This window comes from Azorhizobium sp. AG788 (genome assembly GCF_943371865.1).
GTDB lineage: Bacteria > Pseudomonadota > Alphaproteobacteria > Rhizobiales > Xanthobacteraceae > Azorhizobium.
Genome location: NZ_CALRWL010000008.1, coordinates 57,150 through 113,717, shown reverse-complemented (window position 1 = coordinate 113,717; position 56,568 = coordinate 57,150). Strand labels below are relative to the sequence as shown.

The window sequence follows — 56,568 nt, the reverse complement described above, 5'->3', positions numbered from 1 at the left end:
CGAGATCCGCCGCCCGGGCCTTCACCAGCGCGACGATGTCCGGCGACCGGGTGGCCACCGCCTGCTCGATCCGCCCCACATAGCTGGGCATGTCGGTCATGCTGACGAGTTCCAGCGCCGCGCCGCTGAGCCCGGCCTTGGCGCCGCCGCCGCCCACCATCATCATGTCGCCCGGCGCCCGGTGGGCGCGCAGGAAGGTCGCGGCACCGGGAATGCCCGGCTCGACCTTGGTGTCGTAGAAGCCGCGCGCCCAGCCCATGACATCCGCCGGACGCGCCGGATCCACACCGCGCAAGACGAACAGGGTCGCCAGGCAGGCAAGACCTGTCGCGGCCACGGCGCGGCCGGCGGGCCAGCCGGCCAGACCGCGTCCGACCCCGACCACGGACAGGAGGCGCACCGCGCTCCAGATGGCGACGACGGCATAGAGCAGCGCAAAGTGGCGCTGCTTATATTCGGTGACGTCGTTATTGCCGGCCTCCGGCGCCCAGAAGATCAGCAGCAGATAGGCGATGCACATCAGTGCAGGCACGGTGTCCACCGGCTGCAGGCGGCCGGCGCGTGTTTCGGCGATGAGCGCCACAAGCAGCGCCAGCGTCCATGCGCCCAGCGTCGCCGGCAGCAGAAGCAGGCCGCCCAAAAGGGTGCCCCCCACCGCGCCGAGATCGCGGAGAAAGGCGGCAAACGGCTCCGGCCCGTTGGTGAAGGCGAAGGTGACGTAGGCCGCGCCCTTGGTCCATTGCAGCAGGCCGGTGCCCAGCCCCCCCGCCACCAGCGCGATGGTCAGGCCAACCGCCAGCCCCAGGCCGCCCCAGAACACCCGTGTCCGCCAGGGCGGCGGCAGGGCGGCGAGCACCACCGCCCCCAGCAGCGCCGGGGCCATCAGCATGAACATATGCACCCGCATCATGATCAACATGAGCGTCAGCACGGCGGCGAGCAGCAGCGGCCCGACGCGGCGCCCGGCGAACCACTGCCCCGCGCAGGCATAGGCCACCGCCGCGGCCCCGATGGCAAAGGCCGAGCCGGGGCCGGTGAAAATCATCCAGTGGAAGCCCAGGAAGCCGTTGCGCAGGCCGTATTGGGCCGCGTCCGGCAGGCACATGAGCAGCCAGAGCGCCACCAGGGCGCAGCCGGTGCCGCCCAGTTCCGCCGCCAGCACGAACAGCCCGCACAGGCCCACGAGCACGCCCAGGGGCAGCAGGATCGCCGTCGCCAGACCGAGGCCGGACAGGCCGCTCACCTCGCTCAGCGCCGCCGGCAGCATGAACGGGCCGTAGTGATAGAACACCCGCGCGACGCCGGGCAGCATGATATCGCCCACATGGACCGCCAATGGGCTGCCGAAGGAGGCGATGACCGTGCCGTGGGCGAAGTAATCCAGCCAGGTGGGCAGGTGTTCCGTGGCCATCACCGTGGGCAGGGCGCCGGCAAAATGACGGCAGAAGAACCCCACGCAAACGGCCAGCGGCACGGCAATGGCGGCATCGGGCCATGCCAGAGCGGGTGCCCTCGCCCACAGGCGCCGCAGGGCCATGGCGGCCAGCAGCACCACCGCGCCCCAGGCCAAGAAGGCCGTTTGCGCCGACCACAGGAACCCCATGGTCGGCACCAGCATGACCATGCTGGTAAGCGTCGTGCCGACCACAAAGGCCGCCGGCAGCCATCCTTTGAGCCGGTGGACGCCAAACAGCAGCAGCAGCAGTTCGCCTGAGGTCGTCAGAATCCCGGCGCCCACCAGCGGCACCAGCAGGCCCAGCGGATGGATCGGGCTTGCCGCCATGAGCAGCAGGGCATCGATCAGCGCACCGACGATGAAAGCGAACACGAGCCGGATGCGCACGCCGGTTGGCAGGCGTCTCATATGCCCGGCGATCCGATCCATGGGGCCTGAGGCCGACAGCGCTGCGTGAGCGGCCGTTGCGTCCTGCGCGCGCGATGTCAGGTGCGTCAAAACACCGAGCCCTCCACGGCACATGCGCCCCAGCGCCGCGCACAGCGTGGTCGGCTCAGCAGGACGCCGTGCCTTCACCTTACGGTTGCGCGGCAAAGTAAAAGCCGGGCAGACGGCGTGCAATGGCACGCGCGAAAGCGGCGCGGCCTTGTCCACATGTCCTTTAGGCTTTGCATCCGCCCGACGCCACGGCTACATCGCGCAGCAGATCCGCGCCGCTGCCGATGGTGGTTCCAGGGTCCCCGCCCGGCGCCTGCCCGCGCCCGTCCAACGCGAGGAAGATGCGCATGAGGCTCTGTCTCCAGTGCCAGAGCACGCAGGTTGACGCCGACTGGCACTGCGGCCATTGCGGCTTCTCCCCCGTCCGCATCGACGGCTTCCCGTGTTTCGCGCCGGACCTGGCCACCGAGAACGACGGCATGGCGGCCGCATCCCATGACAATCTGGACACGCTTCAGGACGGCAGCTTCTGGTTCCGCGCCCGCAACCGCCTGATCCAGGATCTGGCGAGGCGCTATTTCCCCCGCGCCGGCCGGGTGCTGGAGCTGGGCTGTGGCACCGGCTATGTGACCCGGGCGCTGGGCGAGGCGCTTCCGCAGGCCGCCATCAGCGGCAGCGAAATCTACGTCAACGGCCTCGCCCACGCCGCCCGGCGCCTGGGCGGCAAGGTCGAGCTGCTGCAGATGGATGCGCGCGCCATTCCGTTCGCGCGCGAATTCGACCTGATCTGCGCTTTCGACGTGCTGGAGCATATCGAGGAAGACACGCAGGTTCTGGAGCGGATGGTAGCGGCGCTGGCGCCCGGTGGCGGCGTGATGCTGTCGGTGCCGCAGCATCCATTCCTGTGGAGCCGGGTGGATGTCTACTCCCATCACAAGCGGCGCTATCGGCGCGGCGAACTGGCGGAGAAATGCGTCGCGGCCGGTCTGACCCTCGTGCGCGATACCTCCTTCGTGTCGTCGCTGCTGCCGTTGATGTTCCTGCAGCGCATGATGGAGCGGACGGATGCCCCGTTCGATCCCAGCGCCGAACACAGCCTGCCGCGCGCGGTGGACCGGGGGTTCGAGATGGCGCTGGATCTGGAGCGGCGCCTCATCGCCGCCGGTGCATCCCTGCCCTTCGGCGGCTCGCGCTTCATCGTCGCGCGCTTGTAGCCGGCGGCCTACCGGGGATTCGCCCTCGCCGTGCCGGAGGTCTAGGAAGCGGGGACGCATTCGGGCGCCGCGCTGCGAGGATCGACCATGGACCCCCACACCCCCTCTCCGGTTCTGCCCTCTCCGGTTCTGCGGGAGACGTTTCCCCTGCCCGCCGCCGCGCCGGGCACGGAGCGCGCGGTGCGCGTGCTGCGCTTCGGCACGCCGGGGGCCCGCCCCAAGGCCTATCTCCAGGCGGGTCTGCATGCGGATGAGTTTCCCGGCATGCTGGTGCTGCGCGCGCTGGCCGCCCGCCTGGAAGAGGCCGCCGCGCGGGGCGAGATCCTCGGCGAGATCGTCGTGCTGCCGCTGGCCAATCCCATCGGCTTTGCCCAGCAGGTCAGCGGCTTTCTGCTCGGGCGCTATGATCTGAGCAGCCTCGGCAATTTCAATCGCGACTATGCCGATCTCGCCGCCGAGATCGGCGACGACATCGGCCCGCAGCTGGGGCCGGACCCGCAGGCGAACATCGCCGCCATCCGCGCGGCCATGACGGCGGCGCTCGCCCGCATGGCGCAGGACATGGTCCCGGCGCGGGAGGTGGATGCCCTGCGGCACCTGCTGCTGACCCTGGCCCACGACGCCGACTTCGCCCTCGATCTCCACGCCGACAATCAGGCGGTGCCGCACATGTATCTCGGCACGCCCCTATGGCCGGGGGCGCAGGACCTGGCAGCCGACATCGCCGCGCAGGCGGTGCTGCTGGCGGAAGTCTCCGGCGGCCATCCGTTCGACGAGGCTTGTGGCGGCCCGTGGTGGACGCTGGCGAAGCGCTATCCCGACCATCCGATTCCGCCCGCCTGCCTGTCCGCCACCCTGGAACTGGGGTGCAATGACGATGTGGACGAGGCTTATGCCGATGCCACCGCCGCCGCCTTGCTGGGCTTTCTCCAGCGCCGTGGCGTCGTTGCCGGCGCGGCCTCCCCGGCCCCGGCCGCGCTCTGTGACGCCACCGGTCTGGAGGCCATGCAGCAGTTGAAGGCGCCCATGGGCGGGCTGGTATCCTATATCGCCAAGCTCGGCGCGACGGTGCGCGCCGGCGAGGTGGTGGCGCGGATCATCGATCCGCTGGGACCGCAGGTGGACATCACGGCGGGCACCGACGGCATTCTGTTTGCCCGCCACAGCCAGACCTATGCCTGGCCGGGAAAGGTCGTCGGCAAGGTGGCCGGCGCCGTCGCCCGGCCGGAGCGGCACGGAAAGCTCCTACCCGCCTGAGCGGTGGCGGGCGGGCGGCCGCTCAAGGATGCGGCGCCCGAACAGGCTTCCGGCCAGATCCACCAGCAGATCGGCGGTCCGGCCGGCGTGATCCAGGATCGGGTTCAGCTCCACCAGATCCAGCGAGCCCACCAGGCCGCTGTCATGGAGCAGTTCCATGACCAGATGCGCCTCGCGATAGGTGAGGCCGCCCGGCACCGGGGTGCCCACGCCCGGCGCCAGGCCGGGGTCCATGACATCGGCGTCGAGGCTCACATGCAGGTGGCCGCCCGCCGCCGCCACCCGCTCCAGCAGGCGGCGCAGCGGCGCGGTGACGCCCCATTCGTCGATCAGGCGCATGTCCACCACATCGACGCCGCGGGCCGCGAGCAGGTTGCGCTCCTCCCGGTCCAGGGAGCGGGCGCCGAGGATGGTGACATTCTCCGGGTTCAGCGGCGCATGCCAGCTGGCATCCACATCGGCCGCGAACGCCGGCTCCGCGCACAGCAGCGCCAGGACCATGCCGTGCGGATTGCCGGAGGGCGAGATGTCGGGGGTATTGAAATCCGCATGGGCATCGAGCCAGAGCACGAACAGCGGGCGCCCGACGGTCTGGCAATAGCGGGCCACGCCCGCCACCGAGCCCATGGACAGGCTGTGATCGCCCCCCAGGAACACCGGCAACGCGCCGGCCGCGAGGCTGGCACAAGCCTGCGCACTGGTGCGGCGGGCCAGCGCCAGGACGGCCTCCTGGCGCGCCCGTGGCGAGGTGGCATAGTCGGACGCGCTGCGGGAGGGCGGGACCAGATAGGCGCTCAGGCCGTCCAGCAGGATATCGCCATGGTCGGTGACCCGATGCCCGAGTTCCTCCAGGCGCGCGGCGAGACCGGCGATGCGCAAGGCCGCAGGCCCCAGACCGGCACCGGGGCGACTGGCGCCATCATCCACCGGCACACCGTGGAGGGCGATGATCGGGCGGTCAGCGGTTGGCCCGATGTCCGGCCCCGCATGTGGCCCCGTTTCCGGGCCCGCTTCAAGTTCCGGCATCGGTCCCCTCTTGCCGCGTGTGGCTCCGGTGGCAGGGCGAGCGGCGCCGACGATGGCACAGGCCGAAGGCGGCGGACAGGGCGCGCGCGGGGCAAGCGTGCGGACGCGGTGCCGATCCCTCACCGCAAGAAGGGCTGCGGGCCGTGACCTGGATCCACCACATCCGTTTTTCGCACTGTTCTGCGGCACACGGGAATCCAATGCCGAACTATTTAAGCTTTGCAGTGCAGCAAATGGGTGCGCGGTGAATAAAACGTGTCGTAGGATGACCTGTGGCCGCATAGGAAGGCGCGGTCTCCCGACCGCCGGAACCGCCACGAGGAGGCGGGATGAAAATCCGCATCGGATACGAGCTTATCTACGACTTCCCGCAGCCGACCCCGATGGTGATGGTGCTGGGTGCCCATTTCACCCGCGCCTCCGACATCATCATTCCCGACTATCTGACCACCAGCCCGTCCGTTCCCATCACGCCGTACCGCGACGGCTTCGGCAATTGGTGCAGCCGCATCGTGGCGCCCGCCGGTCGCTTCCGCATTTCCGCCGATGGCCTGATCCGCGACACGGGGTTGCCGGATGTGGTGGTGCCCTGGGCCAGCCAGTCCGCCGTGGAAGACCTGCCCTCGGAGACCTTGGTCTATCTCCTGGGCAGCCGCTATTGCGAGACCGACCGGCTCACCACCGCAGCCTGGGAGCTGTTTGCCAACACGCCGCTGGGATGGCCCCGGGTGCAGGCGATCTGCGACTATGTCCATCACCATATCCAGTTCGGCTATGAGCACGCCCGCCCCACCATGACCGCATGGGAAGTGTTCAACGAGCGCAAGGGCGTGTGCCGCGACTATGCCCATCTGGCCATCGCCTTCTGCCGCTGCATGAACATTCCGGCTCGCTATTGCACCGGCTATCTCGGTGACATCGGCATGCCGCCGCCCTACGGCCCGATGGATTTTGCCGGCTGGTTCGAGGCCTTCCTCGACGGGCGCTGGTATACGTTCGATGCGCGCAACAATATCCCGCGCATCGGCCGGGTGCTGATCGCCCAGGGCCGCGATGCCTCGGACGTGCCGATCACCCACACCTTCGGCCCCAATTCGCTGGTCAGCTTCAAGGTGTGGACCGACGAAATCGTCTGAGCATCACCCTTTGCCGCAAGCCTGAGGGCACGACGACAAGACGGGCGCCACTCGGCGCCCGTGTTCCCCGCTGACGCACCGCCAGGCAAAGTCAGGCGCAGGCCGCTTCCCGGCTGTGGCTCCGCCACATCGCCACCTGGGCGAGATCGGCCTCCGGCTTCTCGCTCACCACCTGCGCCCGCCCCAGTTGCACGGTGCCGGCATCGCCGTCCATGGAGAGCCAGTCCCCCTCCTTGAGCGCATGCCCGGCCAGTTCCGCGCTGTGATGCAGTGCGTCCACGGTCAGCGCCGCGCAGCCGACGATGCAGGGCTTGCCCATTTGCCGCGCCACCAGCGCCGCATGGGCGGTGCGCCCGCCCACCGCCGTGATGATGCCCGCGGCCACCGAGAACCCCACCACGTCGGAGGTGCTGGTATCCGGACGCAGCAGAATGACCGGCTCACCGCTCGCGGCCAGCCGCTCGGCGCTGGCGGCATCGAACGCGGCCCGACCGACCGCGACGCCGGTGGAGGCGCCGGTTCCGGTCGCCGCGATGGCGCCCGCATCCGCCAGACGCTGGGTGACCAGCGCATCGAGATCAACGCCCTCCAGGCGCCGAAGCGCCTCCGCCGGCTCGATCAGCCGCTCCTGCACCAAGGCGACGGCAAAGCGCAGCGCCGCCCGGGGGGTGCGCTTGGCGGCGCGGGTCTGCAAGATCCAGAGCTTGGCATCTTCGACCGTAAATTCCACATCCTGAACGTCGCCGAAGGCGGTTTCCAGGCGCACCAGAACCTCGCGCAATTGCGCCGCCGCCACCGGCGCGGCGCGCACCAGCGCCGACTCGGTCTCGGGCGTGCGGCTGCCGGAGACCACTTCCTCCCCTTGGGCTGCCAGCAGCACGTCGATCACCGGCTCCGATGCCCCGGTGGAAGGGTCGCGGGAGAAGGCCACGCCCGCACCGGAAGTGAAGCCGCGATTGCCGAACACCATGGCCTGAACCGTGACCGCCGTTCCTTCGAGCGCCTCCAGATGCTCGATCTGGCGATAGGCGCGGGCGCGCGGGCTGGTCCAGGAGCGATAGACGGCCTGAGCCGCGGCCCGCACCTGATCCATGGGCGCATCGGGGAGCAGATGATCCTCGCCGGCGATCACCGTGGCATAGGCGTCCGCCAGACGCTCCAGCGCCTCGCCATCCAGGTCCGTTTCGTCGCTCACGCCTTCCGCCGTCAGAATGTCGTGACGGGCACGGCTGAGATCTTCCGCCGCCAGGCCAAGAACCACACTGCCGTAGCTTTCCAGGAACCGCCGCCGGCAGTCCCAGGCAAAGCGCGGATGGCCGGTCATGCGGATCAGTCCGGTGACCGCCTCGCGGCTGCACCCCACATTCAGCACCGTATCCAGCATGCCCGGCATGGAGCGCGCCGCCCCCGAGCGCACCGACACCAGCAAGGGCTGGCGCCGATCGCCGAACCGATGGCCGGTGGCCGCCTCCAGAAAGGCGATGCCCTCGGCGAGCCCGTCCTCCAGCTTGCGCCGCGCGCCCGGCTCGCCGCGCACGATGGCCGCGCACAGCGCCACCGGCAGCACGAAAGCCGGCGGCACCGGCAGGCCCAAGTTGGCCATGCGTGCGAGATTGGCGGCCTTGGCGCCGATCACGTCCGCAGAGGGCGTCTGCGTCGATCCCTGTCCGATGCGTACGATCCGCATGGTGGCAGCCTCCATTGAAACAGTGGTTCGGTGTGTCCGGCTTCGGGCGCTGGGACTGGCGCCCAGGCGTTGGATCGGCGCGGATGTCAGACGGCGAGATTGGCCAGGACGTGGTTGCGCAACTGGTAGCCGAAGCCCGCAAAACGATCGGTCGCCCGTTCCAGCGCCCGGGCCAGGTCCAGGGCGCATAGGGACGTGCTGAGGTCGAAGCTGCCCTGGAGCACCTTGCCGGTGACCGCGCGCTCCGCCGTGTCGGCGGCATGCTCCAGTTCGCTCAGCCGGCCGGCACAGGCCAGCGCATCTTCCGAATCCACCTGATGACCTTCGGGAACCGCCGCGGCGGCGGCTGCCCCGGACGCCGCAGCTTCCGCCCCTTGCACCGCAAAGGCGCACAGGTCCGCCAGCGGCCCGAGGAGATCGGCGGCCAGGACGGTTGGCAGGAGGGAGGCGACGAAGGCGCCCTGCTCCAGTTCATCCACGGCCTCCTCCACCTGATCGGCGAGGCGTTCGATGCCCGGCGCGGCACCGAAGCGGACCACCTTCTGGCGGGCATCGACGGCGATCCGGTCGGCCTTTTCCTCCCGCAGGCGGGCGCGGGTGGCAAGGCGCGCGCGGTCGAACGGACGCCCCGCCTGCTGCTCGAAGATGGCGTTGGCAATCTCGGCGGCGATCTCGCGGGCGAGGCCCGCCTGCCTCACGACGATGGCCAGCAGGGTCGCCTCCACCCGCTCCAGGTGCCGGGCGAGCTCCGCCTCGATGCGATCGCGCGCCAGCCGCACCGAACTGCCCGCCAGAAGCGCCTCGGTGGAGATGCGCAGCACCGCTTTGAGAAAATCCACCGCCGCCTCGCGGCCCAGGGTCTCGTCCAGCCGCTCGCCGAAGCCGATGCGACCGGGAGCGGCGTGCTGCACCGCCGCCGCCACCAGACCGCTGCCACCCAAGGCGAGAAAGGCGCGGTGGCCGAACCGGTTACGGGCCGCCCAATCGAGAATGCGGACCGCCTCGGTCTTGGGCACCCAGGTGCGCAGCACCTTGCGCGCCTTGTTCCAGTCGATGAGGAACACCAGCGCCGAGCCCAGCGCCTCCAGCAGATCGTCGCGCACCGCCAGGTCGCGGGTCTCGCACCGCCCGGTCACCAGATAGAACACGCCGTCGTCGCCGAGCCCCTCGGCGGTCTTGCGGTCAAGGCCGCTCCACTGGATGTCGAAATCCCGGGTCAGGCCGGTAAAGAACTTGGCCCGCGCCAGATGCACGTCCGTATAAGTGACCGTCACGGCGCCCGGCTCCACCGCAATGACCACCACATGGGCATCGGTCTCGCCAATGTCGTTCTGGATGGTGATGCGCGTGCCGGTGCGGGCCGCATTGGTGCCAAGGCCGGGATGGTCGAACTTGAGTTTCCGCGTGGCATCGAGGCCGCGCATGAAGGCTTCCACCGGGCGATGATCCTCCGGCCGCAGCCCGAACACATGGGCGCCGGCCACATTTTCTTCCGCATGCTCGGTGGCGAGTTGGTTCAAGGCCTTGTGCAGGTCCATCACCAGACGGTGCAGGCTGTCGGCGCCCTGGTCGGAAATGCTGGTGAGACGGGCGATTTCGTCGGCCGCGAGCGCGTCATCGCCGCCCAGGGTGTGGGCGGCGCGCAGGGCCTCAAGCCGCGCCTGCGCTGTGGCTCCGGTTTCGGCGTCCCCGGCCACGACGCCGCGCAGCATGGCGGCGGCATCGTCCCAGATCGCCTGACCCAGGTCCTTGAGCCCCGGCGCCGCGATCTTGTCCTGCGACGGCGCGGCCGCCGCGATCAGGCCATCCAGCGGCTCCAATCCGGCGGAGCGGCATTCGTCCGCCAGGGTGATGGCGGGGCCATCGGGGCGGCGGGCATGGCGGGCGGCGGCCTGGAGCACGCTCAAACGCACCTTGATCCGGTCATTGGCGCGCAAAGCCTCGGCGATCAGGGCCGGCAGGAGGATGTCGCTTTCGCCCAGATGCTCGATGATTTCGGTTTTCATGGCGCAACCCCTCGGTTCGCCGCGACCAAAGCATGATGCGGCGCGCCCTGAATTGCGGCAGGTCATTCATGCCAATGTCACATGGCTGCAGAGCGCGGAACGGCGCGGCCGACGAAGGGACCGCTTGCATCCTGGCCTATTCGGTGAAATCGTACATTTGATTGAGAGTCGCTGAGGCGGCGCTGAATTCGGCCGGTTGTCCGGCGGACCTGAGCTTGCGGACGGCGCGCACGCATCTTCCCGATCTGGACTGGGCTGGAGGGAGAACCTCTGGATCAGCGCGGGAATGCCGGAGCCGTCCACGGGACCGCCAGCCCTGTCGCCCATGATCTGCGCCGACGCCTCTGGAGGCGCCGCGGCGCTGCCCGCCCGAAGGGCGGTTCCGAGCCGCCATCGTCGTCGCAGCCTTGTTGCGGAACCGCGTGTCGTCCGCCAGCTGGCTTGTGCCAGCTGCGGATAAGTTCGGCCTCGCGTCCGCGTGGCAGATGAGTGTTCGCCGCCCTGTGGCCAGCCGCTCTCTGCGCGCGCCAATCTGCTCGCCTTTGACCCGCCTCGTTGCCGCGTTTCAGCGGTCCGTCGGCGGACCTACCGGAGTTACACCCATGAAAGACAATTCGCCGCTGGCGCGCGCCAAGGCTGAGAACAGCTTCCGCGACGTGCAGGGCAAGACCGCCAGCAAAGCCGTTCCCAAGCCGCAATATGAGGTCGAGGGCGAGCAGCTGCGCGAGAAGATCGCCCGCCTGAAGTCGCTGCGCGAGGCCAAGGAAACCGCCCAGAGCAAACCCTCCAAGCGCTGATTTCCCCATCCCTTTCAAGCTTTGCGCGGAAGGGGAGGTTATTTGGCTGGAACGTGCTATGTAGGGCTGTGACCTCGGCAGATGCGCAGGTCCTCGCTGAATCAGCGGGCGCGCCGCGCTCGAAGGGTCTCAGCAACCCACGGATTGGATATCACTTGCAAGTACTCGTTCGTGACAACAACGTCGACCAGGCTCTAAAAGTTCTGAAGAAGAAGATGCAGCGTGAAGGTGTCTTCCGCGAGATGAAGCAGCGGAAGGCCTATGAAAAGCCGTCCGAGAAGCGCACCCGCGAGAAGGCCGAAGCTGTCCGGCGCGCCCGCAAGGCAGCGCGGAAGACCGCTCAACGCGAAGGTTTGCTGCCGGCTCCCAAGAAGGTTGTTCGTGGCGCCCGTCCCGCTGGTGCTGCTCCGAGCGCCGGTCCGCGCTGAACTGAACGCCCCGCGGCGCTGCTGCTCTGCGAATCATAGCTTGGGCCTTGGGGTCCATTTCTGGTTCGCGGGCAGCGCCCGCCCGGCGGCAGGTGCGTTCTGCGTGCACCGAATCGGGTGTGCACCGCAATTTGAACGCACCCCGTTGCCCCTGAGCTGCTGACCCGACCGAACGCGTGCGGCGCCTTCACCAAGCGTGCTGCAACTGGGCGCTTGAGGTCGGCTGGCGTCGTCGCGCGTCCAGCGGCGCAGCGGACATGAGCCTTCATTGCCCGCCCTGCGCATGCGCGCCCGGTCGGGATTTTCGGCCCCGTCTCGCATGTCGCGGACGGCGGAGCTCAAAGAGGAGGCAGGCATGGCCAAAGGCGAACAAAAAAGCAATCGCGAGACCAAGAAGCCGAAGAAGGCCAAGGTGGCAGACACCACCACCGCCACGCCCTTCGCTTCGGTCCAGAAGAAAGTGCTCGACGCCGCCGCTGCCAAGAAGGGCAAGTAGGCCGCGCATTCCCGGCGGCCGCCGCCACGGCGGCGCCGGTTCCAGCAACCAAATGGGTGACGGTCGCGGGCCTGTTGGTGCGCTGGACCAAAGCTGCTATGGCCACCGCTCAGCCGCGCGGCTGACGCGCGGGAGGCAGGGCGAGGAGAAGCCATGTTCCCCGATCGACTGACAGAGGGCTATCGCGCCTTCATCGACGGCCGGTTCGCCAGTGAGCGGTCCCGCTATGAGACCCTGGCCCAGGCCGGACAAAAACCCGAAATCATGGTTATCGGCTGCGTCGATTCCCGCGTCTCGCCGGAAGTGATCTTCGATGCCGCCCCCGGCGAATTGCTGGTGGTGCGCAACGTGGCCAATCTGGTGCCCGCCTATGAGGCCGCCGGAGATTCGCAGCACGGCACCAGCGCCGCGCTGGAATTCGGCGTGCAGGCCCTGCGAGTGAAGCACATCGTGGTCCTCGGCCACGCTCTGTGCGGCGGCATCCGCGCCTTTGCCGACGAGCAGGAGCCATTGTCTCCGGGCGATTTCATCGGCCGCTGGATGTCGCAAATCGCCCCCGCCGCCGAGGGCCTCGGCCCGCGCGAGAAGGCGGATGGCGAATCCTACCTGCGCCGGCTGGAATTTGCCTCGGTGGAACTCAGCCTGCGCAATCTGATGACCTTCCCCTGTGTGCGAATCCTGGTGGAACGGGGCAAGCTGGCCCTGCACGGGGCCTATTTCGGCGTCTCCACCGGGCGCCTTCTGGTGCGCGATCCCGAAACCGGCCGATTCGAGCCGGTGGTGGAAGGGGCGTCCGGCCGGCTGGCCATGTTCCGCTGCGACGGCGACGAGGCCTGAGGTTTTTTTGCACCGCATCACACGGCGGTGAGATGACAGGTTGCAGGGAGGGGGTATCCTGCAATCTGCCCTTGGGACTGCCCCCATGAGGTTCCCAAACGCCTCGCCCTTGTCACCATCGGGGCGGGGCGTTTTCGTTTGCGCCTCGGGAATTGGGCGAATGGGCGCTATGCGACGGCGGGCTTGAGCACCGCATCCGCTGACGCGCCCGCCGTTGCGACCGCCAGCACGTCGAAGCTCTTGAGCACCCCTTCCACATGCCGGGACATTTCCCGCGTGGCCTCCTCCGCCCGTCCCCGGCGCACCGCCTCGACGATGGCGAGATGCTCCAGATAGGCTTCGCGATGCCGCCCCGGCTGATGGCGGGTGGCCAGCAGCCGCACCCGATCGATATGGGCCTTGACCGACTGCACCAGCCGCCAGGCCGCCGGCGCCCCGGCCATCTCCGCCAGACAGGCGTGGAACTGCTCGTCGGCGACGAAGAAGGCGTAGTCGTCGCCGCGCGCCACCGCATCGCTCTGCACCGCCAGCAGCGCCTCGATGCGCTGCCAGTCCGGCTGCGCCTGCTGGGCCAGAAGCCGCACGATCTCGCCTTCCAATGCGCGGCGGATCACCACCCCTTCGGCGATCTGGGCGCGGTCGATGGAGGCGACCACCGATCCCACCTGCGGCCAGGTGGTGACCAGACCTTCCAGCACCAATTGGCGCAGCGCCGCGCGCACCGGCGTGCGCGAGATGCGGCAGGCGGTGGCGATGTCATTCTCGTGCAGCGGCGCGCCGGACGGAACCTGCGACTGGACGATCAGCCGCCGCAGCACGTCATAGATCTGCGGGCCGATGGCCTGGGCGCGGTCCACCGCCACCTCGGACAGCACCTGCCCGAGATCAAAACCGGGGAGTTTGCGCTTTACCCGCGGCATCGCCCCTCCCGCTGCGGCGCCGATCAGGCGAGGCCGGTGTGAAGGGGATGGCGCAGTGCGGTCATCACGCCGCGCAATTCCGCCAGCCCCTTCAGGCGGCCGATGGCCGGATAGCCCGGCTGCGCCCCGCGCCCGATGTCGTCCAGAATGTCCTGGCCATGGTCCGGGCGCATGGGGATCTCCGCGTCCGCGCGGCCCTCCGCGTGGCGGCGCGCCTCTTCGGCCTGGAGCGCGGCGATGGTGGCCACCATGTCGGTTTCCCCGGCCAGATGCTCGTCTTCAAAGAAGGAGCGCCGCAGCCCGTCCACCGGCGCCTGTCGGCGCACATTGCGCAGATGCACGAAATGGATGCGCGGGCCGAGTCGCGCCGCCATGCCCGGCAGATCGTTGTCCGGGCGCACGCCGAGCGAGCCGGAACACAGGGTGACGCCGTTGGCGGGGCTGTCCACCGCATCCAGCATGAAGCGATAGTCGGCCTCGGTGGAGACGATGCGCGGCAGGCCCAGCAGCGGGAACGGCGGATCATCGGGATGGCAGCACAGGCGGATGCCCAGCTGCTCGGCGGTGGGCACCACTTCGGACAGGAAGTCCACCAGATGCCGGCGCAGGCGCTCCGCATCGATATGGTCGTAGAGCGCCAATTGCTCGCGCAGGCCGTCCAGGGTCCAGCCGTCGGCGGCGCCGGGCAGGCCGGCGGTGAGGTTGGCGGCGAGCGCGGTGCGGTCGGCGTCGGTCATGGCGGCGTTGCGAGCGGCCGCCTCCGCCTTGATGGCGTCGCCATAATCGGTGGCGGCGGCGGGGCGGGCCAGCACATGCAGATCGAAGGCGGCGAAATCCACCAGGTCAAACCGCATGGCCTGCCCGCCATGGCTGACCACATAGCGCAGATCGGTGCGGGTCCAGTCCAGCACCGGCATGAAATTGTAGCAGATGGTCTGAAGGCCCGCGTCCGCCAAAGCTTTGAGGCTGCGCTTGTAGGAGGCGATATGCTCGCGCCAGGCGCCGGTCTGGCGCTTGATGTCCTCGGAGACCGGCAGGCTTTCCACCACATCCCAGGTCAGGCCGGTGGGCGTGCCGCCCGTGCCACTCACACTGTCCTGGCGCTTGCGGATTTCATCCGCCGTCCAATCCTGCCCGGTGGGGATGTGATGCAAGGCGGTGACGATGCCTTGGGCACCGGCCTGCCGGATCGCGCTGAGAGGGACCACGTCCGCCGGCCCGAACCATCGCCACGTCTGCCGCATCTCGCTCGCCCTTGCTGCCGGAACACTCCCTACCGTCGTATTCCAGTATCCTAGTTTTTGTCAAAACGCCCCAGCTCTGCCCCAGGGGGACAAATTAGAATGGCTTGCGTTTGACCTGCGGAAAACTTGTATCCTAGAACGCCAGAAGAGGGCAGCGCGCAGGGATCAGGATCCCGGCTAACAAGACCGCCTCAAAAGGTCCGGAACCGGATCGCAATAGGGAGAAGACCAATGACACTCCGCTTCCGCGGCATGGCGTTCGCCGCTGCGATCGGCCTCGCGAGCCTCGCCACCAGTGCGTTCGCCCAGCCCCTGCCCGCCCCGCCTGCCCCCGGCGCCAGCGCCCGCATCGATGCCATCCGCAAGGCGGGTGTGCTGCGGGTCGGCGTGCTCTCCAATCCGCCGTGGCTGGTGGAAGACACCACCCGCTCCGGTGAGCCGTGGGCCGGCCCCGCCTGGGTGCTGGCGCAGGAATACGGCAAGCTGCTGGGTGTGAAGGTCCAGCCGGTTCTGGTCTCGCACGAGACCAAGGTGCCAGTGATCGCCTCCAATCAGGTGGACATGACCATTTCCCCGCTGTCGGCCACGCCGGAGCGCAAGAAGGTGGTGGATTTCGTCTCCTATTCGAAGACCAGCATCTGCATGTTCGGCCGCGCCGATAATCCCAAGCTGGCCAAGATCACCACCGTGGACGAGCTGAACAGCCCGGACATCACCATCGCCTATTTCACCGGCGGCGGTGAGGAGAACTGGGTCAAGCAGCGCTTCCCGAAGGCGGTTCTGCGCGGCGTCTCCACCGCCGGCGCCGCAGCCCCGGTGGAAGAGATCATGGCCAAGCGCGCCGATGTCTCTCCGATCAACCGGGTGCCGTGGGTGGCGCTCAACCGCAAGGTGAAGGGCCTCACCGTCCGCCCCGCCGCCGACAATTGCCAGAACAGCACCGAACTGGCCAATGACATCGGCTTGGCCGTGGACAAGAACCAGCCGGAATATCTGGCGTGGCTCACCGCGGTCGCGGATGCCATGCACAAGGACCTGCTGGCGGACGAAGAGCGCATCACCGCCAAAATGTGAGCCCTCAGGCTGCGTTAAAGCGGCCTGAGCGTTCGGCTTGGGTCAAAAGCGGGCCGTGCCATCGGTGCGGCCCGTCGTTTCCCCCGCCCCTTTCCTTTGCCCGCCGGTGCTGCGCGCGACGGTCGCGCACACCGCCCCCGGGCCTCCTTGAAACACCGCCGAGCGGCGCGCCGCCGGCGTGGCGCGGCAACCGCCCGGAGCTTGGATGGAATTCGATTTCGCACCGGTGCTGGAGAGCTGGCGCTTCCTGCTTTCCGGCCTCTGGGTCACCCTGCTCCTGTCCGTCATCTGCGCGGCGTGCAGCCTGGTACTGGGCGCTGCGGTCGGCCTAGGGCGCATCTACGGCCCGCGCCCGGTGCGCGCCGTCCTCACCTTCTATATCGACAGCATGCGGGCCATCCCGGTGCTGGTGGTGCTGGTGTGGATCTATTTCGCGGTGCCGATCCTCTCCGGCGTCACCTTCGACCCGTTCTGGGCGGCGGTGCTGGCCCTGACCATTCATCTGGCCGCCTATGCGGCGGAAATCCTGCGCGCCGGCATCGAATCCATCCGCCCCGGCCAGGTGCGGGCCGCCCTCGCGCTCGGCATGAGCCGGCCGCAGATCATCCGCCGCATCCTGCTGCCGCAGGCGGTGGTGCGCATGCTGCCGGCGTTCGGCTCGCTGCTGTCGCTGACCATCAAGGACACCGCCATCGCCACCGTCATCGCGGTGCCGGAGCTGATGCGCCGCGCTGAGGCGGTGGCCGCCTCCTCGTTCCGCGGCGCCGAGGTCTTCACCGTGGTGATGCTGATCTATTTCCTCATCCTGTTCCCGGTCACCCGGCTGGTGGACATGGCCTACAAGCGCTACGCGCACCTGGGGCGCTCATGACGCTCGATTGGTCCATCGTCTGGGATAACCGCTGGCTGCTGCTCCAGGGTGCCCTGCTCACCATCGTCCTCACCGTGGCCACCATGGCGGTGGCGATCCCCGGCGGCATCCTGCTGGCGGTGATGCGCATGTCCTCCTCGCGGCTGCTGTCCTCGCTCAGCGCCTGCTATGTGGAGCTGTTCCGCAATATCCCGCTGATCCTGATCGTCTATTGGGCCTTCTACGTGCTGCCGCTGATGCCTTTGGGCATCACGCTGGATGCCTTCACCACCGGGCTCGTGGCCCTGTGCCTGAATGTCAGCGCCTATAATTCCGAGACCTTCCGCGCCGGCCTCAACTCCATCCGCAAGGGCCAGGTGGAGGCGGCGGTGGCGCTGGGCATGACCCGCAGCCAGGCGCTGCGCCGGGTGATCCTGCCGCAGGCCTGGCGCCGCGTGCTGCCGGTGCTGGCCAGCACCTGGGTCTCCTTGTTCAAGGATACGTCGCTGGTGTCGGTGATCGCGGTGGGGGAACTGGCCCACACCGCCATGCAGATCCGCTCGCAGAGTTTTCGCGTGCTGGAGATGCTCACCGCCATGGCGGTCATCTACTGGATGCTGGGCTACCCCCAAGCCAAGCTGGTGGACTGGATCCACCGCAAATTCGGAGTGAAGGAATGAGTGCGCCCGTCCCCCCTCGCACCGGCGCCGCGTCCGCCCCCGTGGTGGTCTATGAGAATGTGCGAAAGAGTTTTGGCACATTCACGGCATTGAACGGGGTGTCGTTTCAGGTGAACAAAGGGGAAGTGGTGTGTCTTATCGGACCTTCCGGGTCCGGAAAATCCACATTGTTACGCTGTACGAATGCACTGGAAAAGCACGACGGCGGGCGCATCCTGTTCGAAGGAGTGCCGCTGCCGGCGGATGAGAAATCCCTCCACGGCGTGCGCCGGCGCATGGGCATGGTGTTCCAAAGCTTCGAACTTTTCCCGCACATGACCGCGCTGGAAAATGTCTGCGAAGGCCCGGTGACGGTGCTGGGCATGTCCAAGGCCGACGCCATCACCCGCGCCACCGCTTTGCTGAAGAAGGTCGGTCTCGCCGATAAGGCCTTGAATTATCCCGCCAATCTCTCCGGCGGCCAGCAGCAGCGGGTCGCCATCGCCCGCGCCCTGGCGATGCAGCCGGACATGATGCTGTTCGACGAACCCACCTCCGCCCTCGATCCCGAGACCGTCGGCGAGGTGCTGAACGTGATGAAGCAACTGGCGGAAGAGGGCATGACCATGGTGGTGGTCACCCATGAGATGGCCTTCGCCCGCCGGGTGGCGAACTGGGTGGTGGTGTTCGAGGCCGGAGCCGTGATCGAACAAGGCCCCCCGACCCAGATCTTCGATGCCCCACTGGTCAGCCGCACCAAGGACTTCCTCAGCCATCTGGGTTGGGAAGGCTGAGTTCTCAAGGCTTTAGCGGTCAGAATGCCGCCGCCTGCCCGTCCTTGCGGCTGTCCGATCCGGCCGCATAACAGCCGTTGTCGCCCCGCACGATCAGCTGCGCGGCGCCGAAGGCAAACACCGCTTCCGGCGGGTCCACGACGATCTGATGGCCGCGCGCCGCCAGTCCTTCCAGCACCGCAGGACCGACGCTGGCCTCGATCGCCACCTTGCGCCCCGCCACCACCCGCCAGCGCGGCGCATCGGCGGCAGCCTGGGGATTCTGCTTGGCCCGCAACATGCGCAGCGCCATCTGCGTATGTCCCTGCGCCTGCATCGGGCCGCCCATCACGCCGAACGACAGCAGCGGCTGCCCGGCCTTGTCCATGGCAAAGGCCGGGATGATGGTCTGGAACGGTCGCTTGCGCGGCGCCACCAGATTGGCGTGGCCCTGCTTCAACACGAATCCGGCGCCGCGGTTCTGCAGGCTGATGCCGGTGCCCGGCACCACCACGCCCGAGCCGAAGCCCATGTAATTGGACTGGATGAACGACACCATCATCCCCGAGGCATCGGCGGCGGCCAGATAGACCGTTCCCGCAGGCATGGGGGCGCCGTAGACCGGCAGGCCCGCCGTCGCCCGATCGATCAGCTTGGCCCGCTCGGCCAGATAGGCCGGGTCCAGCAGCGAGGCCGGGTCGATGTGCATGGCAGCAGGGTCGGCCACATACTGGAACAGGTCGGCCAGGGCCAGCTTGGTGGCTTCGATGGCCAGATGGATGGTGTCCACCGAATCCGGGTCCGACGTGTCCGCCCCCAGCGCTTCCAGAATGCCGAGAGTGATCAGGGTGGCGATGCCCTGCCCGTTCGGCGGCAGTTCGTGCACCACGCCATCGCCGTACGGCTGCGACAGGGTGTCGACGAAATCCGCCTGATGGGCACCGAGGTCGTCCAGGGTCATGGCCCCGCCATGGGCGGCGGAATGCGCCACCATGGCCTCGGCCAGATCGCCGCGATAGAAGGCCTCGCCCTCGGTCTCGGCGATGAGTTCCAGGCTGCGGGCCATGGCCTCGCAGCGGAAGATCTCGCCCGCCACCAGCGCGCGGCCCTGCGGCAGGAAGGTCTCGGCAAAACCCGGCTGGCCGGCGAGCAATTTCTCCGCATTGGCCCACAGGCGCGCCACCGCCGGCGACACCGGATAGCCGTCGCGGGCATAACGCACGGCAGGTTCGGCGATGACCGACAGCGGCAGCTTGCCGAACTTGCGCCATAGGGCGATCCAGCCCGATACGGCGCCGGGGACGGTCACCGCCTCCCAGCCACGCTCCGGCATCACCGCGCGACCGGCAAAGCGCTCGGGCGTCCATGCGGCGGGAGAGCGGCCCGAGGCATTCAGGCCATGCAGTTTCTCCCCATCCCAAAGAATGGCGAAGGCATCGCTGCCAAGTCCGTTGCCGGAGGGCTCCACCACCACCAGCGCCATGGCCGTGGCAATGGCCGCATCCACCGCATTGCCGCCCCGCGCCAGCATGGAAAGCCCCGCCTGGGCGGCCAGCGGCTGCGAGGTGGTGACGATGTTGCGGCCCAGCACCGGATGGCGGAAGACCTCGTAGGACTTGCGGTAATCGAGCGACGACAGATCCACGGCAGGGCCTCTCAACGATGACGCGCCTGTCTAGAACGCGTGGGTCAGCAACGGAAGCGGTGAGTTGGCAGACCGGCCGGAACGTCTCTTGACCGCAACTGCCTTCAAGGCCAACGCTCGGAAACTCCCGGCCAGCTCATGCCGCCGGCGCGCGGCATTGAAGACGGGGGAACGATAGAATGGCAATGGCGCGAGAACAATCCGAACCGACGTTGCGATGCAATTTCATGCTTTTGTTTGAATTGTCCACGCAATGAGCATCCCGATCTGTACCGGAAACTTGTCATCACATTCCTTCTGGCGGGGGTTGGACACTGAAGTTTGCAATGTTTTTTCGCGCCAGCCGCCCTCTAATAATATCCTCAGCCCCGCGGGATCTGGATGTCGCGCCCCTCGAGCCAAGGCGGACCATTCTCCCGGAATGGGGCGAAGGCCAAAAAAGCTTAGCTATCGATTTAATATGATATTGCCCGCATAATATTTCTCCCATGGGCCACGGCCCTTCCAGACGGAGCAGGCACCTTGACCGACGTTGAGCCCCCTTTGGCCGGCCCGATCCTGGATCATGTTGTGGTCAATGTGATGGATCGCCTCGATCCCGCGCTACAGGCGTATGAAAAGCTTGGCTTCCAGCTGACGCCGCGGGGCTACCACTCCCTTGGTTCGGCCAACAATCTGGCCATCTTCGGCACCGACTATCTTGAGCTTCTTGGCTTCCAACCCGGAAATGAGGGCAACCGGGCGGACCTGTGGCGTCACCCGCCAGGCCTCACGGGCCTTGTGTTCAAGGGCACGTCCCCCGATGCGCGATACGCAGATCTCCTGGCGAGGGGTGTCCCGGTCGAGGCACCAGCGGAATTCACCCGGCCGGTAGAACTGCCGGAAGGCACCAAGGACGCGCATTTCCGCGTCACGCGCATCTCGCCGAGCGAAGTGCAGAATGGCCGCACCTTCTTTTGCTATCACTACACCCCCGACGTGGTCTGGCGCCCGGATTGGCAGTCGCATCCCAATGGCGTGGTCGGCATCTCCGAATTCGTCATCGCCGGCACGGAGCCGGCGCGAACCGCCGCCATTTACGAGCGCATGTTCGGACCCGGCCTGCTCAAGGCGGTTGAGGGCGGCGTCTCCTTTTCCGCAGGCGTACCGAAGGTCTCGGTTCTAACCCCGGAAACGATCGCGGCACGGTTCGGCATCGTGCCGGAACTGGGGCCGGATGGCACCGATCACATGGTCGCCCTGGTGTTCAAAGCGCCGTCGCTTGACGTCACGAAGGCCGCTCTGACGGCCGGCGGGGTGGCTTTTGCGGACTATGCGGATGGGATCGTCGTTGCGCCGGCCCTTGCGGCGGGGGTCATCACCGCATTCGTGGCCGCCTGACCACGATCAAGACCGCCGATCATGAATTTCCGCCGAGCCCACTTGCGTCCAGCCATCGACACCGACCTCATTCCGGTGGCGAAGGTCCGGTGTGTGGGCAAGACGGGCGAGATTGCCGACGTGGATGTATTTAACGAGGCCGGCGTACTTCTCGCCATAGGTCGAACAGCTTACGCGACCCAATTGAATAATAAAATCAGTCATCAGGGATAACGCGAAGGATCTACCAGATGAGGCCAATGACCAGCAGAAGGTAGAGCTGACATGATTTCCAGGCGCCCTTTCCTCACCACGACCGCGGGCTGCGCGCCGGCGTCGGAAATGCCCCTGCCGGCATTTGCGCAGGCCATCCCAAGGCGAGGCGGCACCCTCGTTGCCGCCCGGGACGGCTTCGCGCCGCAGGTCATTTTCGTCCCGCCCGGCGGCAGTTCGAGCCCCTCCTTCACATCCACGGACATACTCGAGCGCTTGCTGCGTCTCGCGACGGGAACAGCCTATGTCAGCGCCTGACGTGTCACCGCTTGCCCCTCCCCCGGCCCCGGCGAACCGCTGGGTCAATCTTGGTGACTTGATCGACCATGGCGGCGATCTTTCCCGCACCGCCCTCATTGACCTATCCACGCCCGAGCCGCGCACCTATAGCCACAGCGACGTGGACCGGCTGGCCAATGGCGTGGCGCGCTTCCTCACGCAGCGGGGCCTGTCCCGGGGCGACCGCGTGGCGATCCTCTCGCTGAATCGCGCGGAGTATCTCATCGCCTTCTTCGGGATCATGCGGGCGGGCTTTGTGGCGGTTCCCGTGAACGTCAAGCTGCCGGCAGAGACCGTCGACTATGTGCTGCACGATGCCGACGTGCATTTCGCCTTCGTGGACACGGGGGGGCGCAGCTTTTTGGGCGACAACGTGCCTTTCCTCGACTTCGACGACGCGGGTGAGAGCGGTTTCGGTGCCATCATTCAGCCCGGCAGCTTCGAGACCGTGGCCATGGGCCCGCGCGAAATCGGACAGATGCTCTACACCTCAGGCTCCACCGGAAAGCCCAAAGGGGTGCCACTCTCCCATTCCGGCCAACTCTGGGCGCTGTTCATGCGCACCGCCAACGGCAAGATGCAGGCGCAGGAACGCTACATCATCGCCCAGCCGCTCTTTCACATGAACGGATTGTTTTCCGCCAAGACCGCCTTCGCCATCAATGCGTCGATCGTGATGATGCCCGGCTTCGACACACGCCCCTATGTGAAGGCGATTTCGGACTATCAGGTCACCGCACTGGCCTCCGTGCCCACCATGTTCGCGCGCATCGTCAAGGACGCGGACTATGTGCGGACCCTGGACACCACCTCGCTTCGCCGCATCACAATGGGATCCGCCCCCTCGACCCTGGCGCTGTTCGACCGGGTCCGCGACCTCTTCCCCAAGGCCACCATCGCTTTGGGCTTCGGCACCACCGAGGCTGGTCCTGCCATATTCGGCCCACACCCCGACGGCCTGCCCACGCCACCGGTGTCGCTGGGTTATCCCGTGGTGGGCAGCGAGGTCCGGCTGGTGGAGGGATCCTCCCCGGATGAGGGGGTGCTGATGATGCGCAACCCGTCCCTGATGTTCGGCTATCACGGACTGCCGGAGCAGAGCGCAAAGGCTTTGCGCGACGGCTGGTACTACACCGGAGACGTGCTCCGCCGCGACGCGGACGGCTTCTATTATTTCGTCGGACGCGCGGACGATATGTTCGTTTGCTCCGGGGAGAACATCTATCCGGTGGACGTGGAGAAGATGCTGGAGCGCCAAGCGTCGGTTCAGCAAGCGGCCGTGGTGCCTCTCGCCGATGAGGAAAGGGGACAAATGCCCGTGGCATTCATCGTCCCGCGCCCGGGCACGACGCTCACATATGACGAGATCAAGACCTTCTCGCTCGCCAATGGTCCGGCCTACCAGCATCCGCGCCGCGTGGTGTTCGTTGAGGACCTCCCCTGGGCCGGAACCAACAAGATCGACCGCAAGGCGCTGATCGCGCGGGCGCGGGAGTTGGAAGCCGCCGGAGGATGGGCCCAGTGACGCCCTGAGACCTCCGCGGCGCGATCGCGCTCGTCACCGGCGCCAGCCGGGGCATCGGCCGTGCCACTGCCCTTACCCTCGCAGGCCGTGGGGCAACGTCACTGGGGGGCGCGACGTCGAGCCCTTCCTGAACTTGGGCAGCAACGCCTGCGTCAGCCGGCCGGCGCCCCTCGAGGATGTGGACGAAGCCGAGTTCCACCGCGTGCTCCAGATCAACCTGCAGGCGCCGTTCTGTCTCACCAAAGCGTTGGCCCGGTGCCGGCGGACGGGGGCGGGATCATCAACATATCGCCCATGGGGGCGCGCGCGGCCTACCCATTCCTGTCGTCCTCAGCCCCGGCCAAAGCGGGTCTGGAAACGGGGGGATCTCGCGCGGGTCTCACCTTCCTGGCCTCGCCCAAGAGCGGCCGGGTGATGGGCCAGATCATCGATCGCCAGCGGCGGCCAGCGCCTTCGACCTGGCCGCCGCCTATGCCCGCTCACTTCAGCATGTAGCTCGTGGGGACAGCGGTGGTGAATTTCATCTCCTCCATGGCCAGGGAAGATGACAGATTGGAAAATTCCAGCCGCGAGATCAGGCGCTGATACACCGCGTCATAGGTCTCGATATCAGGTACCACCAAGCGCAAAAGATAGTCGGTCTCGCCGGTGAGACGCCACGCCTCGACGATCTCGGGAATATCGGTGATGACGCGGCGAAAGGCTTCGAGCCATTCCATCGCATGGCGCGGCGCCTTCACCGCCACGAAGACCGTCAGGGGGACATTGACCTTTCGGCGGTCCAGCAGCGCAACCCGCTTCAAGATGATGCCGTCATCCTCAAGCTTCTTAATCCGGCGCCAACATGGGGTGGGACTAAGGCCCACCTTGTCCGCCACAGCGGCGGCCGACATGAGGGCGTCCTCCTGAAGGAGGTCCAGAATGCGACAATCAATGGCGTCGGGCAACGGGCGTCTCCTGAAATGGGATTCCGCAACTGCGAGCAATGCTAGCACGCAAGTTTCGCACAGATCCCGGATCAGGAAACTCCATAGTTAGGAGGGGGTCGAACGCCCCTCTAGGTCATGGCATCGAGCGCCTTGGCGAAGAAGTCCGGACCGCCGAAATTCCCGGACTTCAGCGCCAGCAGCATAGCGGGCGCGTGGCCAGCTGTGCGCAGCAAGGGGACGCCCGCCGCAATCTCCGGCCCCACGGCAAACGCCCGAATGCCCAGCCGGTCCACGCAGGCGCCGGAGGTCTCGCCACCGGCAATGATCAGGCGCCGCACACCAGCGGCCACAAGGTCGGCAGCGAGGCGTGCGCTGGCCTGTTCGATGGCCACACCCGACGCAATCCGGCCAAAGCGCGCCTGAACGCCGGAGACTTCATCGGGCGTTCCACTGGTGGCGATGAGCACCGGCCCGTTCGCCAGATAGGATTTGGCCCAGTCCAACGCATCCGCCAGGGTGGCATCCGGCGCCGTGATGAGCGCATCGGGAGAGAGCCGCAGCACCGGCATGAAGCTTTCGGCCCGGTCGATCTGCTCAAGGGTCGCCGCCGAACAACTGCCGGCGATCGCCGCGATCCCCCCGCTCACAGAAAGACCGACTGCGGGTGCGCTACCGGCAACGGCACCATGCCCCGCCGCCCGTAGGGCGCGGGCGAGGCCCAGGCCCAGGCCCGAGGCGCCCACCGACAGCGAGCCATCCAAGGCCGCCGTTCCAATCGCTTGAAGGTCGCTATCGAAGACCGCATCAATGACGGCAGCCCCTACGCCTTGCGCGGCCAGATCCCGAAGGCGCCCGCGAATGGCCTCCGGTCCAGCGGCCACGGACTTCAGATCCACCAAGCCAATCTTTGTTTCGGACTGACGGCCGAGCACCCGCACCAGATTGGCGTCGTGCATGGGGTTGAGCGGGTGGTCCTTCAACGGACTTTCATTGAGCAGAACCGAGCCGACGAAGAGCGTGCCGAAATACACCGTGCGCCCCGTCTCTGGAAACGCGGGCGTAACCAGAACGACCCCGGCGTGTGCATCCGCCCGCAGTGCGTCCATCACTGGGCCAATATTGCCGGCATCGGTTGAATCGAAGGTGGAGCAGATCTTGAACAGGAGATGCCCCGCGCCCTGCGCCGTGAGCCATGCGCCGGCGGCGCGCGACTGGGCGACGGCGTCCGCCGCCGGAATCGAGCGGCTCTTGAGCGCCACCACCACCGCATCCACGTCGCTCAGCACCAAACCTGCCGGGGGGATACCGATGGTCTGCACGGTGCGCAGGCCGGCCTTCGTCAGCGTATTTGCGAGATCCGAGGCGCCGGTATAGTCGTCGGCGATACAGCCAAGAACGATGCTCATGCGGACACTCGGGCTCGGGTCGAATAGGGAGCGAACCAACCAAGACCATCGACCGTGCAACGGCCGCGCGGGCGATAGTCACACCCCACATAGCCCTTGTAGCCAAGGCGCTCCAACTTGGCGAAAAGGAATGGGAAATTCAATTCGCCATCGTCCGGCTCACTGCGGTCGGGGACACCTGCCACCTGAACGTGACCGATATGACGGATCTTGCGCGTTAGGGCCATGGCCACGTCGCCCCGGGCCAGCTGCTGCTGGTAAATGTCGAACTGGAGCCTGAGGTTCGGAAATGCGGGATCGGCAGCCAGACTTGCCTCGTGGCAGGAGTCCGTGAGGAAATAGCCAGGAATCTCGCGCGGATCCAGGGGCTCGATCAGCAGTTCGATTCCATGCGGTTGCAGATGCTCACAAGCGTGAGAGAGCGCGCGGCGAAAGCTCTGCACCGCCTGTGGATCATCCAGGCGCCCCAGCCCCGCCATCATCTGAACCTTAGCCGCACCAATGGTGCGGGCATAGGAGAGGCCATCCGCGACGCTGACCTTGAAATCGTCGAACCGGTTCGGCAGCGCTGCAAGGCCGCGGTCACCTGCGGCCCAGTCACCCGGCGGCAGAGCAAACGTGACCGCTTTCAGCCCGTTACGCTGGAGACGCGCGGCCACAGCATCGGCGCTGAAGGCGTAGGGAAATTGAAATTCGACCGCCGTAAAGCCTGCGTCCGCAGCGGCCGCGAAGCGGTCAAGAAATGCCCATTCATTGAACAGGCTGTTCAGGTTGGCTGCAAATCGCGGCATCAGCCAACATCCCGGGCGGGATCGGGAAGCGTGACGCCGGACATGCTGGAGTAGAGGCGGGCGAGCGAGGAATCGTCGTCGCGCCCCATCCCGGCCCCCGCAGCGCCGAGATAGAGTTGCAGTGCTGCCGCGGCCAGGGGCACGGGATAGCGGGCGGTGCGCGCCATATCCTGTACGATGCCCAGATCCTTGACGAAGATTTCAACGGCGCTGGCGGGTCGATAGTCCCCGGCGAGCACATGCGGCATCCGGTTTTCAAACATCCAGGAATTCCCGGCCGAGGCCGTGATCACCTCATACACCTGCGCCAAGTCGAGTCCTTGCCGCGCAGCAAATGTCATGGCCTCGCAGGCCACCGCGATGTGGACGCCGGCGAGCAACTGGTTGATCATCTTGAACGCGGCACCGGTACCCGCACCGTCTCCCAGCTCATAGACTTTTGCTGCCATGGCTTTGAGCGCTGGTGCGGCTGCCGAAAACGCCGCAGCGCTTCCCGAGGCGAGGATGGTCAGTTCTCCGGTGGCTGCCCGTGCGGCACCGCCGGAAATCGGTGCGTCGAGATAAAGGCGCCCGGTCGCCTCAACCCGACCGCCCAGTTTGCGCGCCTGGTCTGGGGACATGGTGGCGCAGGACAGGAAGACCGCAGTGGGCGACATCACGTCGACAATCCCGTCAGGCCCGAACAGCACCGCCTCGGTCTGATCGCCATTCACGACGACGCTCACCACCACATCCGCGCCCGCGGCCGCCGCGGCGGCACTGGTCGCAACCGCTCCCCCCTTGGCCACCAAAGCCGCGCCGGCCGCTTCGGATATATCGAAGCCCGTCACGTGGAAGCCGGCGGCCAGCAGGGACGTGGCCATGCCAAGGCCCATGGCACCAAGGCCGATTACTGCAGCGGCGAGTTGTGCGGTCGATGAGCCGCTCCGGGACTGAGCGTCTTTTGCCGGCGCTGCTTGCTCTGCGAGGACCATCAGCCGAACCACCCCTTACGCGCCGCTCGAATGGCAGCGCTGCCAATGGGAGGGATAAAGAACTTTTTCATATTTACAACCAAAAAATGGCAGCGCTGCCATTTCATGTTGCCGGCCGACATCCGCTATGGGACAGTGCATTCTCGATCGACGAATAAGAAGGTTCCGCGCCTCGGGGTTTCGGTCGCGCGGAGCGGGTGGAGGGTATTCTGGACCAGCGCGTTGCTCATATCTCCAACGCGACCCTTGCGGACGTGGCAGCGGCCGCGGGAGTCGGAGAAAGCACTGTTTCGCGGGTTCTGCGAAATCACGGGTCGTTTTCCGCCAAAACCCGCGAGCGCGTGCTCTCTGCCGCGGCGAGCCTCGGCTATGTACCCAACAAGATTGCCGGGACCCTGGCATCGGCCGGGTCTCGGCTGGTGGGCATTGTGATCCCCTCCCTCGCGAACATCGTGTTTCCCGACATGCTCCGGGGCGCCAACCGCATGCTTGAGGCGGAGGGCTACCAGTCGGTCATCGCTGTGAGCGAGTACGACATGGGGCGTGAGGAAGAGATGATCGCCTCCATGCTGGCCTGGCGCCCGGCCGCCCTGATGATCGCCGGCCTGGAGCATTCGCCAGCGGCGCGGGGCATGCTTACGGCCAGCAGCACGCGCATTCTGGAATTGATGGACCTTGATGGGCCATCCATCGATATTGCAATCGGCTATTCCAACATCGAGGTGGGCCGCGCCACCGCCCGCCACTTGCTGTCCCGCGGGTATCGGCGCATCGCCTATGTGGGCCACGACCTCAACGCGGATACGCGCGCCGGCAAGCGGGTCGCCGGCTTTGAAGCGGTGCTGCGCGAATCCGGACTGGCATTGGCGGATCGCGAGATGATCCCCACCGCGTCGTCGTTGGAGGTGGGCCAGATCGGCCTAGAACGGGTGCTGACCCGCAACCCGCAAGTGGATGCGGTTTATTTTTCCAATGATGACATGGCCTTCGGCGGCTATTTCTACTGTCTTGGCCGCGGCATCACGGTCCCGAGCGACTTGGCGATCTTCGGCTACAACGGGCTCGCCATCGGCCGTGTGCTGCCGCAACCCTTGTCCACTATCCGCACGCCGCGCGTGGAAATCGGTGCAATCGCAGCCCAGTTGGTGGCACAGAAGGCCCCCTCGCAACGGGTGGACCTTGGCTTCGAGTTGGTCCCCGGCGCCACCGCCTGACCTCAAAGCCTGCGTCGTAACACGGAAGAAGGCGCCCGCATGTCCCCGACCTCATCCTCCGAATCTGTCTCCCGAGAAGAGATCTGCCGCTTCGCCCGCTCCTTGTTCGAGCGCGGGCTGACGCCGGGGTCTTCAGGCAATATTTCGCTACGGCTTGATGACGGCGGCTGGCTGGTGACTCCCACCAACGCCTCCCTTGGCCACCTCGACCCCGCCCGGCTCTCCCGCCTGGACGCCAACGGCCGGCTTCTCTCCGGTGACGCGCCCACCAAAGAGATCCCTTTGCATTCCGCGCTCTATGAGACTCGCGGCACCGCGCGGGCGGTGGTGCATCTGCACTCGACCCATGCGGTTGCGCTCACCATGTTGCCCGAGATCGACCCCCGCGCCGCCCTGCCACCGATGACGCCCTATTACCTGATGCGCGCAGGGCAGACGGCGCTCCTGCCCTACTATCGGCCCGGAGATCCAGCCGTGGCAGATGCCATCCGGGGGCTGGCGGGGCGCTATTCCTCGGTGCTGCTGTCCAACCATGGGCCGGTGGTCGCTGGAGAGACGCTGGAAGCGGCGGTTTTCGCCACGGAAGAACTGGAAGAAACCGCCAAGATTTACCTGCTGCTGCGCGGCCTGAACCCGCGCTACCTCTCCCCCGCCCAGGTGGCTGATCTGGTGGTCACCTTCAAGCTGGAGCTTCCCGCACCGGACGCCCTGCCCACCGGCTCCCCCTGCCATGCGGGGCATGCCCACGACTGACGGCGTTGCGGCCGGTGTGTGGAATCTCTCTCCCGGTATGAGAGGCATCACCGTTCAGAACCGGCGCGCGCAGCTTCAAAGGCTCAGCGCAGACGCGACAGCAAGGCCAGGAGTTGGCTGCGCTCTGTCGCATCCAACGGCGCCAGTGTTTCCTCGGTGATCTCGAGGGCCACGGGTGCTGCGCGCACCGTCAATTCGGTACCTTGACCGGTCAGCGCAACCATGAGGCGCCGGCCGTCCTCCGGATCGGGCCGCGTCTCCACCAGACCGCGCTTCACAAGGCGATCCACCACACCCTTGATGGTGGCAGCGTCCATGGCGGTCAGCCGCCCCAGCAGGTTCTGGGAGCAAGGCCCCTTCTCCGCCAGCTTGGCCAGCGCTGCCCATTGGGTGGAGGTGAGGTCCTCGGCCATGCGCGCACCAAAGATGATGGTGTGCCTCTGCATCACCTGGCGCAGGAGGAAGCCCACCTGCGCATCAAGCACATAAGCGGGTGCGGCCTGCGTCTTGGTGCGGCGGCGTGATGCGCCGGCAGCTGGCGTGGTCGTCACCCTTGATTCCCCCTTAGCTTATCATCGGTAACCGGCGGCGATCACACCGCCAGATAGGCGTCGCGAATCTCGGGGTTGGCTTCAAGCTCGTCCATTGTGCCCGAGAAGCGGATTCGCCCCTTTTCGATGATATAGGCCCGATCGGAGATCAGCTTCGCGAAGTGCAGATTCTGCTCGGAGATGACGATGCTGAGGCCCTCGCGCTTCATGGTCAGGATGGCATCGGCCATCTGCTCCACGATCTTCGGGGCTAGCCCCTCGGAGGGCTCATCCAGAAGCACCAAGGACGGATTGCCCATCAAGGTTCGACCGATGGTCAGCATCTGCTGCTCCCCGCCGCTCATCTGGCCGCCGAGCCGGGTGCGCATTTCGCCTAGGTTCGGGAACAGCTCATAGAGCCGCTCCGGCGTCCAGGTGGCCACCCCGGCGCGGGGGGGCTGACGGCCAACGGAGAAGTTCTCCTCCACCGTCAGTTCCGTGAACACCCGACGATCCTCGGGCACATAGCCGAGGCCCCGGCGGACGATGTCATAGGTGGGCAGACGCGAGACGTCCTCACCCTCGAAGCGGATCTGGCCGGTGCGCTGGGACACCAGGCCCACCACGGAGCGAAACGTCGTGCTCTTGCCGGCGCCATTGCGGCCCAGCAGCGCCACAACCTCCCCAGCCCCGACATCGAAGCCGACGTCGAACAGGATATGGGCGGGGCCGTAGTGGCTGTTGAGGTTGGAGACTTCCAATTTCATGCGGCAGTCCCCTCGGCGTTATAGAGCAGGCCTTCGCCCAGATAGATGGCGCGCACATGGGGATCGCGCCGCACCTCTTCCGGGGTGCCGCGGGCGATCAACTCGCCGCGGTTCAGCACCATCACCGCGTCCGCATGCTCGAACACCACGTCCATGTCATGCTCGGTGAACAGCACGCCGATGGATTTGGCGCGCGCGATGTCGGCGGTGAGCCGCATCAGATCCACCCGTTCCTTCGGCGCCATGCCGGCGGTGGGCTCATCCATCAGCAGCAGCCGGGGTTCATTGGCGAGCGCGATGGCCAGTTCCAGCCGCTTGAGGTCGCCATAGGCCAACTCTCCGCACGGTCGCTGCGCTTGCGCCTCCATGCCCACCAGCGCCAGCAGCGCATCCGCTTCCGGCCGGTAGGCGGCACCGGCAAAGCCGATGACGGAGCGCAAGCGATTGTGGAACGAAAGCAGCGTGACCTGCACATTCTCGCGCACGGTCATGGAGGGGAACGTCGCGGTGATCTGAAACGTGCGCCCGACCCCGCGCCGCCACACCGTGCGCGGCGGCAGACCGACGATCTCCTGCCCCTCCAATTTGATCGAACCGGCATTGGGCCGGATCTGACCATTGAGCATGTTGAAACAGGTGCTCTTGCCGGCGCCATTGGGACCGATCAGCGCCAGGATGGTACCCGCGGTCAGGGAAAAGGAGACCCCGCGCACGGCGTGGACGCCGCCATAGGACTTGGCCAGCCCTTGAACTTCCAGCAGCGTTGTCATTCGGCCGCCTCCACCTTTGCGATGCCTTGGGCCGGGGTCAGGCCGGCTCCATCGGGACGTTTGGGTCGCAGGTGACGCAGGTCTTCCAGGAAGCCGACGATGCCTTTCGGGAAGGCCACCACCAGCAGCACGATGACCCCACCCAATATGAGCTTGGACAGTTCCGTCTTGCTCATCAGCCAGATGGCCAGAGCCTTGTAGACGATGGCGCCGATCACCGCGCCGGAAACGGTCTCGATGCCGCCCAGCAGCACCATCACCAACCCGTCCACCGAGGTGGGAATGGCGAGATTGTCCGGGAAGACGCTGCCCTTCAGGAAGGCGAACAGAGCCCCCGCGATGCCGGCAAACGTACCAGCCACCACAAAGGCCGCCCATTGGGTGCTCTTGCGGTCGATACCGATGGCTTCGCTGCGCAGGGCGCTGTCGCGCGCCGCCCGCAGGCCATAGCCGAACGGCGAGAACACAAGCATCCGCAGCAGGGCAACGCCGACCGTGACCACCCCAAGGGTCAGCCAGAAGAAACCGCGCGGGCTCGACGCCCAGCCCGAGGGCCAGATGCCCAGCATGCCATTGTCGCCGCCGGTCACCTCAACCCATTGGAACGCCACCGACCAGGCGATCTGCGCAAATGCCAGGGTCAGCATGGCGAAATAGACCCCCGAAAGGCGCACGCAGAACCAGCCGAATAGAACCGCACCGGCGAGCCCCAGCAACGGCCCCACCAACAAGGCAAGCTCCATTGGCGCACCCATGAGCTTGACCATGAATGCCGCACCGTAGGCCCCAAGCCCGAAATAGGCCGCGTGACCAAACGAGGCGAGGCCACCGACGGTCATCAGGAAATGCAGGCTGGCGGCGAACAGGACGAACACCAAAATTTCTGATCCTACGGCCAACGGATAGTTGCCCAGGAACAGCGGCAGACTTGCCGCCACGAGAACCGCGGCCCCCACCGCCAGCCGCTCTGCGGTGGTCAGGGGACGCCAGGGCCGGATGGACAGCCCGGCCGCCACCCGAGGCGTGCCCTCCGGTTTGCCGAACAGGCCCCAGGGCCGGGCGACCAGCACGACAGCCATTACCAGGAACACCAGGATGAGCGAGATCTTCGGCAGGATCAGGATGCCGAAGGCATTGAGCTCGGACACGATGATGGCGGCAAGAAAGGCGCCGGTGACGCTGCCAAGGCCGCCGATGACCACCACCACGAACACATCGACGATGATGCGCAGATCCATGGCGTGGCTCACCGCATCGCGCGGGATCTGCAGGGCGCCGCCGAGCGCCGCCAGGAACACGCCGAGGGCGAACACGCTCGTGAACAGCCACTTCTGGTTCACGCCCAGGGCCGCCACCATGTCGCGGTCCTGCGTCGCCGCGCGGACCAGCACTCCCCAGCGCGTGCGATGAAAGATCAGCCACAGGAAACCCAGAACGGCGGGACCAAGCACGATCAGCAGCAGATCATAAGAGGGCACCATCTGCCCCATGATGTCCACGGCGCCGCGGAAGCCCGGGGCGCGACGGCCCATCAGGTCTTCCGGGCCCCAGATCAGGACCACCAAATCCTCCACCATCAAGGTGACGCCGAACGTAGCGAGGAGCTGAAACAGTTCGGGCGCGCGGTAGATGCGGCGCAACAGGCCCATCTCAAGCAGTGCACCGAGGGCCGCAACGATGAGTGAGGCGATGACGATCCCGCCCCAGAATCCGATGGTGCCCGACAGGCGCTCGGTGAGCGTGTAGGCCACATAGGCGCCGAGCATATAGAAGGCGCCATGGGCGAAATTCACGATCCGCGTCACGCCGAAGATGATCGACAGCCCGGACGCCACCAGGAACAGCGACGCCGCGCTGGCGAGCCCCGTAAGGGCCTGGACGACGATAAAATCCACGGCTCGACCTTTCGTTGCAGGGCAGGAAGGAACGCGGCCTGAGGCGCCGTACCCCCTCCGCTGCCGCATTCGCGTCAGGTGTGGAGGGCACACGGGATCACTCGCCGCCCCGGAGGCGCGACGATGCGGCTGCGTGGTTTCCCCTCCCGCGTGCGGGAGGGGGTCGTGAAGCGAAACAGATCGACGCTCAGTTCTGCGGACGCAGCTTGCGCACTTCCTCGTCGCTGGGCAGATAGGCGGCGCCGTCGCGGTAGACGAAGTCCACCATCACGCCCTTGCCGTCCTTGACCGCGGTCTTGCCCACGAACGCGCCGAGGGTGGACTGGTGGTCAATGGCCCGGAAGGTGATCGGACCCAGCGGCGAGCCCAGCGAGATGCCTTCGGCGGCGGCAATCATCTTGTCGGTGTCCGTGGACCCGGCCTTGGTGATGATGGCGGCCGCGGCCTTCATGGTTTCATAGCCGACGATGGAGCCAAGGCGCGGATAGTCGTTGAACTTCGCCTGGTAGGCCTTCAGGAAGGCATCATGCTCGGGGGTCTTCAGCGAATACCAAGGGTATCCGGTCACGATCCAGCCTTCCGGAGTCTCTTCCTTGAGTGGGTCGAGATATTCCGGCTCGCCGGTGAGCAGGCTCACCACGGTGCGGTCCTTGAACAGACCACGGGTGTTGCCCTCGCGGACCAGCTTCACCAGATCCGGCCCGAAGGTGACATTGAAGATGGCATCCGGCTGCGTCGCCGCCACCGCCTGCACCACCGCACCGGCGTCGATCTTGCCCTGCGGCGGCCACTGCTCGGTGACCCACACGATATCCGGCCGCTTGGCGGACAGGAGTTGCTTGAACACGGCGACCGCCGACTGGCCATACTCATAGTTCGGGGCGATGGTCGCCCACTTCTTGGCCGGGAGCTTTGCCGCTTCCTCCGCCAGCATGGCCGCCTGCATGTAGTTGGAAGGCCGCAGGCGGAACGTGTACTTGTTGCCCTGCCCCCATGTCACCGCATCGGTGAGCGGCTCCGCCGCCAGGAACAGGATCTTCTTCTGCTTGGCATAGTCTGCCACGGCAAGGCCGATGTGCGAGAAGAAGGTGCCGGTGAGCATCACCACACCTTCGCTCGACACCAGTTCATTGGCGGCGGTCACGGCGTCGGCGGGCTTGCCACCGTCATCCTTGGACACCACCACGAACTTCTTGCCGAGCACACCACCGGCAGCATTGATTTCTTCCACCGCCAACTGCCAGCCCTTGCGATAGGGCTCAGTGAAGGCGGGCAGGCCCGAATAGGAATTGATCTCGCCGATCTTGATGTCCTGGGCTGCGGCACGGCCGAGCCCAGCCGCAAGGAATGCGGCTGCGAGAGCGAACTGGACTGACTTCTTCATGCGATCGTCCCCTCTGGTTTTCGACGTACCGCCACACGCAAAACGCCGGAACCGGCGCCAGCTTAACGCAACCCGTCTTCCCCTTTGACCTCTTCCGTCTTCAATCCGCCCACCCGCGGCAGCGGGCGGCCGGAATCGGTGACCGCAACCGCGACCACGATCTCATTGGCGCGGGGCGCATCGTTGATGCTGACCTGCATGCCGTCGAAATGACTGCGCACAAAGGCGGCATCCTTGTGCCCGAGCGGGATGTCCAGCTCGGCGCCCATGCCGCCGCGCCGCTTGGATGAGGGAATGAGCGCAGCGCCCTTGCCCAACACCTTGCGCACGGGCGTGCCCATCTTGGGGTGGAGCAGCGCCGCGGCATGCTCCAGTTCGCCATTCTCGCCCACCAGGGCCGCCTTGCCGTAGCTCTGCGCGCTCGGCCCCTCGATACCCAGCGCCGCCACGGCGCGGGCGGTGAGCAGGCCACCCAGTTCCTCACCCACGGCAATGAGGTCGGAGAGGTCTTCCACATAGCGGCCCGCGAACGGGTTCTCGATCACCGCCACCGCCGCCGCGCGGCGGGTGGGGGGAGAGACCTCGCGCCCCATCTCGCTGCGGGTTTCCTCGACGATGGTGACGATCTTGCGGATCTTCGCGTTGGTCATCTCGGCGCTCATCGCAGACCGTCCTCGCCCGTGATGGCGTCGGCGGCGAGGCCGCCGACCCGCGCATGCACCCGCGCGCCGACGGTCATGACCAGCACCAGCACGATTTCATCGGCCTTCGGCCCGTCGGGAACGCCGACTTCCATGGCGTCGAAATGGGAGCGGACATAGGAGGCGTTCACATGGGTGATTGGAACGTCCAGGCGCGTTCCGGGACCGCCCACCTTCTTGGTGGAGGGCACGATGGCCTTGGCGTCGCCGAGGATCTCGCGCATGGCGTAGCCGCCCGGCACATGCCACAGCGCCCCATGCTCCAGTTCGCCGGCGGCGCCGACGATGGCGCCCTTGCCGTAGCCATCGATGGCGGTCTTGTCGCCGCCCAATGCCGCCAGGAGGTCGCCCGCCATGGCAACACCGAGGGGGGTGAGGTCGTCCATGAAGCCGGCGATGTCTTCCACATAGCGGCCCGCGAAGGGGTTCTCGATCACTGCAATGATCGCGCCACGCTTGCGCGGCGTTGCGGCGACTGGGCCGCCTTCATGGAAGATCTCCTCGACGATGAGGAGACGCTTGCGGATCTTCACCTCAGGCATGTGGGCGCCCTTGTTCTGGTTGTGGCGTTGGAAACGGGATGGCGGCTTGGACGCCGGCACTAAAAGGGTCTTGGCCCAGATGGGCGAAGGCGGAACCGGTCCCCACGCTCTCGCCCTGAAGGTGCAAAGCGGCGCCGCAGATCAGGCCGCGGCGCATCAGATCTTCGGCACAGGCGAGGCCTGCCGCAAGGGCCTGGGCGGAGTCGTGCGGTGACAAATCCGGGACGTGCCGCGTCACCCGCCGGGCGCCGAGATCGCTATCGAGCTGGATATCGCAGGCAGGCGTGCGTTCCACGCCGTGATGGCCCGGCAGGTCGACCGCATTGGCGATCACCGTGGCGGCAGCGTCAGCCATGGCCGCGGTGGGCGCCAGGACGGTCACCGCATCGGCGATGCCCAACGAGAAGCTTCGGCCCCGCCAGCCGCTGGTGGCGACACCGCGCACAAGGCTGTCATGGGTGATTTCCGCCGTGCCGACGACACGCGGCCGATCCGGGCGATCCACCAGACCGACGGAGAAGCGGGCACCCGCCGGCAGATACAAGGCGATATCGCCACCATTGTTCACATAGGCCCGCGCGATACCGGGAATGGCCAGCGCGACGAGAACTTCCTCCGCAACGGCACCGGCAACGGCCGCCATGGGGGTGATGAATATCTCCCCGGCGAACGGGGCAACCGCATGCCACATGCGCCGCGCGACGATACCCTTTAGCGTGCATATGCCCGGCCTCACCGCCGCGCGCAGAACCGGAAGTTCCGCACACAGCGCGTCGAGAAGTCCAGTGAAGCGCTCGGTCGCCACCGCATAGGCCTGTGCCACGGCGTCCGGCGCCCCCACCGCCTCGATCACCAGGTCGATGGGACCGTCCTGCAAGTGCAGGCGACGGCCATCGGGCAACAGCGCGGCCTGGGGGGCACGACGGGCCAAAGAGAAGGGATGGGAGGCGGCCATCGGCATCAGCCGTGCGAGCGTTTGGCGCTGTTCGGCGCCAAGGGCCAGGGATTGTCGCCCCGCGGCGCCAATGAAAGCGTCGCCTCGCCATGGGGGATGGAGGAGACGGGGCGCACCTCGGTCATATGGCCACCCAGCGCCTCGTAATCCGATAGCTTCAGCGTAAATTCGATGGGCGCCACCAGGGCCGGGGTGGGCACATAGCCGAAGGCATTCTCCGGCAGGCGGGTCACATCCACCATGAAGGTGATGCCGCCGCCGGGATAGACATAAACCGGCGCACCGCCACTGGTGACATAGGTCAGGGCGTCCTTCACCGACTTGGTAAGACGCACCGGATTTTCGGTTACGCCGGAGCGCAGCGATCCGCCCGCCCCCGCCATGAACAGAACCGTGGACAACGCCGGTTCGCAATTCTCCTTCACCCGCTCCGTCGAGGCCAGCAAATCCGCCGGCAACGCCTTGGCCACCGGCTGAAGCGCCTCGTCCAGCTCGTAATAAGCCGAGTGCTCGCCCGTGGTGGAGATGAAGAACAGGCGCAGGCCGGGCCAGGCCACCTTGGGATCGAAGGGACCGATAATCGACAAGGGATCGGTGATATTCGTGCCGCCCCAGCCGGTGCCGGGCTCGGCCACCTGGAAATAGCGACCGGGCGTGGACCGCCGGCCCTTCATCTTGATGCCGGTTTCGGGAATATCCAGCAGCTTGCCGGCCTGATGCTCGGAGAGCACGCCGGTGATGTGGTCATCCACCACCACCACCTCGTCCGCCTTGCCCAGCCACTGCTTGGCAAACATACCGATGGTGGCGGAACCGCAGCCGACCCGCATGCGCTCTTCCTGAAAGCCGTTCACGATCGGGGCTTTTCCCGCCTGAACAATCACGGTGGATCCGCCATCAATGGCCAGTTCCACGGCCTTGCCGTTGCACAGCTCCAGCAGCGCCTCGCAGGTGACGCGGCCTTCCTTCTTGGCGCCGCCGGTCAGGTGATGCACGCCGCCCAGGGAGAGCATCTGCGAACCATATTCGCTGGTGGTCACGTGCCCCACCGCCTCGCCCGCGGCGCGCACCGTCGCCTGCTCGGGACCGAGGAAACGGTCGGTGTCGATCTTCACCTTCACGCCGCAATAACTGAAGATCCCCTCGGTCACCACGGTGACCATGTCCACGCCATCCACTTCCGCGGAGACGATGAACGGGGCGGGCTTGTAATCGGGATAGGTGGTGCCCGCGCCGATGGCGGTCACGAAGGTCTCGGGACTGGCCAGCAGCTTGCCGTCCCAGTCGCCCCCGCGATTGAAGGGGACAACGGAGGCGCCCTGCGCCAAAGCGCGGTCGAGCAGCACGTGCGGATCCACGCGCACCAGCTCGCCCGCATCATTGGCATAGCGGTCACACGCACCGGTCGCGCCCGGCTTGATGTAGCACATCACCGGGCAGGCATCGCAGCGGATCTTCTCGTCTGCGGCTGGCCGCGCGGCGGTGGTCGGGTCGTCAAGCATGTGGCTCACTGCTCCAGGGCCCGGCAGAACCGGGCCATCGGCAAAGCAAGCACCGGGCACGGGCCCGACGCGTCTGGAAAGGCGCAACGCCAGCGAAGCCGCTCGGCGCAGTTCATATGTGTACTAATGAAATATGCGCCGCCCGACCTGTCAAGCACAAGGATCAGGCACGCTGCACGAAGTGGCAGCGCGCCTGATGGGCAGCCTACCAGAGATCGCCGGCTTTGGACGCCGCCGTATGCGCCCCCAAGGCCGGAGAGGGCTGATCGGACACCATCGGCTGACCATCGATCGTGATGGGCGTGCGCACCCCGGGAATCGTGCCCCCGGCCGCATCGGGCGCAGGAACATCGATCCGCATCCGGCGGGCGATAACCTGCGGATCATCGAACACTTCATTGAGCCGGTTGATGGGACCGGCAGGCACGCCAGCGGCCTCCAGTTTCGCCAGCAGATCGGCCTTGGTGAAGGTGGCAACCAGATCGGTGAGCCGCTCCACCAACTCCTCTCGCAGGCGCACGCGCTCGCGATTGGTGGCGTAGGCCGGGTCTTCGCCGAGGGCTGCATCGCCGATCACGGCACAGAAGCGCCGAAACTGCGCATCATTGCCCACCGCCACGATCACATACCCATCCGACACCGCAAACACCTGGTACGGCACGATGTTGGGATGTGCATTACCCAGGCGGGTGGGGGCCGTGCCGCTGACCAGATAGTTCATGGCCTGATTGGCCAGCACGCCCACTTGGCAATCCAGCAGCGCCATATCCACAGTGGCGCCCTGCCCGGTGGCATCCCGGCGCCGCAGGGCCGCGAGAATGCCCACCGTGGCGTAGAGACCGGTGAAAATATCGGCAAAGGCGACGCCCACCTTCATGGGCTCGCCCTTCGGCTCGCCGGTCAGTTCCATGAGACCGCCCATGCCCTGCACGAGATAGTCGTAGCCCGCCCGCTCCGCATAAGGCCCGGTCTGGCCGAAGCCGGTCACCGAGCAATAGATCAGCCTCGGATGCGCCGCCCGCAGGGTTTCGGCATCGAGGCCATACTTCTTCAGGCCGCCGACCTTGAAATTCTCCACCAGCACATCGGCTTTGGCGGCCAGACGCAGCACGTCCGCCTGGCCCTCCGGCGTACGGAAATCCACAACGACCGACTTCTTGCCGCGATTGGCCGCGTGGAAATAGGCCGCGGACAGATCACCGCCGTCGGCGGCTTCCACGAAGGGCGGTCCCCAGGTGCGGGTATCGTCTCCATCCGGACTCTCGACCTTGATGACATCGGCGCCCAGATCGGCGAGCACCTGCCCGATCCAGGGCCCGGCCAGGATGCGGGCGAGTTCGAGGACCTTCAGGCCTTCCAGCGGTCGCGTCATTGCCTCCTCCCTCACGTCCAAAGGCTGCGACATGGTGCCGAGGCGGCACCGGACGACATCGAGAAATGGAGGATCAGCGCCATGGAAACATGTCTTCCGAAAAAGGATCTGCCGCCGTGCGTGTGCCGCGCCAGCGACCGGTTGTCGAGGGAATTGCCGCGTCGCGGGCCACAGCCCGCTTGACGACATTCATTAGTATAGAAACAATCTGGTCAAACAAATCGCGCTGCCAGCCAACAGAGGGGCGGACATGATCGCGAACCTGAAAGCCGCGGCGTGGGGTTTGCCGCGCGGCGTCCGGTCGCGCATTGCGTGTCCGGCGTTGGACGGCTGCTGACATGGCCGAGCTCGTGGCGCTGACGGTCAATGGAACCGAACATGCGTTCGCGCTGCCGCGCGAGACGCCGCTCATCTATGTCCTGCGCAATGACCTGGCGCTCAACGGCCCGAAATATGGATGCGGTCTCGGAGAATGCGGGGCCTGCACGGTGCTGATGGACGGCGTGGCGGCGCGCTCATGCGTCATCACCCTGGCCACCGCCGAAGGGCGCGCGGTGACCACGCTCGAAGGCCTCGGAACGTTGGAGGCACTGCATCCGGTGCAGGCGGCCTTCATCACCGAACAGGCGGCGCAATGCGGCTATTGCTTGAACGGTATGATCCTGACAGCCACAGCGTTTCTGACCCAACATCCGCGCCCCAGCGAGGCCGAGGTGCGCAACGCCTTGCGTTATAATTTGTGTCGCTGTGGGACCCATGTGGAGATCCTGCGCGCAGTTATGCGTGCCGCGGCGGCTATCGCACCACCTCCGGTGGAATCGGCGCCATGAGCGAACCTAATCCCGCAACCGTGGACCTCCTTGCCCGTTCGGGCACCCTGGCGGTGCTGCGCCCATCGCAGCATGTGCATGGCCTCGTTCCCACCACGCCGCCGCCGGAGGGGGCGCTCGACCTGTTCCTGCTGGTGGACGACGCGGGGACGGTGACCGCCTTCAACGGCCATGTGGATCTGGGCACCGGCATCCGCACCGCTCTCGCCCAGATCGTGGCCGAGGAACTGGACGTGCCGCTGGATCGGGTGGTGATGGTGCTGGGCCATACGGGCGGCACGCCAAATCAGGGCGCCACCATCGCCAGCGACAGCATCCAGGTCTCGGCCGTGCCGCTCCGACGCGCGGCGGCCCAGGCGCGCCACCATCTGGTGGCGTTGGCTGCCGAGGCTCTGGGCCTGCCACCCACAGAGCTCACCGTCACCGACGGCGTTGTGCATCCACGCAGCGGCAGCAATGCCGGCATGGCGTATGGGGATCTTCTCGCCGAACGCCGGGATCGCCTGATGCTGGCGGACAGCGTCGCGCTGAAGCCGGTGGGCGAGTATCGGCTTGTGGGCCAGCGCATGGCGCGGGTGGACATTCCGGCTAAGGCCACGGGCAATTTCGTCTATGTCCATGACGTCCGCCTGCCCGACATGCTGCATGGCCGCGTGGTGCGCCCGCCCTATGCCGGTGTGGATGCCGGTGACTTCGTCGGCAAGAGCCTGATCCGCGTCGATGAAGCCTCCGTCGCCGGCATTCCCGGCGTGGTGGCCGTGGTCCATATGGGCGACTTCGTCGGCGTGGTGGCCGAGCGCGAGGAACAGGCGGCGGAAGCCGCACGGCGGCTGGTGGTCGAGTGGAAGCCAACGCCGCCTTTGCCGGATCTCACCGACGTCGAAGGGGCGCTGCGGGCCAATCCCAGCACGCCCCGGCTCTTGCAGGACAAAGGCGATGTGGACGCGGCTCTTGCCGCCGCCGCCATCCCCATGGACCGCACTTATGTGTGGCCCTACCAGATGCACGCCTCCATCGGCCCCTCCTGCGCCGTCGCCGATGTGCGCTCGGACTGCGCGACGGTGTGGTCCGGCACGCAGAACCCCTATCCTTTGCGCGCCGACATCTCGCTGCTGCTTGGCCTGCCCGAAGAGGCCATCGACATCGTCCGCTTCGAGGCCGCCGGCTGCTATGGACGCAATTGCGCCGATGATGTTGCTGCCGATGCCGCTCTGCTATCGCGGGCGGTGGGCCGCCCGGTGCGGGTGCAACTGACCCGCGAGCAGGAGCACGCCTGGGAGCCGAAGGGCGCAGCCCAGCTGATGGATGTGCGCGGTGGCCTCAACGCCGACGGCACCGTTGCTGCCTATGATTTTTCCACCCGCTATCCGTCCAATGCCGCCACCACCTTGGCCCTGCTGCTGACCGGGCGGGTGCCGGCGTCCGGACCGGTGTTCCAGATGGGCGACCGCACGGCGATCGCCCCCTATGCCTATGACAATATGCGCGCCGTGGTGCACGACATGGCGCCCATCGTGCGGGCTGCCTGGCTGCGTGGCGTCTCGGCCCTGCCCAATTCCTTCGCGCATGAGAGCTATGTGGATGAGCTGGCCACCGCCGCTGGCGTCGATCCGGTGGATTTCCGCCTGCGCCATCTGCATGATTCCCGCGCGGTCGATCTGGTAAAGGCGGTGGCCGAGCGGGCCGGCTGGGAGAACCGGACTGGCCCCCGCGAGCAGGTGGTTGAGGGCGACGTGGTCCGCGGCCAGGGCTTTGCCTATGCACTCTATGTGCATTCGAAATTCCCAGGCTATGGCGCTGCCTGGTCCGCCTGGGTCGCGGAGGTGGAGGTCAACAAGACCAGCGGCGACGTCAATGTCACGCGGGTCGTGGTGGGCCAGGACAGCGGCTTGATGATCAATCCCGCCGGGATCGAGCATCAGATCCACGGCAATGTCATCCAGTCCACCAGCCGGGCGCTGAAGGAACAGGTGACTTTCTCCGACACCGCCGTGACCAGCCGGGAATGGGGCGCCTATCCCATCCTCACGTTCCCGGAAGTGCCGGTCATCAATGTGGTGCTGATGCCGCGCCCGGAGGAGCCGCCCCTGGGGAGCGGCGAATCCGCGTCGGTGCCGAGCGCCGCAGCCATCGCCAACGCCATTTTCGATGCCACCGGGGTCCGCTTCCGCGAACCGCCCTTTACCCCGGATCGGGTGCGTGCGGCACTCTCCGGCGAGGTTCCGCCCCCGCCTCCGGCCCCTGAAAAGAAGAAACGCTCCTGGTTCGGCATAGCCGGCGCCGCATTGGCCGGCGCCTTGAGCATGGCCGCGATCGCCTTGCCCATCCGCGGCGCCATCGCCCCCATTGCCCCGCCGGACCCGACCACGTTCTCGGCCGAGATGATCGCCCGCGGCCGGCAATTGGCCGCGCTTGGGGATTGCGCGGTCTGCCACACGCTGCCGGGCGGAGCGGTGAATGCGGGCGGACGGCCCATGGAGACACCGTTCGGCACCGTCTACGCCACCAACCTGACACCGGATCTGGAGACCGGCATCGGCGGATGGTCCTACTCCGCGTTCGAGCGGGCCATGCGAGAGGGCATTTCCCGCGACGGCCTGCACCTCTATCCGGCCTTCCCCTACACATCCTTTACCAAGACCAGCGATACGGACCTTCAGGCCCTGTACGCGTTCCTCATGTCTCAGGCGCCGGTCTCGGCTCCCACACCCGCCAGCCGGATGACCTTCCCGTTCAACATCCGCCCGCTGATGGCCGGCTGGAACGCGCTGTTCCTGCGCCCCGGCCAGATGCAGGCCGATTTGGCCCGCTCCCCGCAATGGAATCGCGGCGCCTATCTGGTGGAGGGGCTCGGCCACTGCGGCGGCTGCCATACGCCCCGCAACGCGCTAGGCGCGGAGAAGACCGGCGCGGCGCATTTGGCCGGCGGTTTTGCGGACGGCTGGGAAGCCCCCGCCCTGACCGCTCTGTCGTCGGCGCCGATCCCCTGGAGCGAGGACGAACTGTTTTCCTATCTGCGCACGGGCTTCTCGCGATTCCATGGCACAGCGGCGGGGCCCATGGCGCCGGTGGTGCAGGAACTGGCGCATTTGCCAGACGCCGACGTCCGCGCCATGGCGGTCTATCTCGCCTCTTTCGCCGGCGTGGCAGCTGCCGATGCGCAGGCGCAGGCCGCCGCATTGGAGGCGAAGGCCACGGCAAGCCTGCGGCCCCTCGATAGCGTGGGCGGACGGCTCTATGAGGGCGCCTGCGCCGCTTGCCATGCCGCCGAGGGGCCGACATTGTTCGGGGTGCGGCCGTCATTGGCACTCAACACCAATGTGCATGCGGCCCGGCCAGACAATCTCATCCGGGTGATCCTGGAGGGCATTCCCTCCCCCGCCGCCCGCGACCTCGGCGACATGCCCGCCTTCCGCGACAGCCTGGATGACGGCCAGGTGGCGGCATTGGTGCGTTATATCCGCGCCAAGTTCGCGCCGGACGCCCCGCCCTGGGACGGCCTGGAGGGAACGGTCGCCCAGCTTCGCGCAACGCCGACAGCCCATTAGGTCGCCCAGATCAGGGGATTGCCCGAATTCTCCGCAGCCCTGCGCAAAATGTCCGCACTTCGCGCCGGTGACGGGAATTGACAGGGGACGTCGGCGTTTCTATTTTTCATTTGTGTACAAACAAACTGCGATCCTGAGATCGCGGCATGGGAACCCGAGGACCGGAGCCATGACCTACGTCGTCACCGAGCAATGCATCCGCTGCAAATACATGGACTGCGTGTCCGTGTGCCCGGTGGACTGCTTCTATGCCGGCGAGACCATGCTGGTGATCCATCCGGACGAATGCATCGATTGCGGCGTGTGCGAGCCCGAGTGCCCCGCGGACGCCATCCGCCCCGACACCGATCCGAGCGTGCAGGACTGGCTGGCTCTGAACGCCGCCTATGCCGCGCAATGGCCGAACATTACCGAGAAGGGCGAACCGCCCGCCGATGCCGACGACTGGAAGGGCAAGCCGGGCAAACGCGACCTGCTGACCGATACGCCCGCCGCCTGATCCCCGATCCATAACGCCTCACATGAGCCTTCTCCCATGAGCAATCTTCTGGAATCCCGCGTGCTCAGCGTCCATCACTGGACCGACCGCCTGTTCTCCTTCACCGCGACCCGCGATCCGGGTTTCCGGTTCCGCAACGGCGAATTCACCATGATCGGCATCAAGGTGAACGAGAAGCCGCTGCTGCGCGCCTATTCGGTGGTAAGCCCGAACTATGAGGAGACCCTCGAATTCTTCTCCATCAAGGTGCCCGACGGCCCCCTCACCTCGCGCTTGCAGCACCTGCAGGTGGGCGATCCCATCATCGTCGGCCGCAAGTCCACCGGCACCCTGGTGCTCGACAATCTGAAGAACGGGCGCAACCTCTATCTGGTGGGTACAGGCACCGGCCTTGCGCCGTTCCTGTCCATCATCCGCGATCCAGAGACCTATGAGCGGTTCGAGAAGGTGCTGCTGATCCACGGCTGCCGCGAAGTGGCGGAACTGGCCTATGGCGAACTCATCACCGAGCAGCTGCCCAACCACGAATTCCTCGGCGAGGATGTACGCGCCAAGCTGATCTATTATCCCACCGTCACCCGCGAGCCGTTCCGCAACCGCGGCCGGGTCACCGACCTGATCGAGACCGGAAAGCTTTTCTCCGACATCGGCCTGCCGGTGCTGGATGCCGCCACCGACCGGGTGATGCTGTGCGGCTCGCCGCAGATGATGACCGATCTGCGCGCCATGCTGGAGACCCGCGGCTTCGAGGAAGGCAACCATGGCGAGGCCGGCGACTTCGTCCTCGAAAAGGCCTTCGCCGAACGTTGATAATTTTTCGGCCCGCGCGGTTCTCAAGGGCATCGCGCGGGCCTAGTCTTCATATGTTTACAAACAAAGTGCCGGGATCGCCCGCGCGTCTCCGGCCGCACAAAGCGGAGACCTTCCATGTCCCATGACGCCCCCGGCGCCCCGAGCGGACCCACCAAGCTCGTCATCCGCAACATCGGCCTGCTACTCAGCGGCGACCTTGAGAAGCCGATCCTCGATGCCGATACCATCGTCGCCAAAAATGGTCGCATCACCGCCATCGGCCGGCTGAAGGACGTGGACACCGAGGGCGCCACCACTTTGGTGGATGCGGGCGGCGCCGCCGTCACCCCGGGCCTGATCGACAGCCATGTGCATCCGGTGGCCGGCGACTGGACGCCGCGCCAGAGCCAGCTCAACTGGATCGACAGTTTCCTCCATGGCGGCGTCACCACCATGATCTCCGCCGGCGAGGTGCATTATCCCGGTCGGCCGCGCGATGTGGTCGGCCTGAAGGCCCTGGCCATCACCGCCCAGCGCAGCTTCACCAATTTCCGCCCCGGCGGCGTGAAGATCCATGCGGGCGCGCCGGTGATCGAGCCGGACATGGTGGAGGACGACTTCAAGGAACTGGCCGCCGCCGGCGTGAAGCTCCTGGGCGAAGTTGGCCTCGGCGGCGTCAAGGACGGCCCCACCGCCCGCCGCATGGTCGGCTGGGCGCGCAAGTATGGCATCCAGTCCACCATCCACACCGGCGGCCCGTCCATTCCAGGCTCCGGCCTGATTGACAAGGACGTCGTGCTGGAAGCGGACACCGACGTGGTGGGCCATATCAACGGCGGCCACACAGCGCTGCCGGACAGCCAGATCCGCTGCATCTGCGAGGGCTGCAAGCGCGGCCTGGAGCTGGTGCACAATGGCAATGAGCGCGCCGCGCTCTACACCTTGCGCATTGCCCGCGAGATGGGCGATCTCAACCGCGTCATCCTCGGCACCGATGCGCCCGCCGGCTCGGGCGTGCAGCCGCTGGGCATCCTGCGCATGGTGTCGCTGCTGTCCTCGCTGGGCGATCTGCCGGCGGAACAAGCCTTCTGCCTTGCCACCGGCAATACCGCGCGCATGCGGGCGCTGGATTGCGGCATCATCGAAGTGGGGCGCTCGGCGGATTTCGTCATCATGGACACCGCCCAGCATTCCGCCGGCAAGAATTTGCTGGAGAGCATCCAGCTGGGCGACCTGCCCGGCATCGGCATGACCATCATCGACGGCATTGTGCGCACCGAGCGTTCGCGCAATACCCCGCCGGCGACCAAGGTGCCCTTCATCGTCAAGGCGTGAATGCTAGCGTTCCGAAACGAAAAACGCGCCCACCGAGGCGCGTTTTTTTTATTCTGATCGGTTTTGCCTTAGGGCGGCTCAGAGCACCTGCCCGAGGAACGCCTTGGTGCGCTCATCCTTGGGATTGGCGAAGAATTCCGCTGGCGGGCCATGCTCGACGATCAAGCCGGCGTCGGTAAAATAGATGTGGTCCGCCAGTTCGCGGGCAAAGCCCATTTCATGCGTGACCAGGATGCAGGTCATGCCCTCCTCCGCCAGATCGCGGATGGTGACGAGAACCTCCTTCACCGTTTCCGGATCGAGGGCGGCAGTCACTTCGTCGAACAGCATCACATCCGGGCGCATGGCCAGCGAGCGGGCGATGGCGACGCGCTGCTGCTGGCCGCCGGACAATTGGCCGGGATAGGCGTCCTCCTTGCCCTGGAGGCGGACCTTGGCCAGCAGAGCCCGCGCGCGGGCTTCCACCTCTTTGCGGTTCTGCTTCAGGACGTGGATCGGCGCCATCATCACATTCTGCAGCGCCGTGCGATGGGGAAACAGATTGTATTGCTGGAACACCATGCCGACCTTGCGGCGCAGGGCCAGCTTGTCCAGATCCGGGTCGTTCACTTCCTGACCCTCGACCCGGATGGTGCCGCTGTCGATGGGCACCAGCGCATTGATGCAGCGGATCAAGGTGGACTTGCCCGAGCCCGACGGCCCGATGATGCAGATCACCTCGCCCTTGCGCACGTCCAGCGACACGCCGCGCAGAACCGGGATGGTGCCATAGGATTTGTGCACGTCCACAAGGCGCACGAGCGGCTGGTCGGGTGTCCAGCCATGGTCAATTTCAGTCGAGGGGGCGGGGGCAGCCAAGGCGCATCTCCAGCGCAAAGAACGGAATGGGCGGGTCTATTGATGCGGATTTACTGATGCAGGTGGAAGCGCCGCTCCAGATAGAGGGTAAAGCGCTCGATGGGATAGCAGTAGACGAAGAAGCACAGCATGGCGAAGCCGTAGAGCGGCGCCAGCAGATCGGGGCGGCCGCCCTCGGCCGCATGCACCTGCGCGGTCAGCGTCAGCATCTCGGTGACCCCGACGATGGACGCCTGGACGGTGGCCATGGTCACCAGTGAGTAGAGGTTCATCCAGGGCGGGAGCATGCGCTTCACGCACTGCGGCAGGATGATCAGCCACAGGGTCTTCCTGCGGGAAAAGGCCAGCGATTCCGCCGCCTCCCACTGCCCGCTGGGCAGCGAGCCCACCGCGCCGCGCACGATCTCGGACACATTGGCCATCACCGGCAAGGCGAAGCCGATCACCGCCTTCACCCAGTCCGGCAGCGGATAGGTAGTGCCGAAAATAGTGAACTGGAACGGGATCATGAACATGGCGAAGAACAGCAGCACCAGCCACGGCGCATTGCGGAAGAACTGTGTGGTGCCCCAGGCCGTGCGGCGCAGCGGGCGGTTCAGGCTGATGGCCAGCAGGCCCAATCCGAGGCCGGCGATGGTGCCCAGACTCATGGAGAGCACGGAAATGGCGATATTGAACATGAAGCCGCTCATCAGCAGCGGAAACCACTTCCAGATCACGCCAAGCGCCGACAATTGGTCCGCGCCGCTCTGGGCATGGGCCGCGCCGCCCACCAGCAGAGCGAGACCTATGAAGCCGACAGCGTGAATGAACTGGAGACGCAGCGGCGCAAACCGGCGCGGTTGGCTGGCCCGGAACGGCAACAGGACCGGAAGCACGGAGGCCGGTGCGGGCGAGGTGTCGGAGGTCATCGCGCCGCCCCCTGTCCATATCCGGGGATGCTCAGCATCCGTTCCCAACGATGCATAAGGAAGACAAGGATTCCGACCAGGCCGGTATAGACGATCAGCAGCACGGTCATCATCACCGGAACATTCTGGGAGTCGGTCCAGATCTGCTTGGAGACGTACAGGGTCTCCGGCACCGCGATGGCATAGGCCAAAGTGGTGGTCTTCAGCAGATTGACCAGATTGTTGTTGAGGGCCGGGAGGCAGATCCGCAGCGCCAAGGGCAGCAGGACGTGGCGATAGACCCCGAGACGGGTGTAGCCGAGGGCTTCCGCCGCTTCGGTGGTAGTGCGCGGCACCGCCTCGATCCCCGAGCGGAAGATCTCCACATTGAAGGCACCGGCGAACAGCGACAGCGAGATGATCGCCCACTGCACGTTGGTGACCAGCGGCACCATCATTCCATCGGCGTTTTCGATCCGCGGCAGCATGTGCCCGAGACCGAAATAGAAGAAGAAGATCTGCACCAGCGGCGGCGTGTTCCGGAACAGCACCACAAAGCCGTTCACCAGCGCCCGCACCACGCGCAGAGGCGAGCCCTGCGCCCAGGCGCCCACGGCGCCGATCACCACGGACAGGACAATGGACACCACCGAGAGAAACACCGTCATGCCCAGGCCCGACAGGAAGCGCTGCCGGTCATAGGTGTCATAGACGATGGTCAGGTTGATGCCGGTGGTTTCGTAAAGGGTGCGGAACCAGTCCGCGACGAGATCCATGGGGTCAGGCCGGTCGATCAGGAGGGGCTGGAATGGTCACGCGCGGCCTGCGGCACCAGGGGCGGCGGGCATGCGCGGCAGACGCGGCGAGGGCGGGAATGACGCGCGCCGCATGAAGCGGCGCGCGTCAGGCAGCTCAGCTGCCCTTAGCCTTGGCGTGCATGCGCTGGGAATAGTCCGTGGGGGTGATCCCCCACTTCTTTTCCTCATTGACGATGAAGCCGGTCTTCATCCAGTCCATGGTGGTGTCGGTCATGAACTTGGCAAACTTGTCCTCGCCGGGGGCGACCGCCAGGATCCAGGGGGCTTCCATCACGCCCGGCAGCGGCATGGCGAAGTCGGTGGACCATTCGGTGTCGAGCAGTTTGCCCTGCACGAAGGTCTGGTCATAGAGATAGCCGATGCATTCGCCGCCCTTGAGCGCGAACAGGGGCTTCTCGGAACCGTCAAACGCCTTGACTTCGGCACCGTACTTGGTGGCGACATCCTTGTTGTACCAGGCGCCCGAGGTGCCGCAGAGCACCTTGCCCTTCAGGTCTTCCCAAGAGGCAACACCCTTGACCTTCTTGGACATCAGGATGTTGACCGCGTCGGAATAGTATGGCGGGTCGATCGCCAGGACGACTTTCCGGCGCTCCGGCTTGTCGGACATGGTGGCGATCATCAGATCGATCTTGCCCTGCTGCAGGAACTCGATGCGATTGGCCGAGATCACCGGCACCAGTTCCACCTTCACGCCAAGGCGCTTGGCCACGTCAGCAGCCAGATCCGGCTCAATGCCGACGATGGCGCCCGAGGGATCACGGAAGCCGAACGGCTTGTAGTCGGCCTTGACGCCGACCGTGAGGACGCCCTTTTCCTTGATCTTGTCGAGCACGTCCGCAGACGCCGCGACGGTGCCGGCAAGCAGCACCAGGCCAGCGGCAATCAGAAGCTTCTTCATCCATATCCCCATTGTTTAATCCCGACGACGGGGTCGCGGGACTGGCTATGGCCTGGCGCGCGGGGACGATAGCCACGCGCACTCCGGCGCCGACAAAGCAAGAACTACGCCATGGACGGATATCGCAGCAATGCGGCTCCGCCAACGCCTCTCCTATCGGCACATCGGGAAACATGACACACCCGCCGCACGCATGCACAAGAAAGATGCATGCTATGCGTCTCGGGACAGGGCGTGGATCGGTGCTTGGATCAAGCCCCTGCCCGGTTAGAATACCGTTGGTGAAACAGGCATGGGGGCACGCCGTGACCGACCAGTTGGCGAAGACGATTCTGTTTTGGCTGGGGCTTGTGTTTGCCCCCCTCGTGCTGGCGGGGATGGAGCTGTTTCACCCGGCAAATTTCACTCGCGATCCGGGCATGTTCGCCTATCTGTGCACGTCGCAACCCTATGCGCCCGCGTTCCAGGCGCTGGGCTATTTCGGACCGCGCTGGTGGGTGGCGCTGCACATGATCCAGCTTCCGCTCCTCGGTTTGGTCTCCGTGGGTCTCTGGGGCCTGATGGATGGCATCGAGGGCGGGGTGGCGGGCTCCCTGGCCTGGTTGTCCCGGACGTTCACCTTCCTGTTCATGATCTTCTACACGGCACTTGATTCCATCGGCGGCATCGGGCTGGGCCGGTCGATTCTGAATGTCGAGGCCATGCAGGCGGCGGGAACCCTGACCCCGGAACAGGCCGCCGGGGCGATCAAGCTGCTGAACACGGATTGGGTGGATCCCATCACCGGAGGCGTCGGTTCGTTCATCAGCCTGGGCGGCTCTTGGGCGATCTTTGCGGCGGCGCTCACGGCGGCGCTGGCACTTGCACTCACGGCTCGTGCGCCGTGGCCGGCATTGCTCCTGCTGGTCGGTTTCGGCTGGGAAATCCAGGTCAGCCACGCCAGCCCGCATGGCCCGATTGGCTTTACCCTCCTGGTCGTCGCTTCCTTGTGGATCTGGCGCAGCCGCCAGCGGGTCGGATCTCGCCATCCGGTGGACATCGTGCCCGCTGCGACTTAGAGCACGTCGGCCAGCCTCACCGTCACGTCGTGCGGGGGCTGGCGATGGAGCAAGTGGCGCATGCGACAGTTGAAGCAACCGGGGCCCGTTGCCTTAGAGCGCATCGAGAGTGTCGCCGCGCCCCTGGAGACGCTGGATTTCATCCTGAAGCCCGGCCTCAGCCTCAATGCAGCCATTGCCGGGCCACTGATGGACGCGGGGTTCACAGCCGCGGCCGTGTCCTTCACCGACGGCGCGCTGGCGCCGTTCGAATATGTCATGCCGGCGCCCTCGCCGGATCCCGATCATGCGGCATGGTACAGCGCCAAGTATGCGCCTGTGGGCGAGACGCTCATCACCGCCGCCAACGTCACGTACGGCACGCGCGACGGAGGCCCCTTCATCCATTGCCATGCCATCTGGCATTCCGCGGATGGCGCTCTCGCGGGAGGGCATATCCTGCCGCTTGAGAGTGTCGTATCCCGCCCCACCCAGGCACGCGCCTGGGGCACACGGGGCGCGACGATCGTCGCGCGTCCCGATCCGGAAACCAACTTCACGCTCTTCACCCCGGAACCGACACCGGTCCCCGAAGGCGGGCAGCGCACCTTGCTCCTGGCGCGGCTGCGACCCAACATCGACGTATGCGCCGCCCTGGAAGAGGTCTGCCGCCGGCACAATGTTCGGCACGCGCTGGTGCGTGGGAGCCTCGGCAGTCTGGTGGGAGCAGAGTTCGACGATGCGGCCTTCCTTCCTGACACTGCAACGGAATTTCTGGTGCGAGAGGGCGTCGTAACCACCGGCCCTTCCGGTGAACTGGAGGCCCGGCTGCGCATTGCGATTGTCGGCATGAGCGGCGACCTGCGCGAAGGCTGGCTTACCCGTGGCCAGAATGGCGTCTGCATCACCTGTGAGTTCGCGCTGGAGGCCATTTCGGCATAACCAGCGGTCGGCTTCCTCCTTGGCCGGTGAACGGGTGGACGCACGTCCTCCAATATGCGACCAGGGGCTGCGCAGACGCGATGGGGGCAAGGATGCAGGCGGATCTGAAGATCGTTCCGGTGATCTTGGCAGGGGGAACGGGCACGCGCCTGTGGCCGCTGTCTCGCCAGAGTCTGCCCAAGCAGTTCCTGTCTCTAGTGTCCGATCACACCCTCTACCAGGACACGCTGGTCCGGGTCTCTTCGCCGCTGCTGTTCCATCCGCCGATTGTGGTGACCAGTAGCGAGTTTCGCTTCTTTGCCCGCCGCCAAGCCTCTGAACTCGGTTTCGATCCCACAGTCCTGCTGGAGCCGGTGACCCGGGACAGCGGTCCGGCCATGCTCGCAGCCGCCGCCTACGTCAGCGAACGCTATGGCCCCGATGCGCTCGTGCTGGCGCTGGCTGCGGATCATGTGGTCAAGGACACAACGGCGTTCCTGGAGTGCGTCCGCATGGCCGCTCAGGCCGCGGTAGCGGGAGAAATCGTCACTTTCGGCATCCCCCCCCACGCGCCGAGCACTGCTTACGGCTATATTCGTGTGGGCGAGGCCTTGAGCGCAAAGGGCGCCTCGCGCATCGAGCGTTTTGTCGAAAAGCCGGATGCCGCGACGGCCACCAAATATGTCGGGGACGGCTATCTCTGGAACTCCGGAAACTTCCTGTTCCGCGCAGGCATGCTGCTGGATGAGGGTGCAGCGCTCGTGCCCGCAATGACCGACTGCGCCGTCCGGGCCGTGGCGGGCATTCAGGAAGACATGCGCTTCCTCACGCTCGGGGCGGATGCCTTCACGGCTGCCCCCTCCCAGTCCATCGACTTTGCCATCATGGAGCACACCAAGCACGCTGCGGTGGTGATCGGCGACTTCGGTTGGTCCGACATCGGTGCCTGGAATTCCGTGCGCGAGGCCAATGCGCACGACGAACATGGCAATACCACCCGTGGGCCGGTGACCTTGGTGGATAGCCGTGACTCGTATGTCTATTCGGACACGACGCTCGTTGCCGGAATTGGACTGGAGAATCTTGCGGTCATCGCGACCGATGACGCCATCCTGGTGATGCCCGCGGACCGAAGCCAGGACGTGAAGCGGCTGGTGGCCTCGCTGCGCGCGACCAATCGTCGGGAAGTGGATGAACATCTCACGATGCACCGCCCCTGGGGCACCTACCAGACCATCTGCCGCGGTGAGCGCTTCCATGTGAAGAAGATCGTGGTCAATCCGGGCGGCAAGCTATCGCTGCAGAAGCACCATCACCGCGCCGAGCATTGGGTGGTTGTGCATGGCACCGCCGAAGTCACGCTGGGCGAGACCATCTTCACCTTGAACGAGAATGAATCCACCTATCTCCCCGTCGGTTGCGTGCATCGGCTCGCCAACCCCGGCCGGATCCCGTTGGAACTCATCGAAGTGCAAACCGGCTCTTACCTTGGTGAAGACGACATCGTCCGCATTGAGGACGTCTATAGCCGCGTCTGACACCACGGCCTCCGCGGCCCTGACGCGCATTGTGCCCACATCCTGAGGCGGTTAACGTCCCGCCGCCCGGGACCCGGCGGAGACGCTAGAAAAAATGACAACCATCACCCGCCTCGCAATTCCGGAGGTCGTTCTCATCACGCCGCCGCGTTTCGCGGACAGCCGCGGCTATTTCAGCGAGACCTATAAGCTGTCGGCACTGGCCGCAGCCGGGCTCGACCACACGTTCATCCAGGACAATGAATCCCTGTCCAGCGTGCCCGGGACCATTCGCGGCCTGCATTTTCAGGCGCCGCCCTTTGCCCAGGCGAAGCTCGTGCGCGTGATCGCCGGTTCAGTGTTCGACGTCGCGGTGGACATCCGCAAGGGATCGCCCACCTATGGCCAATGGGTCGGCGCCACGCTGACGGCCGAGCACGGCGAACAACTGTTGATTCCTCACGGTTTTGCCCATGCCTTCTGCACCCTGACACCGGACGTGAAGGTGCTCTATAAGGTGGACGGCGCCTATTCGAAGGTCAGTGAAGGCGGGATCATCTGGAATGACCCGGATCTGGCCATCGACTGGCCGGTGACGGAAGCCCTGGTCTCCGACAAGGATGCGGACCTTCCGCGCCTGAAGGACATCGACAGCCCCTTTACGTATTCTTGAGAGATCGGATCCATGGCGCAACGCATTCTCGTCACCGGTGGCGCGGGGTTCATCGGCTCGGCCGTCGTGCGCTACCTCATCGGCACCGGAGTGCAGGTGCTGAACTTCGATGCGCTCACCTATGCCGGCAACCTCGCCTCGCTGGCCTCGGTCAGCAGTGATCCGCGCTACAGCTTCGTCCAGGGCGACATCTGCGACGCCGAGGGCGTGCGGGCGGCGCTGGATAGCTTCAAGCCGGATCTGGTGATGCATCTGGCGGCCGAATCCCATGTGGATCGCTCCATCGATGGGCCTGGGGCCTTCATCACCACCAACATCAACGGCACCTACAACCTGCTCCAGGAAGCGCTGCGCTACTGGCGCGCGCTGGATGAGACGGCGCAGGCGGCGTTCCGCTTTCACCACATCTCCACGGACGAAGTGTTCGGCAGCCTTGGGGCCGACGGGCTGTTCCGCGAAGATACGCCCTATCAGCCGAATTCGCCCTATTCCGCCTCCAAGGCGGCATCCGACCATCTGGTCCGAGCCTGGCACCACACCTATGGCCTGCCCACGGTGCTCTCCAACTGCTCCAACAATTACGGCCCCTTCCATTTCCCCGAGAAGCTGATTCCGCTGACCATCCTCAATGCGCTGAAGGGCGCCCCGCTGCCGGTCTATGGCACGGGCGAGAATGTGCGCGACTGGCTCTATGTGGAGGACCATGCCGAGGCGCTGGTCTTGATCGCCACCACCGGCAAGCCGGGCGAGAGCTATAATGTCGGCGGCGGCAACGAGCGGCGGAACATCGATGTGGTGCGCACCATCTGCGCCATCCTGGATGAAATCACCCCGGACGCCAGCATCGGAAATCGTGAGCGCCTGATCCACTTCGTCGCCGACCGTCCGGGTCACGATGCGCGCTATGCCATCGATGCCACCAAGCTCACCACCGAGTTGGGTTGGACCGCCAAGGAGACGTTCGAGACTGGCCTGCGCAAGACGGTCCACTGGTATCTGGAGAACCAGCACTGGTGGGAGCCGTTGCACAATCGCTATGCCGGCCAGCGCCTGGGGCTCGCGTCCTGATGCGCATTCTGCTGTTCGGCTGCGACGGCCAACTCGGCCGTGAACTCACCGCTTTGGCGCGCGAACGGGATGTGGACCTCATCGGCCTCAACCGCGCCGCCGTGGACATCACCGATCCCGCCGCCATTGCCCGCGCGCTGGAGGCGCGTCGTCCCGATGTGGTGGTGAACACCGCCGCCTATACCGCCGTGGACAAGGCCGAGAGCGAGCCGGATCTGGCAGCGCGGGCCAATGCCATGGCCCCGGGCTTCATCGCCGAGCGCTGTGCGCGCTATCGCACGCCGATCATCCACATTTCCACCGATTATGTATTCGACGGCACTAAGGCCACCGCCTATGTGGAAGGCGATCCCATCGCGCCAGTGGGGGTCTACGGCCACACCAAGGCTGCCGGCGAAGCGGCGGTGCGTGCCGCGGGCGAGCGCCACCTGATCCTGCGCACCTCATGGGTCTATGGCGTCTATGGCGCGAACTTCCTGAAGACCATGCTGCGGCTGGCAGGAGAGCGGGACCGGCTGACCATCGTCGCTGACCAGCGCGGCTGCCCCACATCGACCCGCGACATCGCCGAAGGCGTCTTCGCGGCGGCGCTCGCTGCCAGCGCCGGCACCGCCCGCTGGGGCACCTATCATCTGGCCGGTACCGGGGTCACCACCTGGCACGGTTTTGCGCAGGAGATCGTGACCCGCGCCGCCAAGCATACCGGGCGCAATCCTGAGGTGGCGCCCATCACCACTGCCGAATATCCTACCCCTGCCAAACGCCCGGCCAATTCCGAGCTGGACTCCAGTCAATTCGAGCGGGCTTTCCGCTTCCGCGCCGCGCCCTGGCAGGATCGCGTGGCGGAAGTGGTGGATACGTTGCTCGCCCCAATCCCAGTGGAGGCCCCGTGAAAGGTATCATTCTCGCCGGAGGTTCCGGCACGCGCCTGCACCCCATCACTCTTGTCGTATCCAAGCAGTTGCTGCCGGTCTACGACAAGCCGATGATCTATTATCCGCTGTGCACGCTGATGAT

The 56,568-nt window shown here is 66.2% G+C and carries 53 protein-coding genes (2 of these 53 running past the window's edge); 27 read left to right on the top strand and 26 right to left on the bottom strand.

All coding sequences use genetic code 11. The features are described 5' to 3' along the window. Positions 1-1,864, bottom strand: the 5' portion of a protein-coding gene (locus AAG816_RS07405) for a hypothetical protein (protein ID WP_341988937.1). The gene continues 200 nt to the left of window position 1, outside the view; the window shows 1,864 of its 2,064 coding nt (coding positions 1-1,864); it begins with the start codon at positions 1,862-1,864; its stop codon lies off the left edge, out of view. 377 nt (positions 1,865-2,241) lie between these two features. On the opposite strand from AAG816_RS07405, the gene AAG816_RS07400 reads away from it, so the two are divergent. After that, positions 2,242-3,108, top strand: coding sequence for a class I SAM-dependent methyltransferase (locus AAG816_RS07400; RefSeq protein ID WP_341988936.1), 867 nt, complete (start codon positions 2,242-2,244; stop codon positions 3,106-3,108). 87 nt (positions 3,109-3,195) lie between these two features. Then, the gene (locus AAG816_RS07395; RefSeq protein WP_341988935.1) at positions 3,196-4,365 is read left to right on the top strand and encodes a succinylglutamate desuccinylase/aspartoacylase family protein; all 1,170 of its coding nucleotides are present in this window, start codon (positions 3,196-3,198) and stop codon (positions 4,363-4,365) included. Here AAG816_RS07395 and rocF read toward each other — a convergent pair. Next, positions 4,354-5,391, bottom strand: a complete 1,038-nt coding sequence (gene rocF / locus AAG816_RS07390; RefSeq protein ID WP_341988934.1) for an arginase — start codon at positions 5,389-5,391, stop codon at positions 4,354-4,356. The two genes, AAG816_RS07395 and rocF, sit on opposite strands and share 12 nt — an antisense overlap. Positions 5,392-5,720: 329 nt before the next feature. Here rocF and AAG816_RS07385 point away from each other — a divergent pair, with 329 nt between their 5' ends. After that, a complete protein-coding gene (locus AAG816_RS07385) occupies positions 5,721-6,527 on the top strand; it encodes a transglutaminase family protein (RefSeq protein ID WP_341988933.1) in 807 nt (268 codons plus the stop codon). Between the two features lie 91 nt (positions 6,528-6,618). On the opposite strand, the gene AAG816_RS07380 is transcribed toward AAG816_RS07385, so the two are convergent. Together AAG816_RS07380 and AAG816_RS07375 are read right to left on the bottom strand one after the other, a co-directional pair. After that, the gene (locus tag AAG816_RS07380) at positions 6,619-8,214 is read right to left on the bottom strand and encodes a PEP/pyruvate-binding domain-containing protein (RefSeq protein WP_341988932.1); all 1,596 of its coding nucleotides are present in this window, start codon (positions 8,212-8,214) and stop codon (positions 6,619-6,621) included. An 86-nt stretch (positions 8,215-8,300) separates the two neighbouring features. Continuing rightward, positions 8,301-10,220 (bottom strand): hypothetical protein, encoded by a 1,920-nt coding sequence (locus AAG816_RS07375; protein ID WP_341988930.1) that lies wholly within the window; start codon positions 10,218-10,220, stop codon positions 8,301-8,303. A 602-nt stretch (positions 10,221-10,822) separates the two neighbouring features. Between AAG816_RS07375 and AAG816_RS07370 the strand changes: the two genes are divergently transcribed. The 4 genes from AAG816_RS07370 to AAG816_RS07355 all read left to right on the top strand — a co-directional run bounded on the left by AAG816_RS07370 (position 10,823) and on the right by AAG816_RS07355 (position 12,778). Then, positions 10,823-11,017, top strand: a complete 195-nt coding sequence (locus AAG816_RS07370) for a hypothetical protein (RefSeq protein WP_341988929.1) — start codon at positions 10,823-10,825, stop codon at positions 11,015-11,017. Between the two features lie 155 nt (positions 11,018-11,172). Further along, entirely contained in the window at positions 11,173-11,445 is a 273-nt protein-coding gene (gene rpsU, locus AAG816_RS07365; RefSeq protein ID WP_341988928.1) for a 30S ribosomal protein S21, read from the top strand. Between the two features lie 355 nt (positions 11,446-11,800). Then, a complete protein-coding gene (locus AAG816_RS07360; RefSeq protein ID WP_341988927.1) occupies positions 11,801-11,941 on the top strand; it encodes a hypothetical protein in 141 nt (46 codons plus the stop codon). A 153-nt stretch (positions 11,942-12,094) separates the two neighbouring features. Continuing rightward, positions 12,095-12,778, top strand: coding sequence for a carbonic anhydrase (locus tag AAG816_RS07355; protein ID WP_341988926.1), 684 nt, complete (start codon positions 12,095-12,097; stop codon positions 12,776-12,778). Positions 12,779-12,945: 167 nt separating this feature from the next. On the opposite strand, the gene AAG816_RS07350 is transcribed toward AAG816_RS07355, so the two are convergent. Together AAG816_RS07350 and uxuA are read right to left on the bottom strand one after the other, a co-directional pair. Then, complete coding sequence (locus tag AAG816_RS07350) at positions 12,946-13,698, bottom strand: GntR family transcriptional regulator (protein WP_341988925.1); 753 nt, start codon at positions 13,696-13,698, stop codon at positions 12,946-12,948. 23 nt (positions 13,699-13,721) lie between these two features. Next, positions 13,722-14,942: a mannonate dehydratase gene (gene uxuA / locus AAG816_RS07345; RefSeq protein WP_341988924.1), complete on the bottom strand. Its 1,221-nt coding sequence runs from the start codon at positions 14,940-14,942 to the stop codon at positions 13,722-13,724. Between the two features lie 231 nt (positions 14,943-15,173). Between uxuA and AAG816_RS07340 the strand changes: the two genes are divergently transcribed. The 4 genes from AAG816_RS07340 (at position 15,174) to AAG816_RS07325 (ending at position 18,319) form a co-directional block, all read left to right on the top strand. Next, positions 15,174-16,016, top strand: coding sequence for a transporter substrate-binding domain-containing protein (locus AAG816_RS07340; protein WP_341988923.1), 843 nt, complete (start codon positions 15,174-15,176; stop codon positions 16,014-16,016). A 205-nt stretch (positions 16,017-16,221) separates the two neighbouring features. Continuing rightward, entirely contained in the window at positions 16,222-16,887 is a 666-nt protein-coding gene (locus tag AAG816_RS07335; RefSeq protein WP_341988922.1) for an amino acid ABC transporter permease, read from the top strand. Beyond that, complete coding sequence (locus AAG816_RS07330) at positions 16,884-17,546, top strand: amino acid ABC transporter permease (RefSeq protein WP_341988921.1); 663 nt, start codon at positions 16,884-16,886, stop codon at positions 17,544-17,546. The genes AAG816_RS07335 and AAG816_RS07330 overlap by 4 nt, the downstream gene beginning before the upstream one ends. Next, a complete protein-coding gene (locus tag AAG816_RS07325) occupies positions 17,543-18,319 on the top strand; it encodes an amino acid ABC transporter ATP-binding protein (protein ID WP_341988920.1) in 777 nt (258 codons plus the stop codon). Before AAG816_RS07330 ends, AAG816_RS07325 begins: the two co-directional genes overlap by 4 nt. Positions 18,320-18,338: 19 nt before the next feature. On the opposite strand, the gene AAG816_RS07320 is transcribed toward AAG816_RS07325, so the two are convergent. After that, the gene (locus tag AAG816_RS07320) at positions 18,339-19,943 is read right to left on the bottom strand and encodes a gamma-glutamyltransferase family protein (RefSeq protein WP_341988919.1); all 1,605 of its coding nucleotides are present in this window, start codon (positions 19,941-19,943) and stop codon (positions 18,339-18,341) included. 522 nt (positions 19,944-20,465) lie between these two features. Between AAG816_RS07320 and AAG816_RS07315 the strand changes: the two genes are divergently transcribed. Then, complete coding sequence (locus AAG816_RS07315; protein ID WP_341988918.1) at positions 20,466-21,323, top strand: VOC family protein; 858 nt, start codon at positions 20,466-20,468, stop codon at positions 21,321-21,323. Positions 21,324-21,819: 496 nt separating this feature from the next. Next, positions 21,820-23,379, top strand: a complete 1,560-nt coding sequence (locus AAG816_RS07310; RefSeq protein ID WP_341988917.1) for a class I adenylate-forming enzyme family protein — start codon at positions 21,820-21,822, stop codon at positions 23,377-23,379. A gap of 479 nt (positions 23,380-23,858) precedes the next feature. Here the strand turns inward: AAG816_RS07310 and AAG816_RS07305 are convergent, their stop codons facing one another. From AAG816_RS07305 to ltnD, 4 genes are all read right to left on the bottom strand, one after another. Then, positions 23,859-24,326 (bottom strand): Lrp/AsnC family transcriptional regulator, encoded by a 468-nt coding sequence (locus AAG816_RS07305; RefSeq protein ID WP_341988916.1) that lies wholly within the window; start codon positions 24,324-24,326, stop codon positions 23,859-23,861. Between the two features lie 110 nt (positions 24,327-24,436). Then, on the bottom strand, positions 24,437-25,714 hold the full coding sequence (gene otnK / locus AAG816_RS07300; RefSeq protein WP_341988915.1) for a 3-oxo-tetronate kinase: 1,278 nt from the start codon (positions 25,712-25,714) through the stop codon (positions 24,437-24,439). After that, positions 25,711-26,505, bottom strand: coding sequence for a TIM barrel protein (locus AAG816_RS07295; protein WP_341988914.1), 795 nt, complete (start codon positions 26,503-26,505; stop codon positions 25,711-25,713). The genes otnK and AAG816_RS07295 overlap by 4 nt, the downstream gene beginning before the upstream one ends. Further along, positions 26,505-27,479, bottom strand: coding sequence for an L-threonate dehydrogenase (ltnD, locus tag AAG816_RS07290; protein ID WP_341988913.1), 975 nt, complete (start codon positions 27,477-27,479; stop codon positions 26,505-26,507). The genes AAG816_RS07295 and ltnD overlap by 1 nt, the downstream gene beginning before the upstream one ends. A gap of 230 nt (positions 27,480-27,709) precedes the next feature. Here ltnD and AAG816_RS07285 point away from each other — a divergent pair, with 230 nt between their 5' ends. Both AAG816_RS07285 and AAG816_RS07280 read left to right on the top strand, forming a co-directional pair. After that, on the top strand, positions 27,710-28,693 hold the full coding sequence (locus AAG816_RS07285) for a LacI family DNA-binding transcriptional regulator (protein ID WP_341988968.1): 984 nt from the start codon (positions 27,710-27,712) through the stop codon (positions 28,691-28,693). A gap of 39 nt (positions 28,694-28,732) precedes the next feature. Next, positions 28,733-29,446 (top strand): aldolase, encoded by a 714-nt coding sequence (locus tag AAG816_RS07280; RefSeq protein ID WP_341988912.1) that lies wholly within the window; start codon positions 28,733-28,735, stop codon positions 29,444-29,446. A gap of 83 nt (positions 29,447-29,529) precedes the next feature. Here the strand turns inward: AAG816_RS07280 and AAG816_RS07275 are convergent, their stop codons facing one another. The 11 genes from AAG816_RS07275 to AAG816_RS07225 form a co-directional block, all read right to left on the bottom strand. Then, complete coding sequence (locus AAG816_RS07275) at positions 29,530-29,997, bottom strand: MarR family transcriptional regulator (RefSeq protein ID WP_341988911.1); 468 nt, start codon at positions 29,995-29,997, stop codon at positions 29,530-29,532. A 41-nt stretch (positions 29,998-30,038) separates the two neighbouring features. After that, the gene (locus tag AAG816_RS07270) at positions 30,039-30,743 is read right to left on the bottom strand and encodes an ABC transporter ATP-binding protein (RefSeq protein WP_341988910.1); all 705 of its coding nucleotides are present in this window, start codon (positions 30,741-30,743) and stop codon (positions 30,039-30,041) included. Then, entirely contained in the window at positions 30,740-31,513 is a 774-nt protein-coding gene (locus AAG816_RS07265; protein ID WP_341988909.1) for an ABC transporter ATP-binding protein, read from the bottom strand. The genes AAG816_RS07270 and AAG816_RS07265 overlap by 4 nt, the downstream gene beginning before the upstream one ends. Continuing rightward, the gene (locus AAG816_RS07260; protein WP_341988908.1) at positions 31,510-33,408 is read right to left on the bottom strand and encodes an ABC transporter permease; all 1,899 of its coding nucleotides are present in this window, start codon (positions 33,406-33,408) and stop codon (positions 31,510-31,512) included. Before AAG816_RS07260 ends, AAG816_RS07265 begins: the two co-directional genes overlap by 4 nt. 187 nt (positions 33,409-33,595) lie before the next feature. Next, positions 33,596-34,792: an ABC transporter substrate-binding protein gene (locus AAG816_RS07255; RefSeq protein WP_341988907.1), complete on the bottom strand. Its 1,197-nt coding sequence runs from the start codon at positions 34,790-34,792 to the stop codon at positions 33,596-33,598. Positions 34,793-34,854: 62 nt separating this feature from the next. Further along, positions 34,855-35,442 carry an amino acid synthesis family protein gene (locus AAG816_RS07250; protein WP_341988905.1) on the bottom strand — a complete coding sequence of 196 codons (588 nt, stop codon included), beginning with the start codon at positions 35,440-35,442 and terminating at the stop codon, positions 34,855-34,857. Positions 35,443-35,450: 8 nt separating this feature from the next. After that, positions 35,451-36,035 carry an amino acid synthesis family protein gene (locus tag AAG816_RS07245; RefSeq protein ID WP_341988904.1) on the bottom strand — a complete coding sequence of 195 codons (585 nt, stop codon included), beginning with the start codon at positions 36,033-36,035 and terminating at the stop codon, positions 35,451-35,453. Next, positions 36,028-36,990, bottom strand: a complete 963-nt coding sequence (locus tag AAG816_RS07240) for a UPF0280 family protein (protein WP_341988903.1) — start codon at positions 36,988-36,990, stop codon at positions 36,028-36,030. The genes AAG816_RS07245 and AAG816_RS07240 overlap by 8 nt, the downstream gene beginning before the upstream one ends. Before the next feature lie 5 nt (positions 36,991-36,995). Beyond that, positions 36,996-38,492: a 6-hydroxynicotinate reductase gene (locus AAG816_RS07235; RefSeq protein ID WP_341988902.1), complete on the bottom strand. Its 1,497-nt coding sequence runs from the start codon at positions 38,490-38,492 to the stop codon at positions 36,996-36,998. Positions 38,493-38,697: 205 nt separating this feature from the next. Continuing rightward, positions 38,698-39,864 (bottom strand): CaiB/BaiF CoA-transferase family protein, encoded by a 1,167-nt coding sequence (locus AAG816_RS07230; RefSeq protein WP_341988901.1) that lies wholly within the window; start codon positions 39,862-39,864, stop codon positions 38,698-38,700. Positions 39,865-39,937: 73 nt separating this feature from the next. Then, positions 39,938-40,204: a hypothetical protein gene (locus AAG816_RS07225; RefSeq protein ID WP_341988900.1), complete on the bottom strand. Its 267-nt coding sequence runs from the start codon at positions 40,202-40,204 to the stop codon at positions 39,938-39,940. Between AAG816_RS07225 and AAG816_RS07220 the strand changes: the two genes are divergently transcribed. From AAG816_RS07220 to AAG816_RS07200, 5 genes are all read left to right on the top strand, one after another. After that, a complete protein-coding gene (locus AAG816_RS07220) occupies positions 40,203-40,694 on the top strand; it encodes a (2Fe-2S)-binding protein (protein WP_341988899.1) in 492 nt (163 codons plus the stop codon). The two genes, AAG816_RS07225 and AAG816_RS07220, sit on opposite strands and share 2 nt — an antisense overlap. Beyond that, a complete protein-coding gene (locus tag AAG816_RS07215; protein WP_341988898.1) occupies positions 40,691-44,242 on the top strand; it encodes a molybdopterin cofactor-binding domain-containing protein in 3,552 nt (1,183 codons plus the stop codon). Before AAG816_RS07220 ends, AAG816_RS07215 begins: the two co-directional genes overlap by 4 nt. A gap of 169 nt (positions 44,243-44,411) precedes the next feature. Next, on the top strand, positions 44,412-44,741 hold the full coding sequence (gene fdxA / locus AAG816_RS07210) for a ferredoxin FdxA (RefSeq protein ID WP_341988897.1): 330 nt from the start codon (positions 44,412-44,414) through the stop codon (positions 44,739-44,741). A 36-nt stretch (positions 44,742-44,777) separates the two neighbouring features. Next, positions 44,778-45,551, top strand: coding sequence for a ferredoxin--NADP reductase (locus AAG816_RS07205; RefSeq protein WP_341988896.1), 774 nt, complete (start codon positions 44,778-44,780; stop codon positions 45,549-45,551). A gap of 117 nt (positions 45,552-45,668) precedes the next feature. Continuing rightward, the gene (locus tag AAG816_RS07200) at positions 45,669-46,868 is read left to right on the top strand and encodes an amidohydrolase family protein (protein ID WP_341988895.1); all 1,200 of its coding nucleotides are present in this window, start codon (positions 45,669-45,671) and stop codon (positions 46,866-46,868) included. 78 nt (positions 46,869-46,946) lie between these two features. Here AAG816_RS07200 and AAG816_RS07195 read toward each other — a convergent pair whose 3' ends face one another. The 4 genes from AAG816_RS07195 to AAG816_RS07180 form a co-directional block, all read right to left on the bottom strand. Beyond that, the gene (locus AAG816_RS07195) at positions 46,947-47,699 is read right to left on the bottom strand and encodes an amino acid ABC transporter ATP-binding protein (protein ID WP_341988967.1); all 753 of its coding nucleotides are present in this window, start codon (positions 47,697-47,699) and stop codon (positions 46,947-46,949) included. Between the two features lie 77 nt (positions 47,700-47,776). Further along, entirely contained in the window at positions 47,777-48,637 is an 861-nt protein-coding gene (locus tag AAG816_RS07190) for an amino acid ABC transporter permease (RefSeq protein ID WP_341988894.1), read from the bottom strand. Next, positions 48,634-49,392, bottom strand: coding sequence for an amino acid ABC transporter permease (locus AAG816_RS07185; RefSeq protein ID WP_341988893.1), 759 nt, complete (start codon positions 49,390-49,392; stop codon positions 48,634-48,636). The genes AAG816_RS07190 and AAG816_RS07185 overlap by 4 nt, the downstream gene beginning before the upstream one ends. A gap of 136 nt (positions 49,393-49,528) precedes the next feature. Next, the gene (locus tag AAG816_RS07180) at positions 49,529-50,335 is read right to left on the bottom strand and encodes a transporter substrate-binding domain-containing protein (protein WP_341988892.1); all 807 of its coding nucleotides are present in this window, start codon (positions 50,333-50,335) and stop codon (positions 49,529-49,531) included. 305 nt (positions 50,336-50,640) lie between these two features. Between AAG816_RS07180 and AAG816_RS07175 the strand changes: the two genes are divergently transcribed. The 7 genes from AAG816_RS07175 to rfbA all read left to right on the top strand — a co-directional run. Then, the gene (locus tag AAG816_RS07175) at positions 50,641-51,393 is read left to right on the top strand and encodes a hypothetical protein (protein ID WP_341988891.1); all 753 of its coding nucleotides are present in this window, start codon (positions 50,641-50,643) and stop codon (positions 51,391-51,393) included. Between the two features lie 60 nt (positions 51,394-51,453). Beyond that, a complete protein-coding gene (locus AAG816_RS07170) occupies positions 51,454-52,314 on the top strand; it encodes a DUF296 domain-containing protein (RefSeq protein ID WP_341988890.1) in 861 nt (286 codons plus the stop codon). A gap of 92 nt (positions 52,315-52,406) precedes the next feature. Next, the gene (locus AAG816_RS07165) at positions 52,407-53,831 is read left to right on the top strand and encodes a mannose-1-phosphate guanylyltransferase/mannose-6-phosphate isomerase (protein ID WP_341988889.1); all 1,425 of its coding nucleotides are present in this window, start codon (positions 52,407-52,409) and stop codon (positions 53,829-53,831) included. A 94-nt stretch (positions 53,832-53,925) separates the two neighbouring features. Next, complete coding sequence (gene rfbC, locus AAG816_RS07160; RefSeq protein ID WP_341988888.1) at positions 53,926-54,483, top strand: dTDP-4-dehydrorhamnose 3,5-epimerase; 558 nt, start codon at positions 53,926-53,928, stop codon at positions 54,481-54,483. Positions 54,484-54,495: 12 nt separating this feature from the next. After that, positions 54,496-55,551 (top strand): dTDP-glucose 4,6-dehydratase, encoded by a 1,056-nt coding sequence (gene rfbB / locus AAG816_RS07155; RefSeq protein ID WP_341988887.1) that lies wholly within the window; start codon positions 54,496-54,498, stop codon positions 55,549-55,551. After that, entirely contained in the window at positions 55,551-56,444 is an 894-nt protein-coding gene (gene rfbD, locus AAG816_RS07150; RefSeq protein ID WP_341988886.1) for a dTDP-4-dehydrorhamnose reductase, read from the top strand. The genes rfbB and rfbD overlap by 1 nt, the downstream gene beginning before the upstream one ends. Then, positions 56,441-56,568: the start of a glucose-1-phosphate thymidylyltransferase RfbA gene (gene rfbA, locus AAG816_RS07145; protein WP_341988885.1), read on the top strand. The gene runs 745 nt beyond the window's last position; 128 of the gene's 873 nt are visible here — the first part of the coding sequence; it begins with the start codon at positions 56,441-56,443; the stop codon falls past the right edge of the window. Before rfbD ends, rfbA begins: the two co-directional genes overlap by 4 nt.

What these genes read in the sequence shown, in the direction of transcription:
- AAG816_RS07395 (WP_341988935.1), top strand. Translation starts at nt 3,196, where the DNA reads ATGGACCCCCACACCCCCTCTCCGGTTCTGCCCTCTCCGGTTCTGCGG.
- rfbD (WP_341988886.1), top strand. Translation starts at nt 55,551, where the DNA reads ATGCGCATTCTGCTGTTCGGCTGCGACGGCCAACTCGGCCGTGAACTC.
- rfbB (WP_341988887.1), top strand. Translation starts at nt 54,496, where the DNA reads ATGGCGCAACGCATTCTCGTCACCGGTGGCGCGGGGTTCATCGGCTCG.
- otnK (WP_341988915.1), bottom strand. Translation starts at nt 25,714, where the DNA reads ATGAGCATCGTTCTTGGCTGTATCGCCGACGACTATACCGGCGCCTCG.
- AAG816_RS07180 (WP_341988892.1), bottom strand. Translation starts at nt 50,335, where the DNA reads ATGAAGAAGCTTCTGATTGCCGCTGGCCTGGTGCTGCTTGCCGGCACC.
- fdxA (WP_341988897.1), top strand. Translation starts at nt 44,412, where the DNA reads ATGACCTACGTCGTCACCGAGCAATGCATCCGCTGCAAATACATGGAC.
- AAG816_RS07355 (WP_341988926.1), top strand. Translation starts at nt 12,095, where the DNA reads ATGTTCCCCGATCGACTGACAGAGGGCTATCGCGCCTTCATCGACGGC.
- AAG816_RS07385 (WP_341988933.1), top strand. Translation starts at nt 5,721, where the DNA reads ATGAAAATCCGCATCGGATACGAGCTTATCTACGACTTCCCGCAGCCG.
- AAG816_RS07240 (WP_341988903.1), bottom strand. Translation starts at nt 36,990, where the DNA reads ATGGCCGCCTCCCATCCCTTCTCTTTGGCCCGTCGTGCCCCCCAGGCC.
- AAG816_RS07190 (WP_341988894.1), bottom strand. Translation starts at nt 48,637, where the DNA reads ATGACCTCCGACACCTCGCCCGCACCGGCCTCCGTGCTTCCGGTCCTG.
- AAG816_RS07310 (WP_341988917.1), top strand. Translation starts at nt 21,820, where the DNA reads ATGTCAGCGCCTGACGTGTCACCGCTTGCCCCTCCCCCGGCCCCGGCG.
- AAG816_RS07295 (WP_341988914.1), bottom strand. Translation starts at nt 26,505, where the DNA reads ATGCCGCGATTTGCAGCCAACCTGAACAGCCTGTTCAATGAATGGGCA.
- AAG816_RS07335 (WP_341988922.1), top strand. Translation starts at nt 16,222, where the DNA reads ATGGAATTCGATTTCGCACCGGTGCTGGAGAGCTGGCGCTTCCTGCTT.
- AAG816_RS07245 (WP_341988904.1), bottom strand. Translation starts at nt 36,035, where the DNA reads ATGCCTGAGGTGAAGATCCGCAAGCGTCTCCTCATCGTCGAGGAGATC.
- AAG816_RS07330 (WP_341988921.1), top strand. Translation starts at nt 16,884, where the DNA reads ATGACGCTCGATTGGTCCATCGTCTGGGATAACCGCTGGCTGCTGCTC.
- AAG816_RS07375 (WP_341988930.1), bottom strand. Translation starts at nt 10,220, where the DNA reads ATGAAAACCGAAATCATCGAGCATCTGGGCGAAAGCGACATCCTCCTG.
- rocF (WP_341988934.1), bottom strand. Translation starts at nt 5,391, where the DNA reads ATGCCGGAACTTGAAGCGGGCCCGGAAACGGGGCCACATGCGGGGCCG.
- AAG816_RS07235 (WP_341988902.1), bottom strand. Translation starts at nt 38,492, where the DNA reads ATGCTTGACGACCCGACCACCGCCGCGCGGCCAGCCGCAGACGAGAAG.
- AAG816_RS07230 (WP_341988901.1), bottom strand. Translation starts at nt 39,864, where the DNA reads ATGACGCGACCGCTGGAAGGCCTGAAGGTCCTCGAACTCGCCCGCATC.
- AAG816_RS07280 (WP_341988912.1), top strand. Translation starts at nt 28,733, where the DNA reads ATGTCCCCGACCTCATCCTCCGAATCTGTCTCCCGAGAAGAGATCTGC.
- AAG816_RS07205 (WP_341988896.1), top strand. Translation starts at nt 44,778, where the DNA reads ATGAGCAATCTTCTGGAATCCCGCGTGCTCAGCGTCCATCACTGGACC.
- AAG816_RS07265 (WP_341988909.1), bottom strand. Translation starts at nt 31,513, where the DNA reads ATGACAACGCTGCTGGAAGTTCAAGGGCTGGCCAAGTCCTATGGCGGC.
- AAG816_RS07325 (WP_341988920.1), top strand. Translation starts at nt 17,543, where the DNA reads ATGAGTGCGCCCGTCCCCCCTCGCACCGGCGCCGCGTCCGCCCCCGTG.
- rfbC (WP_341988888.1), top strand. Translation starts at nt 53,926, where the DNA reads ATGACAACCATCACCCGCCTCGCAATTCCGGAGGTCGTTCTCATCACG.
- AAG816_RS07215 (WP_341988898.1), top strand. Translation starts at nt 40,691, where the DNA reads ATGAGCGAACCTAATCCCGCAACCGTGGACCTCCTTGCCCGTTCGGGC.
- AAG816_RS07225 (WP_341988900.1), bottom strand. Translation starts at nt 40,204, where the DNA reads ATGTCAGCAGCCGTCCAACGCCGGACACGCAATGCGCGACCGGACGCC.
- AAG816_RS07350 (WP_341988925.1), bottom strand. Translation starts at nt 13,698, where the DNA reads ATGCCGCGGGTAAAGCGCAAACTCCCCGGTTTTGATCTCGGGCAGGTG.
- AAG816_RS07220 (WP_341988899.1), top strand. Translation starts at nt 40,203, where the DNA reads ATGGCCGAGCTCGTGGCGCTGACGGTCAATGGAACCGAACATGCGTTC.
- AAG816_RS07400 (WP_341988936.1), top strand. Translation starts at nt 2,242, where the DNA reads ATGAGGCTCTGTCTCCAGTGCCAGAGCACGCAGGTTGACGCCGACTGG.
- AAG816_RS07270 (WP_341988910.1), bottom strand. Translation starts at nt 30,743, where the DNA reads ATGAAATTGGAAGTCTCCAACCTCAACAGCCACTACGGCCCCGCCCAT.
- AAG816_RS07380 (WP_341988932.1), bottom strand. Translation starts at nt 8,214, where the DNA reads ATGCGGATCGTACGCATCGGACAGGGATCGACGCAGACGCCCTCTGCG.
- uxuA (WP_341988924.1), bottom strand. Translation starts at nt 14,942, where the DNA reads ATGCGGCAGACGTGGCGATGGTTCGGGCCGGCGGACGTGGTCCCTCTC.
- ltnD (WP_341988913.1), bottom strand. Translation starts at nt 27,479, where the DNA reads ATGGTCCTCGCAGAGCAAGCAGCGCCGGCAAAAGACGCTCAGTCCCGG.
- AAG816_RS07250 (WP_341988905.1), bottom strand. Translation starts at nt 35,442, where the DNA reads ATGACCAACGCGAAGATCCGCAAGATCGTCACCATCGTCGAGGAAACC.
- AAG816_RS07170 (WP_341988890.1), top strand. Translation starts at nt 51,454, where the DNA reads ATGCGACAGTTGAAGCAACCGGGGCCCGTTGCCTTAGAGCGCATCGAG.
- AAG816_RS07185 (WP_341988893.1), bottom strand. Translation starts at nt 49,392, where the DNA reads ATGGATCTCGTCGCGGACTGGTTCCGCACCCTTTACGAAACCACCGGC.
- AAG816_RS07340 (WP_341988923.1), top strand. Translation starts at nt 15,174, where the DNA reads ATGACACTCCGCTTCCGCGGCATGGCGTTCGCCGCTGCGATCGGCCTC.
- AAG816_RS07255 (WP_341988907.1), bottom strand. Translation starts at nt 34,792, where the DNA reads ATGAAGAAGTCAGTCCAGTTCGCTCTCGCAGCCGCATTCCTTGCGGCT.
- AAG816_RS07360 (WP_341988927.1), top strand. Translation starts at nt 11,801, where the DNA reads ATGGCCAAAGGCGAACAAAAAAGCAATCGCGAGACCAAGAAGCCGAAG.
- AAG816_RS07165 (WP_341988889.1), top strand. Translation starts at nt 52,407, where the DNA reads ATGCAGGCGGATCTGAAGATCGTTCCGGTGATCTTGGCAGGGGGAACG.
- AAG816_RS07200 (WP_341988895.1), top strand. Translation starts at nt 45,669, where the DNA reads ATGTCCCATGACGCCCCCGGCGCCCCGAGCGGACCCACCAAGCTCGTC.
- AAG816_RS07370 (WP_341988929.1), top strand. Translation starts at nt 10,823, where the DNA reads ATGAAAGACAATTCGCCGCTGGCGCGCGCCAAGGCTGAGAACAGCTTC.